A 57671-nucleotide genomic window follows, 5' to 3' on the forward strand; every position below is an offset into this window, starting at 1 on the left:
ATATACAATGGGGCGGCTTCTTCGAAGCCGCCCCATTGTATTATCAAGATTTATTAAGAGCAATTACAAAACTCTTCTATAGCATTCAGGCAATACTGCTGCTGCCATGGACTCAGTCTGCACCATTCGGCACAAGTCGTTATCATGTAACCAGGGCATGTATAATCATTCCCGCCTCCAATTGATTTCAATTGATTTTTAGTGAATTTTCTAAGGTTTCTCATCTAATAATTACAAAGAATTAACATGTACAAACTTCTTCTACATCAAGCAAACAGCGCATTTTCTGCTGTGGAGTCAACCCACACCATAAGTCGCATGATGTAATTGGCTTTGCCGGGCATAGTACGCCCCCACCGTTAATTGTTTTCAGACTCTTCTTTGTTAATTTTTTTAAATTTTTCATAGTTATTTAGTTTTAATTTGTAGCCTGCTCTATATACTTTTCGGTATCTGCAGCGGACTTATTATCTGATCTTTAGCAAATATATAAATATTTCCCACCTGCTAGAATATTTATTAAAAATTTAACAGTTGGGATACAAACAAAAAAATCCTCAGCATTTGCTGAGGATTTAATTTTTATAAAACGCTTAAAAATTATGCGTTTGGTTCTACAGATACAAAAGATCTGTTGTTTGCTTTCTTTCTGAAAACTACTTTACCATCTACTAATGCAAACAAAGTGTGGTCTTTACCTATACCAACATTATCACCTGGGTGGTGTTGAGTACCTCTTTGTCTAACAATAATATTTCCGGCAATAGCTGCTTGTCCTCCGAAAATCTTCACACCTAATCTCTTAGAGTGAGACTCTCTACCGTTCTTGGAACTACCGACTCCTTTCTTGTGTGCCATTTTATTACTGGATTATTTGTTAAGTGCTTTAAATTGATCAATATTCTTAATGATAGCAGCATCTACTTCTTCATGAGTAAGAATATTCTTTTCTAATTCAACTTTAACTGCTTTACCTAAAGTAATTAAAGTTTCTCTGTTCTCTTTAGACTGAGACAAGTTGTTTTTCTTTAAGTGATAGTTCAATTCGTGATCTTCACCAAAGTTAACAGTTGCATGGTCAGAAAGAACTTCAGACTTTACAGTTTCTTTTTTAGCTGCTTTTTTAGCTCCGCCTTCAAATCCTGTAATACCTGTGATTACGATTTGAGTTAAAGATTGTCTGTGACCGTTTTTCACTTGGTAACCTTTTCTTCTTTTCTTTTTGAAAATGATTACTTTATCAGCTTTTACATGGTCAAGGATCTCTGCTTCCACAGTGATTCCGCTTACAGCTGGGGCGCCTACAGTGATTGCTCCGTTTACAGTAAGAAGAACTTTATCGAAAGAAACTTTTCCTCCTTTATCTCCTTTTAAACGGTTCACAAACAACTTTTGGTCTTGCTCAACTTTATATTGAAGCCCTGCTATTTCTACAATTGCAAACATTGTTTATAAATTTTTAGTTATTTCGAGGTGCAAATATACAAATAAAATTCTAAACAGCTTACAATCAAAGCAATGTTTTTTATTGAAAAAATCTATTCACTATGTTTTGAATAATTTTTAACGATAATGTGCTCATATATAAAAGATAATTTCTTACCTTCGTTTTACCAACTAAATAATTATATGAAAAGAAACTTTAACCTCTGCTTAATAGCAGGCGTCATTACTGCAACATTCCTTACAGCATGTAGTGATGACAAAATGGAAGATACTGTTCTTCCTCAACAGGAAAGCTCCAGTGCAAAAATTGAACAACCCGGAGCCGTTGAAAAAAACTGTGCATATGTAGACAATAACTGGAGCTCCAGTTCTGTTTTATTGACCGGACTTCAGAACTCCACAGACACTAATTTCATGAATGCTCAGATGACTAAAATTGCAAGTTTATGGGGAAGAAGCAATCCTACTCTACAATTTGTGAATGATGCATCTAATTTCAATTCAACCTACAATGCAATTTCTTATTCTACAGGAAAGATCTATTATGGTTATGCTATCTATTATGATGCAAAAGCAAAAGGCGGAGATATTGTGAATGCAATGATTCTTGCTCATGAGTATGGACATCAGTTACAGTATATCTTTGGACTTCCTTCAGTAAACGAAAACACAGCAAGACCTAATGAGCTTGAAGCTGATGGTTTTGCAGGATATTACTTAAGAAGACCTAACGGTTACAATAAGACAAGTTTCCCAGAAATTGCTGCCGCTTACGAGTTTGCACAAAGCATTGGAGATTATCAAACCAATAGCCCGGGACACCATGGAACTCCTGCACAAAGAAGATCAGCCGTTCGTTTAGGTTTCCTTTTAGGGCAATATGACCTTAACGCATCCAACTTTGATTACAATTTCTTCTATTACTACCAGGGAGTTCTTAACGGAACTTATAAAATGGCTAAGAATAAGATAAATCCAGAAATTGATGCTTACATGAGCCAATATATAGATGAACTAAGAAAAATTCAGTCTGGAGAAATTTCTGCGGAAGAATTTAAACATCTTCAATAAAAGAAACATTCATTTTTAGCATATTTAAGAAAGGAGGCAGGCAATTTAAGTTCTGCCTCTTTTATTTGACTTGAAAAATAACAAAAGTTTTATTTACTTTTGACCCATATCTATCCTAATGAACAGAGATCTCTATATTGACTTCGCCAAAGGACTGGCTACCCTATCCATTATCTTTATCCACACGGCTTTCTGGTCGGGACAGTTCTATATTCCGGCAGAAGTAAGAGTGTTTTCCCTTGTTTTTGATGTCGCCTTATTTTATGCATTGAGCGGAATTACTTCAGGAGCCAATATTGAGAAAACATTTTACAGGTTACTCAAATTACAGATCACCTATATGATTTTTGTAACATTTCTGTTCCTCTTAGATTACTTCTTTAAGGTCTTTGGACTGACATTCTTTTCCCTGGAATGGCTACAGAATTTTTATTCAACCTTCGGTTCCAAATACTCTACCACCAGTATTTCTGCAATTCCGCAATGGCAAAACCTAGGAAACTGGTATCTGCATCAATATACTAATGCTGACACTTTTCCAGTTGTTATGGGGAGCTTTTGGTACCTCAAAGTCTATTATATTCTTACTGTTTTGGGGGTACTAATCTTAAGATTTTTTCCAAAACATATCAATTGGTTTATTGGACTCTGTATTGGACTGACCTTATTATTCAATATTTTCCCAGAATATTATCCGACAGGACAAGTAGGCTACGTTGCTTTTTATATGGCCGTTTTTTTAATTGGGAACAGAATGCGCGGAAAAAAAATCCCCAACAAGTTTATTCCTGTATTATATGCATTTGTGGCTTTAGCTTTAACATGGATGTTCTGGTATTATGGAAATGAAATTTTCTACAAAATCAATAAAAATAAATTTCCACCACAGATTCCTTATATCATTTGGGCTCAATTTTCTCTGGTTACCTTATTTGTTCTTTATAACAGATTTAAGATTACTAAGGAAAACTTTATCACTTACATTGGTAAAAATGCTATTTTCTTCTATTTTGCACAGGGGATAAGTTCGTCTTTAGTATATTTTTTCGTCGTTCCACTGAAAGAAAACATGTCATGGTGGGTTTTGATGATTATTATTTATGTTATTAATATCCTTCTGGCATTCGCTATTTCTGCAGGACTGAAAAAAATAGACACATTGGGATGGAATATCCTTGAATTTTTCAGAAAGAAAACAGCTATTAAAGACTGATCTTCTTACTGAAACTGCCTGAAAGATCAATTTTAAGACCCAAAGTGAAAACACTCTTTTCTCTTTCTCCATTTGACGCTTTTCCCATAGAAAATCTTTGTTCACTATAAATTTGAGCAAATTTAAAAGGGAAATAGGAAAAACCTACAATAATATCATTCTTTTTAAATCCTGGATCAAGGCTATATTGTACTGAATTGTCTTCTATAGATTTTAGCTCCGGAACATACAGATTATACCCTGCCAAAACAGAAAACTTCTGGAATTTATATTTCCCGAAGACTTCTAATCCTTTGGCATTAAAAACGGTTGTAAAAGGGAATGCCCCTACAGTAGGATCGAGATAAGACCCCTGAGAAAAATCTCCGTTTTTCTGCAGCACACCTACAATACTAAAATCTATAGTCTGCCCAATGTATTTAGTTCCTAAAGAAAAATAAGTTGGTTGGCCTGTAAGACCAATAATTCTTCCAGCAGTCACAAGGTTATCACTAAGCAAGGCCCTATTATAAGCTGCTCCGGCAAAAAAACCTTCTTTTATTTTATATTGAAGAGAAGCTCCGAATCCATCAATAAATTTACCGTTGTTCCCGCCTCTGGCCTGAATCTGTCCACCCAAATAAAAGGGTCCAAAATGATTCCGGTAAATAACAGCCTGGTCTGCCCGGCCGGTTCCTGTTTCTCCACCGTCTGTTCCACCAATAAACGTTGCTGATGCTCTTGATCCAAAAACATTGAACTTATCAGTATAAGCAGTAATATCCCGATAAACACTCCATTGTTTTCCGATGGTAAGGGTTCCGAATTTACCTAAATCCAATCCCAGATACCCAAGACGATTTCCAAAAACCTGTTGTTTCTGTGCAGACTCTACGTTAAGAAAACCTCCTGACAAATTGCCGTCTACATTAAAAGAGGTACCTCCTTTAAACATATTCAACTGAATTTCACCCCCTGCAATGATTCCAAAATCATGTTTTTTAATATTCACTTCCAATCCAATTCTGGAAGCATTTTCCTGAAGTTCCAGCTTATTATCGTATACCGCCAGATGTCCGCGAAGGCTTGCATAAGGTTTTAGCAAAATTTCCACTGAATCTTTTTCCTGTGCCTGCATCTTCCCTCCCCCTATGAAAAGCAATAAATATCCTATTGACCAACAGAACTGTCTACTTATATCCATTCAAATGATTATCTGATTATTAGTTTCGTTATTAGACAGTAATTTAAGAAAAAATACAATACTCTAACAGCTCTTCCTTTTATAAATACTATATAAAACAAGCTCCTCATTAAACAAAACCCAACAGAATAGAAATTCTACCCCATCAAAAGCACCGAATATGCCTAATTTGTTTTAAATTTACAAAAATTTAAAACATGTTTAAGTTGAAACTCCCTACCGATCCAAGGTGGGCAAACATTGCAGAAGGAAACATCGAAGAAATTTTAACAGATCATGCGTGGTGCGAACAAAAAGCTGCTACCAATGCCATTGGTCTGATCACAATGCTTCCTGAATATCCGGAAATCGTTACAGAGCTTCTTGCCATTGCTCAGGAAGAACTTGATCATTTCAATCAGGTTCATGAAATCATCAAAAAGAGAGGCTACAAGTTCGGAAGAGCAAGAAAGGATGACTATGTGAATGAGCTGGCAAAGTTTATTATTCAGGGAAGCAGAGAAAATCTTATTGTAGACAAAATGCTTTTTGCAGCAATGATTGAGGCCAGAAGCTGTGAGAGATTCAAAGTTCTTACGGAAAACATCAAGGATGAAGAACTTAAAGTCTTCTACAGGGAGCTTATGATCTCTGAGGCTAACCATTATACAACTTTCATTGCATTTGCCAGACAACTTGGTGATCCTGAAAGGGTAAATGAACGATGGGAAGCATGGCTGGAATATGAAGCCAATATTATTAAATCCTACGGAAATAAAGAAACCATACACGGTTAACCTATAAACAGTAAAGAATAAACGTTGAAGAAACCTAGCTTTGAAAGTATTGCCAATCTATTCCTGAAAAACTTTTTTCAGGGGCTGGTTATTATTGGCCCAATCGGACTCACAATTTTCGTGATCTGGTATATTGTAAGCGCTATAGACAACCTTGTTCCTTCGCTGGCAAAGCAGGTTCCGGGACTTGTTTTCGTTTCAATCATATTACTTACTGCTATTTTAGGTTTTCTGGGAAATAAATTTGTGGTAGGAAGGTTCTTTTTCGACACCATGGACAGTTTACTGGAAAAAACACCGGGAGTAAAACATATTTACACTCCTACCAAGGACGTCATGTCCTCTTTTGTGGGTGACAAGAAAAAATTCAACGATCCTGTATGGGTAAAAACGAACGAAAATCCGGAAATCTGGAGAATCGGTTTTTTAACCCAGAAAGAAATGTCGGACGTTGACAAGCATAATTACGTTGCGGTATATTTACCCCATTCATACGCAATTTCAGGCTGGGTAATTGTTACTGAAGAAAAAAATATCAAACCTGTAGTGGGGATGACTGCTGCTTCGGCTATGAAGTTTGCAGTAAGCGGCGGTGTTGCCGGATTCCATTCTGATGAAAATATATTTAAAGCACCGGAATAGCCTCTATTCCGCTTTAGATGTACATTGATGAATTTGAAAATTATTTTCAAACCGATTTTTCTTTTACACACAATTTAAAAACATACCAACCCCATGAATTTACCGTACGCGGAACCTTTCCGCATTAAAATGGTGGAAGAAATCTACCAATCCACAAGAGCTGAAAGAGAACAATGGCTTAAAGAAGCTAATTACAATCTTTTCAACTTGAAATCTTCACACGTTTATATTGACCTTTTAACAGATTCCGGAACCGGAGCAATGTCTGACAGACAATGGGCAGCATTGATGACCGGCGACGAAAGCTATGCAGGATCCCGTTCATTTGAGCAGCTTCAGAATACTGTTGAAAGAATTACCGGATTCAAATACCTATTGCCGACTCACCAGGGAAGAGCTGCTGAAAATGTGCTTTTTTCTGTATTGGTAAAAGAAGGTGATGTAGTTCCCGGAAACTCTCATTTTGATACCACAAAAGGACATATTGAGTTCAGAAAAGCACACGCAATTGACTGTACAATTGATGAAGCTTTTGACATTAATGATCTTCACCCCTTCAAAGGGAATATCAACCTTGAAAAACTGGAGGCAGTTTATAAAAATCATCCAAAGGAAAGTATTCCGTTCTGCCTAATCACCATTACTTGTAATTCTTCAGGAGGGCAACCTGTTTCTTTAGAAAACATGAAAGCGGTAAAAGCCCTTTCCGACCAATACGGAATTCCTGTATTCTTTGATTCTGCAAGATTTGCAGAAAATGCTTACTTCATTAAAAAAAGAGAACAGGGACAGGAAAACAGAAGCATCAAAGAGATCTGCAAAGAAATTTTCTCTTATGGTGACGGAATGACCATGAGTTCTAAAAAGGACGGATTGGTAAACATCGGTGGATTTATCGCTTTAAATAGCGAGGAAATCTTCAGAAAAGCCTCCAACTTCACCATCATTTATGAAGGGTTTATTACTTATGGGGGAATGGCAGGAAGAGACATGGCAGCTTTGGCTGTAGGACTTGATGAAGCTACAGAATTTGCTTATCTGGAAAGCAGAATTTCTCAGGTTGAATACCTTGGAAACAAACTGATCGAATACGGAATTCCGGTTCAGAAGCCAATTGGAGGACACGCCGTCTTCATTGACTCTTTGAATTTCCTTCCCAATGTTTCCCGTGAGGAATATCCGGCTCAGACATTAGGCCTTGAGATTTATAAGGAAGCCGGAATCAGAACGGTAGAGATTGGAACTTTACTGGCAGACAGAGATCCTGAAACCAGACAAAACCGCTATCCTAAATTGGAATTGGTACGTCTGGCGATTCCTAGAAGGACTTATACTAATAATCATATGGATTATATTGCTACTGCAATAAAGAATGTATATGAAAGACGTGAAGAAATTGCAAAAGGGTATAAAATTACCTGGGAGCCGGAAATATTAAGACATTTTACTGTTCAGCTTGAAAAAGCATAAAAACTAAAACCGGAAATAAATTCCGGTTTTTTTATGGTCATTTCTTACTCTACTATTTTACTCAATATTTCTTATGCTTTTCATCTGTTTTTTTGAAATTTAAGAATCAATTTAATTTATTTTTTAAAAATAATGAATGTTTTTAATTTACTTTTGTACTGAAAAAGTAATCTAAACACCAACCTGAAAAAATCCATTATTCCGAACATGAACAAAATTGCTGTCGTGGGCGCTGGTATTTCCGGCTTAAGCATGGCGAATTATCTCGAAAAGCACAACATTGATTACCATATTTACGAAAGAAGAAAAAAAGAAGATCTTGCCGGCCATGGCTTTCTTATTCCACAGGAGGGCATAGAATATCTTACTCAGATCATTGACCGCTCGCTTCTTTTTGCACATGGTAGCTTTCTGAAAAAATACATACAATATTCCCATACAGGCAAAAAACTAGCAGAAAAGGACCTCAGTAATGTGTTTGCCATTTCAAGACACGCACTCATTCAGCTTCTGTCTGAAAAAATTTGTCCTGAAAAAATAACATACAATGCTACTGTAATTCCCTGTGAAACAGAAAAAGGAAAACTTAAGAATGCTGACGGAACTGATATAGAAGCTGATATCACCATTGTTTCGGATGGCTCAAAAAGCCGGATCAGAAGAAGTCTTTTTAAGGATGAAAAGATGAGACAGGTAAGGGAAAATGAAGTGGTTAATATTATTACAGACAAAGAAATTGCTTCTTCTATCGAGAATGATTTCATGAAGTTCCATCACGATCAGGGCGGCCTTACTTTTGGAATCCTTAAGCTTTCCCATGATACAATTCTTTGGTATTCCCAATTCGATAATGAAAAGTATAAGATCAACGAATGTACTGCTGACCATTTAAAAAATTATATGCTTGACGTTTTTGCGGACTGGTGTCCTTTAGTTTCATCAATTATCAAAAAATCAAGCTACAAGAATGTACACTTATGGTGTGTTTATGAATTGGAAAACCTCAACCCTTTTTACAAAAATAACACAGTATTCATAGGCGACGCAGCACATCCGCTCATTCCATTTACGAGCCAGGGAGTAACCTCAGCACTGAAGGATTCTTACACACTGACTAAATACTTAGTTGAAGAGACTGATATTACAGCAGCTTTTTATAAATATGAGTCGGAAAGAAAGCCTGAAATAGAAACTCACATTCATAATGGCAGAATACTATTGAATCAGTTTCTACTTCCAACAGACCAACAAACAGACAATATTTTACCTATATCATACAAATAAAAAATGTTTACCAATAACGATATCAACTTCGAAGCCCTAAAAAGAAAAGCCTACAACGGGAGATGGGCAACCCTGGAAGACGGGATTATTCCTCTAACAGCTGCTGATCCTGACTTCAGAACTGCCCCGGAAATAGAACAGGGAATTATTGAATATATCAGAGACGGTTATCTTAGCTATGGCCCATTTTCCGGACTTCCGGAGTTTAAGAAAAGTGTTGCTGATCATTTTAATCAGGAAAAACATGGAACTTTTTCTCCAGAAAACATTCTTGCTGTAAACAGTGCTGCGCAGGGAATGTTCCTGATCGCCAAATATGTTTTAAACCCTGGTGATGAAGCTATTATTCTGGATCCTGTAGATTTTTTATTTAAAAAGTCAGTAGAAACAGCCGGTGGAACAGTAAAACTATGCCCAGTTGATACCAAAACCGGAGAAATTGATTTTGAAAAAATGGTTTCTTTAATCAATCCCAACACTAAACTGATCAGTATCTGTAATCCACATAACCCGCTGGGAAAAGTATACTCTAAAGAAACACTGAAAAAGGTTTCTGAGATTGCTTCTGCTCATGATTTGTGGGTAATGAGTGATGAGATCTGGAGTGATATTATTTATGACAACAGAGATTTCCATACCTATTCATCAGTTTCTGAAGAGGCTAAAAGAAAAAGCTTTACGGTGTATGGATTTTCAAAATCATTTGGGATTGCTGGATTGAGAATTGGTGCTGTTTTATGTAATGATCAGGAAATTCTTGAAGATTTTACGGAGCAATCCAATTTCAATTCTACCATAGAAGGAGTATCTACTTTATCACAAATTGCGGGAAGTGTAGCATTGGAAAAAGCCAAACCGTGGTATAAAGAATTTTTAAATCATTTACAGCAAAATAGAGATCTTGCATTCCAGCTCTTAAGCGGTTCAGGACTTGTGACTCCCAGCCTCCCTGAAGCCACTTTTGTATTATTTCCGAAGATTGAAAACGGAATGTCCAGCGATCAGTTTGCACAACATGTTCTACAACAGGGAAAAGTAGCGATTGTTCCGGGCTCAGAAAGATGGTTTGGAAAAGGAGCTGAAGGACATATCAGAATCTGCTTTTCCACTTCACAGGAAATTTTAGAAGAAGGGATTAAGCGAATCATTACCAGCTTTTAATGTTTAAAATTTTCATTAAATTAAACATTTTAACTATTATTTTACTTTATTTTAACACATACGGTATTAAATTAAAACATTCATAACAAATAATAAATTTAAGTATTGATTTAAGAATAAATATTGATAATTTTGAGCTAGCCATCACTCAAAATTATCAATATGAAGATAAAATACATAAGCATTATTTTTCTTACTGCTTCTTCTCTATCCTATGCACAACAGGTAAGAGACACTATTACAAAGGAATCAAAAATAGACGAAGTAGCCATTACCGGAAGCCGGAACAAAAAAAGAACTGTTGTCAACACTCCTGTTCCTATTGATATTATAGACATCAAACAGGTAAGCCAGTCTACAGGACAGGTAGAAATAAACCAGCTTTTACAGTTCTCAGCACCTTCCTTTAACTCCAACAAACAATCAGGATCAGATGGTGCTGACGCCGTAGATCCGGCAACATTAAGAGGGCTTGGCCCGGATCAGACTCTTCTTCTCCTTAATGGAAAAAGATACCATCAGTCTTCGTTGATCAATCTTTTCGGAACGAAAGGAAGAGGAAATACAGGGTATGATATGAATACAATCCCCATTGGAGCAATTAAAAGAGTAGAAGTTCTGCGTGATGGAGCTTCAGCTCAATATGGTTCGGATGCAATTGCCGGGGTCATCAATGTTATTTTGAATGACCGGGATAAAGGTTTTGAAGGAAATGCTTTCTATGGAATGAATCTTTTTAAAAGTCCGGGAAATAACGATGTGACTTCCGATCATAAAGTAGATGGAACTACTTTTGATTTCAGCGGAAATCTAGGAACTAAAATTGGAAACAAGGGTGGCTTCGGTAATTTCACCGCTGAATTTATAAACAAAGATTATGCGATAAGAAATGCAAATCCAGAAATGTATACTGCACCTAGACAACGTTTCGGAGATGCAAATGCTCAGAATTTTTATTTTTTCGGAAATATTGAACTCCCATTAACTGATGGACTGAAATTCTATTCCCGCCAAGGCTTTTCACACAGAAATACAAAAGCCTACGCATGGACGAGAACTCCTAAAGCTAACGGCAATATCCCTGAAATCTACCCAATGGGTTTTGATCCTATTGAAGACACCAGTATTAGTGATTTCACCTTTGATAATGGGTTAAAATTCAAAGTAGCTAACTGGGATGTAGATTTTTATAATGCTTTTGGAAATAACAGATTTACTTATGATATCACCAATACTGTTAACGCAACTTTAGGCCCTAAGTCTCCTACTCAATTTTATGCAGGAGGGCATTCATTATTACAAAATACAACAGGATTCAATGCTGTAAGGCAATTTAAAGTACTGGAAGGGCTGAATATTGCTTTCGGATCAGAATTCAGATATGAAAAATTTAATATAATTAAAGGAGAAGAAGCTTCTTATACGATGTATGACATTAATGGAAATGTGGTAACCCCTAATACACCTGCCAATTTATTGGTGACCAACCCTCTTGTTCCACCTGGCGAAAATAACATAAGACCGGGAGGATCACAGGGTTTTCCAGGGTATTCTACAGACATCGGTAAAAACAGAAATAATTTTGCCGCTTATGTAGATACGGAACTGGATATTACCAAAAACTGGATGATCAGTGTTGCTGGAAGATTTGAGAACTACAATGATTTTGGAAGTACCATGAATGGCAAATTTGCTACCCGATACGCCATTACTCCTCAATTCGCATTCCGCGGGTCTGTCTCTACCGGATTCAGGGCTCCATCTCTTGCTCAGAAGTATTACAGTCAGCAGTTCACAAATTTCCAGAATGGCAAATTGGTTACCATTCAATTAGCTTCGAATGATAGCGATCTTGCTAAAAGATTGGGCATTGAACAGCTGAAACAGGAAACATCGGTAAACGGAAGTGCTGGCTTTACTTTTAATACAGGTAAATTCACAGCAACGATTGATGGATACTATATTAGTGTAAAAAACAGAATTGTTCTGACAGGAAATTTTTCAAAGGATGATTTACCCAAGGAAGTACAGGCTGATTACCCTTACATTGACCAGGCCCAGTTCTTTTCCAATGCAATTGATACCCGAACTAAGGGAATTGATGTTATCCTAAGCTATAGCGAAAGTCTTGGATCAGGAAAATTAACGGCTACATTGGCCGGAAACTATAATGACATGGAAATTACCAATGTTAATACCTCACCACAGCTACAAGGAAAAGAAGACGTTTATCTAAGTGCTAGAGAAAGAGCCTTTATTCTGGCTTCCGCTCCTAAAACAAAGATAAACCTTAACCTCAACTATAAGATCAGTAAGTTCAATGCAAATCTTCAACTGGTAAGGTTTGATAAGGTTACATTAATCGGATATGATGATGGAGAACAGATTTATAACCCTAAAGTAACAACAGACATCTCTTTTGGATATGAGTTTTCAAATAACCTCAACCTTACTCTGGGCAGCAAAAATATATTCAACAGATACCCAACGCTACAGACTGCACAGGTAACAGAAGGAAACACAGAAGCCGGAGGGATTTTTGACCCTGTACAGATGGGATTTGCAGGAAGACAGGTTTTTGCCAGACTTAACTTTAAGTTTTAAAAATAAGGGAAGCTGGAAGCTATTCTTTCCTAGGTTATTTAATCAAATACCTTCATCAGAACTTAAGAACGCGAAATTTCTACTAATGACTGATAGAACTTTCCTCTTCCGATCTCCCGCTTCATTACAAAAATCCTGCTGAAATATTCAGCAGGATTTTTTATTTTTTTGAAATCTTATAAAGCTTTCCACTGTCTGTCACAGCATAAAGATTACCATCCATTCCATTCAGGACATCTCTGAAACGTTCGTTCTGATCTGCCAAAAGACGTTCTTCACCTATGACTTTATTATCCTTCATCACAATTCTGTTGATATGTTCACCACTGAGGCAACCGATGAAAAGATTCCCTTTCCATTCGTCTATATTTCCGGTATAGAAAGTGATTCCACTTGGAGAAATAACAGGATCCCAGTAATAAACAGGCTGTTCTGTACCTTCTTTCCGGGTAATGCCTTTCCCTACTTTAACACCTGAATATTCAATACCATAGGTTACATCTCCCCAGCCGTAGTTTTTACCAGGTTGAATAAGGTTGATCTCATCTCCTCCTCTTGGTCCCATTTCCACATCCCAAAGATTTCCGTTGGGATCAATAGCCAAACCTTGAGGATTACGAACTCCATAAGCATAAATTTCAGGTTTATATCCCTGTTTTCCTATAAATGGGTTTCCCGGGGCTGGTAATCCATCCTTGGTAATCTTGATGATTTTTCCTAAATAATTATCTGTTTTCTGTGCGTAGACCCTTGTTACTTTATCAGATCTTTCTCCGGTACTGATAAATAAGTTTCCATCTTTATCAAAAACCAATCTGCTTCCGTAATGTTTGTCTCCATCATAGGAAGGTTCTGCCCGGAAAATTATTTTTACATCTGAAATTGATTTAAAATTATCTGATAATTTTCCTTTCGCTACTGAAGTCAGATTTCCTTTTCCAAAGGATTCCGAAAAACTGAAATAAATAATCGAATTCGTTTTAAAATCCGGATCAAGAGCTACATCCAGCATTCCTCCCTGTCCTTTAGAATCAACTTTTGGAAAGCCTTCTATCAGCATGATCTGTTTTCCATCCTTTGAAACAATATTCATATACCCTCTTTTGTCTGTAATAAGGAATCTTCCATCCGGTAAATTAATAATTCCCCATGGTCTCCCCAGGTCCTTATTCAGTATCTCTACGTTGTAAGCCGTATTTGTTTTTATTGCTTTAGTTCTTGTCTGTCCCTTAAATGCAGGCTGATAATCAGAATTAGGCTTTTCTGTCTCTACGCTGCCATCATTTCCGGTCTGTTGTGCATTAGCATGATTCTTTTTACAAGAAGATAAAATCAGAAAAAGGCACAGCACTGGGATGTAAAATTGATTGATTTTCATACTATTATGATTAGGTGTTTAATAATGAATGGAAAAATAATGCCATTAACCAGCTTATTTAAACTTTATGATACAGGTATAAGACATACTATGAGTAAATAAACACATCTGTAAAATATTCATCATCGAAACTTTATCATGCCTAATAATTTCTTTCGTATTTTTGTTCTATACATTCTTCTTATGGATTTTAAGCTTCAATCAGAATATAAACCCACCGGGGATCAGCCCCAAGCCATCGATAAACTTACTGCAGGAATTGAAATTGGTGAAAAATACCAGACACTTCTTGGGGTAACAGGATCCGGAAAAACCTTTACGGTTGCCAATGTTGTTCAAAATGTCCAGCGTCCTACCTTGGTTCTGGCACATAATAAAACACTGGCGGCACAACTTTTCATGGAATTTAAAGAATTCTTTCCTGAAAATGCAGTCGAGTATTTTGTCAGCTACTATGATTACTATCAGCCGGAAGCCTATATTGCAACAACCGGGACCTATATTGAAAAGGATCTGAGCATTAATGAAGAGGTGGAAAAATTACGTCTTTCCGCAACGGCAAGTCTTCTCTCAGGAAGAAGAGATGTATTGATTGTAGCTTCTGTTTCATGTATTTATGGTATCGGAAACCCTACTGAGTTTCACAAATCATTAATTTCTATCGCTATTGGTGAAAAAGTAACGAGAACAGCCCTTCTCCATTCTTTAGTGAATGCCCTATACGCCAGAACATTAAATGAATTCCAGAGAGGAACATTCCGTGTAAAGGGAGATGTTATTGATGTTTTCCCGGCATATGCAGACAATGCGATTAGAATTCAGTTTTTTGGGGATGAAATTGAAAAAATTCAAAGCTTTGATCCTGTCAGTGGAAATGTAGAGGATAATTTCGATCAGATACAGATTTACCCGGCTAATCTTTTCGTAACCTCAAAAGAGACTTTAAACGGAGCGATTAAAGATATTCAGGATGACATGGTAAAACAGGTTGATTTCTTCAGCTCTATAGGAAAACCACTGGAAGCCAAAAGACTTCAGGAAAGAACTGAACTTGACCTGGAAATGATTAAAGAACTGGGCTACTGCTCAGGAATTGAAAATTATTCCAGATATCTTGACGGCAGACTTCCGGGAACAAGACCTTTCTGTCTGATTGATTATTTTCCTAAAGATTTCTTGATGGTTATTGACGAAAGCCATGTAACAGTGCCACAGGTTCATGCCATGTATGGTGGTGACCGAAGCAGAAAAGAAGCGCTAGTAGAATATGGATTCAGGCTTCCTGCTGCAATGGATAACAGGCCTTTAAAATTTGAAGAATTTGAAGCCATTCAGAATCAGGTGATCTATGTTTCTGCTACTCCGGCAGATTATGAACTGGAAAGAACCGGCGGAGCTTATATTGAACAGATTATCCGCCCAACAGGACTTCTTGATCCCATTATTGAAGTAAGGCCAAGTTTAAATCAGATTGATGATTTAATGGAAGAGATCCAGAAAAGAGCAGATGCTGATGAAAGGGTTCTGGTCACTACTTTAACCAAGAAAATGGCGGAAGAACTTACGAAATACTTCACAAAATTCGGAATCAGGACAAGATATATCCACTCGGATGTTGAAACACTGGAACGTATTCAGATTATGCAGGATCTGCGTTTAGGTCTCTTTGATGTTCTGATTGGAGTAAACCTTTTAAGAGAAGGATTAGACTTGCCTGAAGTATCATTAGTAGCTATTCTGGATGCTGACAAGGAAGGAATGCTGAGAAGCAGAAGATCTATGATTCAGACTGTGGGACGTGCAGCAAGAAATATCAACGGAAAAGCAATTATGTATGCTGATAAGATTACCAAATCGATGCAGGCAACATTAGATGAAACCGAATACCGCCGTGCAAAACAGATGAAGTACAATGAGGATCATGGTATGGTACCGACAGCCCTCAATAAAAAGATATCTGAGAACCTTGTAGGAAGAAGTAAAGACTTTCCTGATGAAAAATACACCCAGAAAGAAATTCTTCAGAAGGTTGCTGAAGTTAAAGCTACCTATGCCAGTGAAGATGTTGAAAAAATGATCGAGCAAAAGCAAAAAGAAATGGAAGCGGCAGCTAAAAATCTTGATTTCATTAAAGCAGCTAAGCTAAGAGACGAAATTGCAGCCCTTAAGGCCTAAAATATATAATAAAAATAGTTTCGGCGGCTTCTTCGAAGCCGCCGAAAATTTATCTCAAAACAGATTTTTTTACAATCCGTTTCTTACCGAAGCTCTGATGGGTGCCAGCAGATCCATCAACCCATTTAATTTGATTTCATAAACGGTTGATAACTGCATTCCAAGTTTTCCCTTTGGCATTCCATTTTTATTGAACCATTCGAGATAGCTTATCGGAAGATCAATCAGAACAGTTCCTTCGTATTTGCCAAACGGCATCTTAAAAACACAGATTTCTCTTAATATTTCCGGATTTATTCCCTCCACTTTTTATATAATTAAATCAATTTATCTTCTCACTCTGCCTGCTTGGGCAATTCCAGATCAGGAGGTGTATTTTCATCTACAAATTCATTTCTGTATACCTGTATCAAAAGAAGGGTAAATGAGATCAGAATAGGTCCGAAAATAAGCCCCATAAAACCAAACAGGTTCATCCCCATAATAATCCCAAACACAGTATTCAGCGGATGGATATTTTCAAGTTTCTTTAAAAGGGTAAAACGAAGCAAATTATCTGTAAGTCCTACTACCACTACACAGTAAATAGCAAGGCCAATTCCCTGCCCTGTATTCCCTTCAGCAATCATAAAAATACATACAGGGACATACACAATCGCCGTCCCCACTACCGGAATAACAGAAGCCGCTGCCGTTAAAGCAAATAGCAATACTGCTCCAGGAGCTCCGAATATCAGATATCCAATAAGTGAAACAATTCCCTGGCCAATTGCAACTACAGGAATACCTATAGCATTTGCTATAATAAGCTTTCTCAGCTTTTCGCCAAGTAATGAAACATTAGATCTCTTTAAAGGTGCTGAAGTCGTAAGGATTCTTTCGAACAGTCTTGGCTTTTCCAGCATAAAATACAGAATAAAGTACATGGACATTATCACGGTAAGCGTGTTGAATGTTCCACTCAATGCTGAAGTGGAAAATTTTCCCACAAAGTTTTTCAGCTTATTCATATTTTCCTGGCTCAGGATATCAAAATCTGTTTTTGTTTGGATATAGGAATGAATTTTATCCAAAAAAACATTGAATTTGTCCATATAAGCCTGTGCATTCCCTAATTTATCAATAATCAGATCTGCAATGAAATAAATAGGAAGGATCAGCACAATAAGACTTGCCAACATTAATACAAAAGCAGCAAGTGAAGGTTTCCACTTTTTTTCTTCCTGAAGGTAGAAGTTATATTTTCTGCAGACTACATAAATGGTAATAGCCCCTAAAACCGATGGAATAAACAATGCCAGATTAAAGCAGACCAAGCCTGCCAGCACCAAAATAATGGCGAGCAAAGAAATCTGCTTTATGGCAACACTGCTTATTTGATTGTCTTTATTCATCAGGTATTATTTATTTTATCTTTATTGTTTAGTGTATGTGATCTGTCTTGGCTTTCCAATAAAGGCACAATAAGCAGAATACATCACGATCATGATGAACGGAGCCGTTAAAATAAGACCGATTCCACATAAGACAACTCCTGCCACAGAGATCAGCATCCCCAGAAAGCTCACTCCTAAAAATGTTCCGTAATTCTCTTTTGCAATATTAAATGATTTACTTAAGGCATCTATAGCAGATCCATTTTCAAACAACAGGATCGGATATCCTAATAAAAGAAAAGGATAAACGAAAATAAAAGGAATAAAGCAAAGTCCCAGCGCAACCGAAGAAATGAGTCCTGAAATAAAACCGTAGATCAATATATTAACAAAATTCTGACGGTATCCAATAAACAGGTCTGAAAACTCAATCGGGTTTTTGGTATTAAATTTATTTACCATATAGATCAGCCCTACATACAGAGGGGTCAGTAATAATAAAAAAAGGCTGGAAAATGTCATATACATTGAGAACCCGGGAGTCTCCCAATATCTAAAATTCCCATAATCACCTGAAGATCTCATTTCATCCATTATCGCTGCAGAATTGAAACCGGTAACACTTTGGATGATCATTCCTCCAACAATATAGATGATCATGGCAACAACGGCGTAACCAAAAATGCCCTTATACATTTCAAAGGCATGCGAAATGATAGACCCGGTTTCCCTATTCGGGACAGAACCTTGCTGGTCAAATTCGTTAAATTCAGACATAGTTTAAATATTTAATGATTTTATCAAATTTAACTTTTTTTGATAAAAAAACATATTAAACTCAGTTGAATTTTAACTTTTCTCTGAAAATACTGTTTTATATAATGAATAGATCATGGCATTCCAGAAAGGAAATGTGAAAAGCCCCCCTATTAAAAACAAGCTGAATCCAAGATATTTAAATAAAAGAGCAACGAAAATACACACCATGATTTCTACAAAATACATTCTGAGTGCTTTAAAGTTTAAAGAAATGGCTTCAAATATCCTTTTATTTGTAAAAAACATCAATGGAGCTACAAATATTGTCACTGCAACCCATATTACAGCCAGAAGAACTGTAGGAATAGTAAGTCTGTAGATCATGAACCAGAAGAGATAATACCCAAGATATTTAAAAAAGTTAATTCCGTTATACCCAACAAACAAATCTCCCAGCTCAATTTTCTCATTAAGGTCGATTTTTCTGAAGATCTGAAACATTCCGAGGTTCAAAGGGTAAAGAAATGCGGTTGTCGCCCAGATGGCAAGGGTAAACATCTGATATCCCTCAGTAGCGCTTAATTCTGCAATTTTTTCCATATAAGCTTTTGTCCCTTCATTCAACGCTTTTGCCAATACCTGATTTTGTTCCCATATTCCGTATTTCTCTCCAAAGAAAAACAGAGAGGTAAGGAATATTCCAAAAAAGATCATTGAAAACATCAGCTGAAAAACCAGTGTCTTATTCCAGTAAAAAAAAGCCTGCTTCAATATAAATTCAAGTCCTGGTTTCTGAGGATATTTGCTCTGCATCATAAAATTTTTATGCAAAAGTAAACATCAATAATTATTTTTGCCGAATGTTTTCAGTGAATCATCAAAAATTTATGGAAATGGACGAGCTTTCTCTTCAGAAGGTTCCCTATTTCTTTGTTATCGATTTTCTTTCAGAGAATGTTGAAATCTACCGGGAAAATGAAATTGAAAAATCAGGCTTACTGATTGATTTTCAAACGTTTTCAAACACAAAAAAGAACTCTATATTAGATAAAAAAATAGAATGGAAATCCTTTCCGGAGGCTCTGGAAAGCTTTAAAACAGGTTTTGATAAAGTTCAGAAAAATATTCGTCTCGGAAATTCCTATTTGGTAAATTACACCCGAAAAACTGAAATTGAGACCAATTTAAGCCTTGAAGAAATTTTTTATCACTCGGATGCAAAGTACAAGGTTTTTTATAAAGATTTTTTTGTATTTTTTTCTCCTGAAACTTTTGTGAAGATCATTGACGGAAAAATCCTGACTTATCCTATGAAAGGTACTATTGACGCCTCCATAGAAAATGCGGCAGAAATCCTTAAGAATGACCGAAAGGAAAAAGCAGAACATTATACGGTAGTAGATTTACTCCGAAATGACCTCAGCATGGTAGCAGATGATGTAGGGGTAGACCAGTTTCAGCATATTGATTTCATTAAAACCCGGCAAAAGGACTTATATGCCATGAGTTCTGAAATTTCAGGAATATTGAAACCCGAGTTTGACGGAAAAGTAGGAAGCACTATGCAGAAACTTCTTCCTGCAGGATCTATTTTGGGGGCACCAAAACCCAAAACACTGGAAATCATTCTGGAAGCAGAAGGATATGACAGAGGATACTATACAGGAGTTTGCGGCTGGTTTGACGGTAAAAATGTCGACAGTTGCGTGATGATACGTTTTATTGAAAAAGAAGGTGATAAACTCTATTTCAAAAGCGGAGGCGGTATAACGCACATGAGTAAATTAGAAGACGAATATCAGGAAATGAAAAATAAAATCTATGTCCCAATTCATTGAAAGCATTAAGGTAGAAGATCAGAAGATTTATCTGTTGGAACTCCATCAAAAACGTGTCAATCAAACATTTTCCCACTTTGGGAAAGAAGAGTCTATTGACCTTGCTAAGATCTACAAAAACCTGGAGCATGATGAAGACGGACTTTTCAAGTTGAGAATCTCTTACGATCTCGATAAAAGGATCCGAACCCAAATGATCCCTTATGCTATTCCTGAAATTCAGGATTTCCAGCTGGTGGAAAACAACAGCTATGATTACTCTTTCAAATTTGAAGACCGTAAGGAGCTAGATAAAATGAAAATGAAATCCAAAGCTGAAGAGATCATTATCGTTAGGAATAATCATATCACAGATACTTCTTTTTCCAACCTTCTATTTTTGAAAGGTAAAGACTGGTTTACTCCTAATTCTTTCCTTTTGAATGGGGTACAAAGACAGCATCTCTTAAAACATAAAAAAATAAAAGAGGCTGAAATTACCTTACAAAATATAAAGCAATTCAGCCACTTTCAACTCATCAACGCCTTAAATGATTTTGATGATATGTTTATCTATCCCATCGACAGAATTATGAATCTGCCTGGGAATGAAGAATATCTTGATCTTTAGTTTTCTTTCATAAAATTAAAGTAAGCTTTCTGCACATCTGCACTGTTTTTCCCGTAAGTATTCACTTCCAGGATTTTCGGCTGTGCATCAGGTTTGAAGAAATTCTCTAATACCCGATCCAATGTCAGTTCATCCTCCACTTTAATATAGGAGAATCCAAAATGCTTAGCCAAATGTTCTGCATTTTTACGGTGCTTAGTGGCAATAAATTCATCCAACGTATTTGGGTTGGCATTTCCGGGTCCAGGAATGATTTTAAAGATATTCCCTTCTCCGTTATTAAAGATCATAATGCGCACAAAAGGAGGAATATATTGGTTCCAAAGCCCATTGATGTCATAAAAGAAACTTAAATCACCGGTAATCAATAAAGTAGGATTGGCATTTTTAATTGCAAATCCCATTGCCGTAGATGTTGAGCCATCAATTCCACTGGTTCCTCTGTTACAGTACATTTTTCTTTTACCGAAATCGAACAGCTGTGCATATCTAATTGCCGAAGAGTTTGTAAAATGGATATTATAGTTTTCAGGAACTGTCTGTGATGCTTTATTGAAAAAATAGAAATCAGAGAACTCAACGGTGTTTAAAAACTGCTGGTGCTTGGCATCTTTTTTATCTCTCAGCACATCCCAAAGATTGAAATAAGGTCTTGGTTCCAGATTAATGAACTTTAATAATTTAGAAAAGAATACTTCCGGTTTCACCTCTATTTTCTCTGTTAAAGAGAAATAAGTGTCCGGCTGCCAAACCTCATCCAGATGCCAGTGCTGTTTTGGTCTTGCACTCCTTAGGAATTGTTTTACTTTTTTGGAAACTACATTCTGTCCTACAGTGATCAACAGATCCGGAGCATAGGTTTTATAGTCTTCTTCCGTAAAATTAAAGATGTAACGGTCTATATGTCTGAAAAACTTCTCATGATAAAGGTTGGAATTCGCTTCACTTAGCACAACAACAGAATGATTTTTAACCAGTTGCGTTAATTGATTCTCCAATTCAGGACTGTAATCCCTTGTTCCCACCAACAACATAATTCTTTGGGAGGTATGCCATTCTGCAATCAGATTGGATGGAATCTCGTAATCTTTATGTTTGATGGTCTTTTCAACCGTCGGGAAAGTTGGAAGCTCCGATACCAGTTCATATAATGGCTCTTCCAAAGGAATATTGATATGTACTGGTCCCTGCTTTTCAAAGCAAAGCTCAACCGCCTTTTTAATAGTATCAAAATTAATATCTTCTGCATTCTCCTTGCTGTCTTCCAGCAATTGGAAGTCTCCGTAAGAATGCTGATGAAAAACATCCTTCTGCCTGATGGTCTGCCCATCAAAAATATCAATAAAATCCGTTGGCCTGTCAGCTGTTAACACCAACAGCGGAATATTCTGGTAAAAAGCTTCTGTAACCGCAGGATAATAATTAACCACTGCTGATCCGCTGGTACAAGTAATGGCTACTGGTTTTTTCTCACTCTTAGCCATACCCATCGCCACAAAGGCAGCACTTCTCTCATCTACAATACTGTAACAGTTGAAATTATCTATTTCTGAAAAATGAATCGCTAAAGGAGCATTCCTTGATCCCGGAGAAATGACAACGTCTGCAATACCGTACTGCTGAAGAAGATGTGCAAGTATTTGGATACTTCTCTTAGAAGAATATTTTTTCATACAGCAAATTTAACTTATAAATAATGATTTTAAAATCATTTAATTTAAAAAAAATGTAATTTTGCTATTCGTAAATTTCTAAAAATGGATAAAATACCTAGTGTAGACCTGCGTGATTTCCTTTCGGGTAACCCGGAACGCAAACAGAAATTTGTAAATGAAATCGGAAAAGCTTATGAAGAAATTGGTTTTGTAGCCTTAAAAGGCCACTTTCTTGATGACAACCTTGTAGAAGATTTATATGGAGAGGTAAAAAACTTTTTTGACCAACCAGTGGAAACGAAACAGAAGTATGAGATTCCAGGAATTGGTGGCCAGAGAGGGTATGTAGGATTCGGTAAAGAAACTGCAAAAGGTTTCAAAAAAGGAGACTTAAAAGAGTTTTGGCACTTTGGACAGTATCTGTCTGATGATTCAAAATACAAAGCAGAGTATCCAGACAATGTAATCGTTGATGAACTTCCGAAATTCAACGAGGTAGGTAAAGAAGCCTTCCAAATGCTTGAAAAAACAGGACAATATGTTCTAAGAGCATTATCATTGCACCTTGGCCTAGATGAGTTCTATTTTGACGATAAAATCGCTGAAGGAAACTCCATCTTAAGACCTATTCACTACCCACCAATCACTGAAGAACCGGATGATGCTGTAAGAGCAGCTGCCCATGGTGATATCAACCTTATCACTCTTTTAATGGGAGCACAGGGGAAAGGCCTTCAGGTTCAGAACCACAACGGAGAATGGATCGATGCGATTGCAGAGCCGGACGAACTGATGATCAACGTTGGAGATATGTTATCTAGACATACCAATAACAAACTGAAATCTACAATTCACAGAGTGGTAAACCCACCAAGAGAATTATGGAGCACTTCAAGATTTTCAATTCCTTTCTTTATGCATCCTATCAGTGCCATGTCATTAAATGCTCTTGACAACTGTGTAGACGAAAACAATCCAAAGTTATACGAAGACACTACAGCAGGAGAATTCTTACATGAAAGACTGATAGAATTAGGCTTGATTAAGAAATAATAATTATATAGCGATAAATAAATCGGCTGTCTCAAAATGAGGCAGCCGATTTTTTATTATTGATTAAAAATATTTTATATAACTTTACATTACTATCAAATTTTTAATTAAATATATATGAAAAATTTAAAAAAACTAAGAAAAGACCAATTGAAAGGTATTTCCGGAGGAGCTAATGTTCCCGTTATTGAATATTGCATGTATTATTGTAGCGGTACTATCATTTGTGCAGCCTGTACTGATGATTTTAAATGCCCAGTTACCACTGAGGAAATGTAAGATTCACTATCAAAATGAAAGAATACCGTTTCTCTTGAAACGGTATTCTTATTGTTAAGCATCCAGTAACAACAAGGAAATAAAAAACTCAAAAACAAATACTTAAGTAAATTTTCATATCTTTATTTAAACCAAAATCAAATTATATGAAAAATTTAGAAAAATTAAGTAAAGGCAAATTAAAAACCATTTCCGGAGGAATAAGCTTCCCTTATAATGGAGAATGTTTTTATGTGTGTAGTGACGGAATACAGTATAAAGCGCTATGCAGGTTAGAATTCATCTGTCCTGATGGAGAACAGCCTATTATTTACTAAAAACAAAAATGCTCCTTTGGGAGCATTTTTTTATATATTTAATCAAACAGTCTCAGTTGCTGATCTTTAGTTCCGGTAAAATTGGCCGTTGATAATTTGGGAAACTCTTTGCCTTCAAAAAACTTTTTTCTTCCTATTTTAAAGGTCGTATGAATCATTTCTGCAATATTCCCCTCTCCTCTCTGCCTTTCAAAATATCTTTTATCTCCCAGCTTTCCGCCTCGCATAGAGCGGATCAGGTTCAGGACTTTCTGAGCTCTATCAGGAAAATGTGTTTCAATCCAATTAACAAAAACAGGTTCCACCGTATCATTCAATCTCACCAATGTATATCCGAATCCAAGTGCACCGGCATCAGAGATTGACTTTAAAATAGATAAAGGCTCATCACTGTTCAGCCCAGGAATAATAGGCGCTACCATAACATGAACAGGGATCTTATTTTCGGACAGGATTTCAATTGCTTTTAATTTATTTGGGGCAGAACTTGTCCTTGGCTCCATTTTTCGTCTCAGCTCTTCATTAATGGTTGGAATACTCAGAGAAACAGAAACAAGATTCTGCTCCGCCATCGGTTTAAGAAGATCCAAATCCCTCAATACCAATGCATTTTTTGTCAGAATATTGACAGGATGTCTGTAATCAAGGCAAACCTGCAGGAGCTTTCTGGTGATTTCAAATTGCCTTTCAGCAGGCTGATAGCAATCTGTGTTTCCGGAGAGTAAAATAGGAGCTGCTTTATAGCCTCTTTTTTGAAAAAATTTCTCCAGCAATTCAGGGGCATTTTTCTTCACCATGATCTTTCTCTCAAAATCAATTCCGGCACTATAGCCCCAGTATTCATGGGTAGGTCTGGCAAAACAATAGGAGCAGCCATGCTCACAACCCTGATAAGGATTCATGGAATATTCCATAGGGAGATCCTCGCTTTTTACCTGATTCACAATAGTTTTTGGAAACACTTCAGTAAAAGAAGTCTTCACGGTTTCGAAATCTTCATCTTCAGGTTCATAAGTATACCTGTCGAAACGGTTGATAACGTTCCGCTGAGCTCCCTGACCTTTTATGAAATTTTCGTTTGACATTCTGATGTAAAATTAGAATGGATTTTTTATAAAATAATGAACTTTAACATTAAAGTTTTCCACAAAAAAATCCAACACTTTCAAAAGCGTTGGATTTAAACATAATTTAATATATTTTTTTACTACTTCAGCGCGTAAAATTCCACTCCGTGTGTTTCATCGTCGTGGTTCTTTTCATCAAAGTGTCTGTGATAATCCGAATAGGAATCACTATATTTTTTATCTTTTTTAGTCAATATTTTTTTGATACTTATTAAGCTTAATACTGCCAAAAGACCAACTCCTCCTGCCAGTAAAACTCCAACCTCTTTTTTCATATTTTCTCTGATTTATTGTTTTGGGTATTGCAAAAAGTATACCTATTTCATCTTTGTAAATTATAAATTTTGTTAACATTAAGCTCTGTTTTTAAGAAAATTATAATCCATTATTTTTCTTATCTTTAGAAAAGCAATGGTTTAATTATTGTACTTATCAACAAAAATAGTATTATGGAAAATCCAGAAAACATAGACCAAATGACCACCCTGAGCCAAGTCATGCAAAAACTCTCTGAAAGAGGAATCCAAAGGGAGTTCAGAATGAACGAAAGCTGTGAAATGAAGTTTGAAAACTCTGAAAGAATTTATCAGCCTACTGAATTGATTATTATAAAGACTTACCGTTTCGAAGGAGACAGCAATCCTGATGATAATGCCGTATTGTACGTTATAAAGGATAGTGCCGGAAACCGCGGAATGATTATCGATTCTTATGGAGCGGACAGCAATTATCCTGGTGAAAAGTTTGATGAATTCCTGAGAAATATTCCTGTTTTGGAAAGTGATGAGCTCAATTTTTAGCCCCATCCACCCAATATTAATTTTTTAAACCATTAAGGCTATTTTAATTAATATAAAATTGATTTCGTCCTTATTGGTACAATCAGTTCGTTATTATATTACCTCTCAATGGTTTAAAAAATTATTTCTCCTCAGAATTATCTTTCTTTTTAAAAATACCATTTAAAAAGCCCTTCTTCTCTTTTTTTTCTTCCAGAGGTTGAGGTGTATTTTTTTTCTGTTTTATATCCTCTTTAATATCCTTTACAGACTGCTTCATTTCCTTCACTGAAGAAACAGCATTCTTTACTTTTTGTTCTGTTTTTTCTACATTCTTTCCAATAAGAGTCTTTTTAAGTCCTTGTTCAATTCCCTTCCAGAAAAGGTTAAAGAAGGACTTCGTAGGATCACGTTCCACATTTTCCACCGTTACTGCTTCCGGATAATTCCCAGAGTTTGATTTCAAGAAAACATTCGCAACGGCTGTTAAAAAGCCTTTTTTCTCATGGTTATTTTTGTTCAGGACAGCAATCTTCAGGTCTTTGTGCTTTAAATTAAATGTTCCGTGCAGTCCTGCAGGATTTCCTTTAAAATTGAATAGCATTTCCTGAATAGTTCCTGCAGTAGCTGTTATATGCAGATAAGGCCGGATAAATGGATTGATACCACTCACCGGAAGGTTCGATGTCTTCCCGGAAATGGTAAATGTATCATGCTGATCTGCTACATCAAAGCCCCAGTTTACAGACAGTGGTGAAAGATTCATAAAAGAACAATTAATCTTAATATCCACCTTGGTAGGTTTTCCTTTTGCCTTAGCAGAATTCAGATTTTTAACGTTCATATTAAAATTACTGAATATAAGCTTCCCAGGTCCCATACTTTCCGGAGTATCTTCTTCATATACCAAAACTGAGTTCTTCAGATCCAGAGTATTGATATTCATAGGAATTTTAATAGACCGAAGCATTTTGGAATACAATGCTTTTATTTTCGGATCGTCCTTAGGTATTTTACTTCTGAAAATATTAGCATCCGCAGACTGGATCAAAACATGTGAGGCATTAATGAATTTATGACCTGAAAACAGATCCCAATTTCCCTCAGCAGAGATCTGACCCATCTTTAAATCATACAGATCTCTTTCTACAGGGATCATTTTGATAAACTGATTTCTCGAAACGAGAGGCTTCATCGCAAAATTATTGATCTGGACTTTATTCTTATTCAGCTTTAAAAGTCCCAGACTGATATTATAAAACTGAGTTTTATAAGCAAAATTACGGGTGGTCAGAAAATAATCTTTTACATTAAAAGAAAGTCCTTGGTTATTTGCTTTCGGACCGATTTCGATACCATTCACAGTAGCATTCAAATCATGAAATACTAATGGCTCTTTTCCTTTATCATAAGTAAGATTTGAGTTCTTTAAAGATACTTTTCTTACGATAACAGACTGTATGATTCCTGGGTTTGTACTTTTCCCGGGTTTATTTTCTCCTGCCTTTATAATTCCGTTAGCGTTTTCAACGAGAACATTTTTCAGATCAAGATTCAGCTTTTTATTAATAAATTCCAGTTTATTTATATTAAAAGCAATATGGCTGGTTTTCAAATCCACCGTCGTTTTCCCATTGGGCTGAGGCCCTGGGGTCAATGAAAGATCAATCATTTCTCCGTTAGTCGGTTTCAAAGCGACACTTCCAATGGCCATATTCTGATGGTCCGTATACACAATATTCTTTCCGGAGAATGTAAAATCTTTATATCCAATCGGAATCACCTGTTCTGAAGTACTCTTATTGAACACCAATTGATTGATATTCAGATTCAGGTTTCCGGCAGATAAAAGCCTGCTTCCATCAGACTTATTAATCTGAGCCACAGCATTTTTAAGCTTTATATTCTCCAGATTAACCTCAAAATTGGATTTCTTCTTTTCCTTTTTAGCATTTTTTACACCGGTATTATAGACTGTAAAAACGGGACTTTGAAAATCTGCACCTGCAAGAGCAACTTTATTTTTATTTAAGACCACATCTTTAAATTCCATTTTTGGAATAGTGAATTCGAAAAGCTGAGTTTTTTGAGGATAAAACTTTTTAAACTGAGTAAAAGACAACAGCGGAATCAGCTTAAAGCTTTCAACCGACATTTGTCCATTTGTTGTATTGATGGAATGAATCGTAATAGCGTATACATTATCCGGTCTGAAAAAGAAATTTCGTCCTTTAACGCTGTATCGGTCAAAAACAACAGGAAGCTTATCTTCTACAGACTCTTCAGTCATCTGTAGATTTTCTACGGACAAATCAAGCTGCTCTACGGATAAAAATTTCTGTTTACTATGCTTAAAAACAGCCACTTTCCCTTCATTGATTCTGATATTCTCAAATAAGAACGGTTTTCTTTTTTTTTCTGTTTTCTGGTCAACAGGTTTTGCTAAAATGACATTAAGATTAGGTTTTGCCAACAACAAATCGGAAGAGCTTATTGTTTTATTAAAAATGGCATCATAGATTCCAAAACGACTGACCTTTAATGTATCTATAGTTCCCTGAAGACCAATAACATTGGTGTTTTGGGGATCTTTACTATTAACTGAGATTCCTGTTACCAGAATATTTCCCGTGCTAAGATCTACATCCAAACTTTTATAGGAAACCTTATAGTCTGTATTTTTTTTAATGTATTCAGGAAGTTGGGTTTTAAGCCAGAAATTTAGTCCGAAATTCGCCGCAAGAAGTAGTCCTGCCAGAATTCCGAAACTGATTAGTAGTCTTTTAACCCATTTTTTCATATTGTGATTTGGTTGAAGATTTTTTAATAAAATTAATTTTTGATTTCCAGCTCTATTACGTATCCTTCATGTCCTCTTACATTTATAAAATTTCCACCTTCAAACCCCAGATACTGTCCTTTTACACCGGTAAGCTTTCCGGTAAATTCCGGTTTTTTATCTAATGTAAATGAAGTTACTTTCTCAGGTTTCTCAAATGGATAATCAAATCTCCATAGTTCTTCACCTTCACTGTAGAACTTCTGGAAATCCGCAGGAAAATGTTCTTTAATCTTTTGTCTGAAGTCAGCAAGGTCTATCTCTCCTTCAAAGTCATCCTGAAGCATCTTTCTCCAGTTTGTTTTATCTGCAAGGTGTTCTTTTAGGGCAACCTCTATCATTCCCGCTTCATAACGGTTCTCAGTTCTTGCAATAGGCAACGCAAAAGTAGCACCCTGATCGATCCACCTGGTAGGAATCTGGGTATTTCTGGTTACTCCTACTTTTACATCTCCTGTATAGGCCAGATAGACGGTGTGAGGCTGAAGCTGAATTTCTTTTTCAATTTCCAAATTACGTTCTGCCACTCCTAAATGGGCTGTCGAAAGCTCCGGGCGAATGATTGTGTCACTGGCATACGGGCTTTCAAAAAAACAGTTTTTACAGAATCCCATTCTATAAATAGGTTTATTTTCGCCACAGTTTACACATTGAAACCCTACATGTTTAATGCTCAATTCCTTCCCAAACAACTCATTAACATGGATCAGATCTCCTGAAAGATTCAGATAATATTGAATGGGTTTGGCATCGTAGCTTATCATTTTTAAAATTTGCCCTTGAAACTGCATATTATATTTATATTACTTTTTTAAGTAAATTTAATGATTATATTTTTCAAATAGTAAAATTTATATTTTTGTATTCATAAAAACCCACTGATGATTTATCTTATAACAGGCGGCAGCGGCTTTATTGGCTCCCATTTAGTCGAACGATTATTAAGAAATGGACATTCTGTCATAAACGTTGACAATTTTGATGATTTTTACAGCTATCAGATAAAAATTAAAAATACTTTAGAGTCTATCGACAAAATTTCGGATTTTGAATTCTCTGATAAAAAGGCTGATATTCAATATCTGGCTTCACTTTCCCATTCTGATCAATATTCCCTTTACTATCAGGATATCAGAGATAAAGAGGGTCTTGAAAACATTTTCAGAAACCACTCTATTGATATGGTGATTCATCTGGCAGCATTGGCAGGTGTTCGCCCCTCTATTGAAAGACCTTTGGAATACGAAGAAGTAAATGTCCGAGGGACTATGAATCTTTGGGAATTGTGTAGAGATTTTAATATTAAAAAATTCATTTGCGCTTCTTCATCAAGCGTTTATGGAAATAATGAAAAAGTCCCTTTTGCTGAAACAGACAATGTGGACAATCCTATTTCTCCTTATGCAGCGACTAAGAAGTGTGGAGAAATTCTGGGACACGCCTATCATCATCTTTATCATATTGATATGATCCAGCTTAGATTCTTTACCGTTTATGGTCCAAGACAGCGTCCTGACCTTGCCATCCATAAATTTACAAAACTTATTTCCGAAGGCGTAGAAATTCCTTTCTATGGGGACGGCACTACTGCCAGAGATTATACTTATATTGATGACATTATTGACGGAATTACCAAATCCGTTTTATATCTGGAAAACAATTCCAATGTGTATGAAATCCTTAATTTAGGAGAAAACCAGGTAATCACTTTAAAGGAAATGGTAGCCACTATAGAAAAGACCCTGAATATGACAGCTTTCAGAAAAATTCTGCCAATGCAACCCGGAGATGTCACAAAAACCAATGCCGACATTACCAAAGCAAAGGCTTTAATAGGATATAAACCTGACACAAACTTCCAAAATGGCATAAAAAAATTTGTGGAATGGTTTTTGAGAAAACGACAATAAGTAAATTACTGACATACCTGCCATGCAGTTGATGACAGACATTTATAAGAAAAAATTATAAAAAGAATTGAAAATCAAGTATAAAAAAGTTTATTATACAACCTATTTTTATACTTTTGCAAAAAATTAGAAAATTATGTACTGGACATTAGAATTAGCTTCCTATCTAAGTGACGCACCTTGGCCAATGACAAAAGCAGAGCTTATTGACTACGCAATCAGAACTGGTGCACCTATGGAAGTAGTAGAAAACCTTCAGGCTATTGAAGACGAAGGAGAAATATATGAATCTATCGAAGAAGTTTGGAGCGACTATCCGACAGACGAGGATTTCCTTTGGAACGAGGACGAATATTAATAAAGCGATAAGCTTTAGGCTGTGTGCTTAGAGCTTTTTTGCCCTTTTTATATATTAACTACACGCTTAGCGTGTAAAACGCTTAAAGCATCTTGCATTAAGCATAAAGCAAAAAATTTATGAGTTTTTTAAACAAAGTTCTTAAAGGGTTTTTGGGAGACAAAAAAGCGCAGGACCTAAAAGAAGTAAAAAAAGTTGTAACAAAAATCAAGGCTGTAGAGCCTAACATCCAACAATTGTCGGATGATGGACTGAGACAAAAAACTGCTGAGTTTAAAGCAAGTATTAAAGATGCTACCAGCAAGATCACAGCTCAAATAGAACAGATTAAAGAGCAGATAAAGACTTCAACAAACGTTGATGAAAAAGAAGCTCTTTTCTCAAAAATTGAGTCTTTAAAGAAAGAATCATACGAAATTGAAGAGAAAGTTCTTATCCAGGTTCTTCCGGAAGCTTTTGCATTGATCAAAGAAACGGCAAGAAGATGGGCACAGAACGGAGAAATTCGTGTAACAGCAAGTGATTGGGATAGAGAACTGGCTGCTGCAGGGAAAGATTTTGTTGAAATTCAGGGAGACCAAGCTGTTTGGAAAAACTCATGGGACGCAGCCGGAACTCCAGTAGTTTGGGATATGGTCCACTATGATGTTCAGTTTATCGGAGGTATTATTCTTCACAGTGGTAAAATTGCCGAAATGGCAACCGGTGAAGGTAAAACTTTGGTAGGAACATTACCTATTTACTTAAATTCACTTCCGGAAAGAGGAGTTCACGTAGTAACCGTGAATGACTACCTTGCTAAAAGGGACTCCGCTTGGATGGGTCCTCTTTATCAGTTCCATGGAATGTCTATCGATTGTATCGATAATCACCAGCCGAACTCAGACGGAAGAAGAAAAGCATACGGTTCAGATATTACTTATGGAACCAACAATGAATTCGGTTTCGATTATCTGAGAGATAACATGGTAACCTCACCTTCAGAATTGGTACAAAGAGAATTGAACTTTGCCATTGTGGATGAGGTAGACTCTGTATTGGTAGATGATGCAAGAACACCGTTGATTATTTCAGGTCCGGTTCCTCAGGGAGACAGACAGGAATTCGATGTTCTTAAGCCTTCTATCGACAGAATCGTTGAAGTTCAGAAAAAAACAGTCTCTGCCATCTTCAATGAAGCGAAAAAATTAATCACAGCAGGAAACACTAAAGAAGGAGGATTCAAATTGCTTCAGGCATACAGAGGCCTTCCTAAAAACAGACAATTAATCAAATTCTTATCAGAAAGCGGAAACAGAGCATTACTTCAGAAGGTTGAAGGACAATACATGCAGGACAACAACCGTGATATGCCGATTGTAGATAAAGATCTTTACTTCGTAATCGAGGAAAAGAACAATCAGGTAGACCTTACAGATAAGGGTGTTGAATACATGTCTCAGGGAAATTCTGATCCCAACTTCTTCGTACTTCCGGATATCGGAACAGAAATCGCTGAAGTAGAGGCTAAAAATCTGACAAAAGAAGAAGAATTCGAAGCTAAAGAAAGACTTTTCGGTGATTTTGCTGAAAAATCTGAAAGAGTTCACACGATGAGCCAGCTATTGAAGGCGTACACATTATTTGAAAAGGATGATGAGTATGTAGTAATTGATGGTGAGGTAAAAATCGTTGACGAGCAAACTGGTCGTATCATGGAAGGAAGACGTTATTCTGACGGTCTTCACCAGGCGATCGAAGCTAAAGAAAATGTAAAGATTGAGGCTGCTACTCAAACTTTTGCAACGGTTACCCTTCAGAACTATTTCCGTATGTACAACAAACTTGCGGGGATGACGGGTACTGCCGAAACTGAAGCTGGAGAACTTTGGGAGATCTACAAATTAGACGTAGTGGTAATTCCTACCAACCGTGTGATTTTAAGAGATGATAAACAAGATTTAGTTTTCAAAACTAACAGAGAAAAATATAATGCCGTAATTGAAGAAATTGAAAAATTAACAGCAGCAAGAAGACCTGTCTTGGTAGGTACAACTTCTGTTGAAATCTCTCAATTATTATCAAAGGCACTTCAATTAAGAAAAATTCCACACCAGGTACTGAACGCGAAACTTCATAAGAAAGAAGCGGAAATTGTAGCAGGTGCAGGACAACCAGGAGTTGTAACGATTGCAACGAACATGGCTGGTCGTGGTACGGATATCAAGCTTTCTAAAGAAGTAAAAGAAGCCGGAGGTTTAGCCATTATCGGAACAGAAAGACACGATTCAAGACGTGTTGACAGACAGTTAAGAGGTAGAGCGGGACGTCAGGGAGACCCTGGAAGTTCTCAGTTCTATGTATCTCTTGAAGATAACTTAATGCGTTTGTTCGGTTCTGAGAGAATTGCTAAGATGATGGACAGAATGGGTCATAAAGAAGGTGAAGTTATTCAGCACTCTATGATCAGTAAGTCTATCGAAAGAGCTCAGAAAAAAGTGGAAGAGAACAACTTCGGAACAAGAAAGAGACTTCTTGAGTATGATGACGTAATGAACAAACAACGTGACGTTATCTATAAGAGAAGAAAGAATGCTCTATTCGGAGACCACTTGAAATATGACATCACAAACATGATTTTTGATGTAGCAAATTCTATCGTTGCGAAAGGAAAAGCTACAGGAAATTATAAAGATTTTGAATACGAAATCATTAAAACATTTACGATGGAATCTCCGGTTTCTCCAAATGATTTTAATAATAAAACCATTCCGGATCTTACCAATATCTTATTCAAAGCGGCTCAGGAAGATTACGCAATGAAACTGAACTTATTGAAAGAGAAATCATTCCCAATCATTGAGAATGTATATCAGAATCAAGGTTCAATGTTTAAGATGATCCAGGTTCCTTTCACAGACGGGCACAAAACAATGACGATTGTAGCTGATTTGAAAGAGGCTTATGATACTCAGTGTGAAAGCTTAATCAATGATTTTGAAAAGAACATCACTTTATCTATTATTGATGAGAACTGGAAACTTCACCTTCGTGAGATGGATGATTTAAGAAGATCTTCTCAGGGAGCTGTTTATGAGCAGAAAGATCCACTTGTGATTTACAAACAGGAATCTTTCCACTTATTCAGTGAAATGATAGAGAAATTGAACAAAGAAATTATTTCATTCTTATACAAAGGAGAAATTCCTGCATAAGAAATAAATAACAATATTATTAAAAAACCGCTCTGGCATTGGCCGGAGCGGTTTTTCGTTATTGATTATATAATAGTTTTATGACAAATATCAATATTATTATTTATTTAGAATAGTTAAAAACAATATATTTGCAAAAAATATTGACTGCTTCATGAAGCTAAAAACTGCTAAACGCTGGTTTAATTGGCATAAATGGACAAGCCTTATCTGTACCGTTTTTCTACTGTATCTCTGTGTAACAGGTTTACCGTTGATCTTTCATGAAGAAATTGAACATCTTTTAGAAGACAACAAAGAAGCCTTAGCTCAAAATCATGAAAAACTGAGCTTAGATAAACTTGTAAAAATTGCTGAGTCCAAATACCCGGGAGAGAAGGTTTCCCTGATCAAAGAATTCTCTGTAATTGCAGGAGTAAGCTATAATGATATGAAGTACACGGAAGCTGATGAAACCGTAATAGGAAGAAGACCAGCTACGGCATCATCTCCATGGTTAGTAAATTTCAATGCAAGCTATCAATTCCTTGACGGAAAATTAAAAGGTCTTGGATTCGGAGTTGGAGGAAACTATGCGAGTAACAACAAGATTGTGAACTCTACAACCATGGGTATGTTCATCCTTCCAAAATATCTGGTACTGAACGCTAATGCGTTTTATGATACTAAAAAATACAGAATTGGTGTAAAGGTAGACAACTTTACGAACGAACATTATTGGAGCGGGTATACAATAGCCAATGCTCAGGCACTCGCCAACATATTAGGAAGTTTCACTTATAAATTCTAAACTGTTACAGTAACCCTTATAAACAATGAAAAGAATAACAATAGGAGCTGCATTATTAACATCTATGTTAAGTTTTGCACAGGAAAAAAAAGACACCATCAAATCCAACGATATTGAAGAAGTAGTTGTTAATGGAAGATATTATCAGAAGTACAAATTGAATGAGGTTTCGGGTTCATTAAGAATTCAGACCCCAATTTTGGAGCTTCCTCAAAATGTACAATCGGTAAGTTCACAGGTCCTTTCTGACCAGATTACATTGAATATGTCAGAAGGAATTGTTCGTAACGTAAGTGGAGCAAGAAAAGTAGAACACTGGGATAACGTGTATTCCAATGTTTATATGAGAGGAGCCAGTATTTCCACTTTCATGAACGGGATGAATGTTTCTTCTACATGGGGTCCTATCAATCCTGATGCATCCATCATTGATAGAATAGAGTTTGTAAAAGGACCTGCCGGATTTATGGGTTCCATGGGAGACCCAGCTGGATTCTATAACGTTGTGACAAAAAAACCAACTGGGAAATTTGCCAATAGTGTACGTTTCACAACAGGAAGTTACAACCTTTTCAGAGGAGAAGCTGACTTAGATGGAGTTCTTGTTAAGGATGGGGTTTTAGACTACCGTATCAACTTAATGGGAAGTTCTAATAAATCTTGGGTGGAAAATGATAAAACAAGCAAAATTATCGTTGCTCCATCTATTACTTTCAGACCTACAAAGTCTACAACATTTACAGCACAGTACAATTATCAATATTTAAAATTCAATCAACCTGGAGCTTATTTGATGTCTAATGATGGGTATGCTTCTCTAAATGTACATACCAATTTCAATGATCCCAACTTCAAACAGACAGAGGTAAAAGACCAAAGTTTATTTTTAAGTTTAGATCAAAAACTATTTAAAGACTGGGTTTGGAGTACTCAGTATGCTTATATGGATATGAACTATGACGGTGGTTCATGGTGGGGAACATTTGATCCGAACAATAAAAATATTTTAAACAGAACACTAAGTAACTGGCAAGCCAAGGGAAAAAATCATATCTTCCAGACCTATGTAAGAGGAACCCTTAATACAGGAAATATTGTACATAAAATAATTGCAGGATTTGATTATGGGGACAGAAAATATAATGCAGACTTTTCTTCCTATTCAAAAATTGTAAACGACAAGGAAACTTTATTATTTCCAATAGACATTTATAATGTAAATTATGGAGTAGATCCTTCAAAACTTCCTTCTTCAAACTTTTATACCTTAAACCCTTCTGCTCCGTTTTATGATGATGAAGGCGTAAAATATACTTCATATTATGCGCAGGACCAGATCGAGATGTTCAACAACAAACTTAGAATAACATTAGCAGGAAGATACACAAGTGGTACTACTTATGCCGGATATCCATATTATTCACCAGGAAATGTTGTTCCTAGAAATAAAGCAGGAGAGTTCACACCAAGAGTAGGAGTTAGTTATTCTATTCTAAGCGATTTCTCTGTTTATGGAATCTTTGATAAGACTTTTATCCCGCAATCTGCATTAGGAATCAACAATACCCAGATCACTGATCCTTTCAGAGGGCAAAATATTGAATTCGGACTGAAGAAAGATTGGTTCGGAGGAAAATGGAACACCACTTTTGCAGTTTACGAAATCAGAAGAAAAAACATCCTTGTTGCCGGACCTAAAGAGCAAAACGGAGGAACTCCTTTTCAGGTTGCAACCGGAGAACAAAGAGCGAGAGGTTTTGAAACCGATATCAAAGGGGAGATCATCAAAGGATTGAACATTATTGTAAATTATGCTTACACAGACGCAAAGACTATTAAAGATACTGATCCTACAAGAATTGGAATACAGTCTCCGGGAAATGCGAAAAATGTTCAGAATACATGGATCAATTATAGATTCCAAAATGGACTTATGAAAGGTTTTGGAGTTTCAGCAGGTTATCAATATCAAGGAGGAAGACAATCCTGGTTTGGGGTAAGTGCAACAAAAGATCAAAGTCTTCCAGATTATTTTGACACTAACTTCGGAATTTCTTATGTAGCTAAAAAATTCGATGTAAACCTACTTTTAAACAATGTTCTTAACAAAAAACTTTACAGTGGTTATAGAGGTGATGCAGGTGAATATGCATGGATCTACAATGCACCACGCAACTGGAGAATATCAATAGGATACAAATTTTAATACTAAATAAAGGTTAACCCTAAATGGGGTTAACTTTTTACTATGAGAAAAAAACAACATCATAAAAAGAAAATTTCTCCAACGAAGAAATGGTCTGCCAAACTGCATTTGTGGTTTGGTTTGTCAGTTGGTATCATTGTATTCATAGTCTCTCTTACAGGGACTTTGTACATTTTTAAGGATGAAGTACAAAATTGTCTTCGTAAAGAAGCCATCTATGTAAAACCGAATGAGATCAATAAAAAACCCTTATCCATCGAGATTCTTCGTGAGAAAGTAAGTCTGGAGCTTAACGAGAAATATCCTGTAAGCTCAGTTGAAATCTCTTTGGATAAAAGTAAATCCTATCGTTTTTTATACTATGATAAGAGTAAGAAAGGATGGAATTATTTTCAACAGGTTCTCATCAATAAGCAGGTTTATGTCAATCAGTATACCGGAAAAATTCTTGCTGTTTACAATGAAAAGTATGATGTATTCAATATTTTGAAGTATATCCACTGGGGACTTCTTCTCAACTCAGAATGGGGACCGTACACTATAGGAATTCCAACTGTTCTTTTTATCATTATGCTGATTACTGGAATCATTTTATGGTGGCCGAAAAATAAAAATGCCAGAAAAGGACGTTTCTGGTTCAACTGGAAAAATGTAAAAAACTGGAAACGCAAAAACTATGACCTTCACAATGTATTGGGATTCTATGCCTCATTCATTGCCTTAATAATGAGTGTAACAGGAATTTACTTTGCCTATCCTTATGTAAAAAATACTTTTAACCTTGCCATATCCGGTTATTGGGAGCAGCCAAAAGAAAAGGAAATCAAATCCCCGGACTCATTGATGGCAAAGAGGTCTGATATTTTTGATATAACAGCCTTACAAACCGAAAAACTATATGCAGGATCATCCAGTTTCAGAATTACCTTAAATGGAAAAAACAAAAAAGGAAAGGAGCTCAAAAATCTCCCGGTCACCGTGTATGGTCAGGATGGAAGATTCAGTGAAAGAAACCTCCTTACTTTCGATAAATATTCAGGAAAACTACTAGCCAATAAACCTCATCACAAACTCAAAGCCGCAGAAAAATATGCGAATGCCAATTATGATGTCCACACCGGATCTTATTTCGGACTGTTTGGAAAAATCATCTGGTTTATCGCAGGTCTTATCTGCACCTCACTCCCTGTTACCGGATTTTTGGTCTGGTGGGGGAAAAGAAAGAAACAAGGAAAGAAAATATAATGAAAAAAGCAATTTTATCAGCTGCCAGTCTGGGAACTACAATCGTTTTTGGACAGGTAAAAGATACTTTACAAACTCAAAATGTGGATGAGGTTGTGATGACGGCTTCCAGAAAAAAGGAGAGCATTAAAGAGGTTCCCAGCTCGATCACAGTGGTTGGAGAAAAGCAAATTCAGTCTCAATTGACAGTTAATTCCGATATTACGAGCATTCTGCAATACACCGTTCCCAGTTTAGGAACGAATTCCGGCCAGACTTCCAACACCGGCCAGACATTAAGAGGTCGCCAGGTGCTAGTCTTAATAGACGGAATTCCTCAATCTACTCCCCTTCGAAACGGAGCAAGAGATCTAAGAGTGATTGATCCCTCAGCCATTGAAAGGGTTGAAGTCATTAAAGGAGCTTCTTCAATCTATGGAAACGGCGCAGACGGTGGTATCATCAATTATATTACAAAAAGAAATAAAACCGATAAAACTATTTCCGGGATTTCACAGATTGGCTTCACGGGGCAACGTTCAGGAGGTACTTTAGGAATGAGAGCCAGCCAGCTTCTATCCGGAAAGATCAATAAATTTGACTATACCCTTTCCCTGGCCTACGAAAGAACAGGTTACATGAAAGATGCCAACAGAGTTTATTTAAGTCCAACATACAGCACTGCAAAAATGGATAACTACAACGGAATGTTGAAGTTAGGATACGACATCAATGAAAACCAAAGAATTGAAGCCTCTTATATCGGATATTCTTCAAAATCAAACCTGAACCTGGGATTACATACAGGAATATATGGTGTTGAGCCTACCATTGGTGAAGGACAGGTAAAAAGCCTGGAAACCACACCACAGGGAACACCAAGAAATCATAACATCAGGGTAAGTTATGATAATAAAAACCTGTTTAAGGGGACAGCATTGAATGTGAACCTTTATTATCAGGATTTTAAAACTGTATATGGATACAGTGATACCTTTTTCAACGGTGGACAGTCTAATGTTCTTTCTAAAAAAGCAGGCGCAAGATTCAATCTTGATACCCAGCTTTGGAATACTCAAAACTCGCAGGGAGAAATCATCTACGGAGCTGATATCCTGAACGATGAAACGGTACAGAAACTTGAAGATGGCCGTTTCTGGACTCCAAACATGAATATGACCAATATAGCCCCTTTCTTATTGGCAAAAATCGATCTGTTTAAAAAATTAACTATCAAAGGAGGGCTTCGATATGAAAATATCAAAGTAAATGTAGATGATTTCAACACACTTTCTGTTATTAAAAACAATGGAACATTTACACCTAGTATTCCGGTAGCAGGAGGAAAATTAAGTTATAATGCACTGGTAGGAAGTATTGGATTACGCTACAATATTGAACCTTACATCAACCTTTTCGGAAGTTTCTCACAGGCCTACTCTATCAATGAATTGGGTAGAATTCTGAGAACCTCAACGTCTGAGACCATTAAAAACCTTGAAACAAAACCTATTATCGTAAACAATTACGAACTGGGAGCTACAGGACAGGTTTCAAGCTGGATGAATTATGAATTAACGTCTTATGTGAGCACCTCTAAGCTTGGAGCCACTTTTGTTCAGAGCGCAGACAGAGCATTAACCATTAAAAGAGCACCGGAAATTATTTATGGAGTGGAAGGTTTTCTACACTTCACCCCTCTTAAATGGCTTCAGTTCGGAGGAAGCTATAGCTGGATGGAAGGAATTACTTCTCCTGATGATAATGGAAATTATTCAGCTAAAATCAATAACAGCAGAATTTCTGCACCTAAAGTCCTTGCTTATGTGCAGGTGAAACCAATTCCACAAGCTTTCATCGGTATTGATATGCTTCACTCTTTTCAACAGAACAGATTTGAACTTGGGGCGAATAAACAATACACATATGGAGAAGGATTTGTTCCTGATTATACAGTCTTCAATCTAAAGATAGGCAGTGAAATCAATAAAAACTGGAAACTGTCAGTGGGAATTGAAAACTTTTTCAACAAACTGTATCAGCCATCAATTGCATGGTGGTCAGCAAGAGATAGCGAATTTGTGAATGCTCCGGGAACGAGAGGAACTCTGATTCTTGAATACAAATTTTAATTAATCTAAATAAAAAGTAAAGACTATCTTTGTGATACTTTAATTGTTATATGAAGAAAAATCATCATCACAAAAAGAAACCGGGATTCTTTAAAAAATGGTCTGCTAAACTCCATTTATGGTTTGGGCTGGTCATTGGATTTTTAATCTTTATTATCTCCGTTACAGGAGCTTTGTATGTCTTTAAGGATGAAGTGGAAAACTATACCCGAAAGGATGTAATCTACCATCATGAACAGAATATTGAGCAAAAGCAGGTGCTTCCCATCAGAGCTATGGAAAAAGCTGTTACCGAACAGGTAAAAGAGAAATATCCAATCCATTGGGTAAATGTACCTATCGACAAAAAGATGTCCTATATGTTCTTCTGGTATGAGCATAATACGGATGCCTGGAACTATTTTGATGAATTCCCTATCTACAAACAGGCTTATGTAAACCCTTATACCGGAAAGGTTCTCAGAGTGTATGATGAAAAAAACGGGTTTTTCAATATTGTTAAAATGATACACTGGAGCTATCTTCTGAAGCAGGACTGGGGAACGTATGTAGTAGGAATACCGGTTATTATTTTCATCATCATGCTCATTACCGGGATTGTTTTATGGTGGCCTAAAAATAAAGCGGCAAGAAAACAACGTTTCTCTTTTAAATGGAAAAACATTAAAAGCTGGAAAAGAAAGAATTATGACCTTCATAATGTCCTTGGCTTTTACGCTTCAATTTTCGCGCTTATCTTTTCAATCACAGGACTATTTTATGCATTCTTTGTCGTTCAGGCGATGATCTATGTAGTATTTTCCGGTGGAGAAACTCAGTATCCGGATTTTTCTCATATCAAAACAAAGGCTCCGATAGAAATGAGAACCGAGACTACTCTGGACAAGATCATCAGTACCGTTGAAAAAAAATACCCTGACTCCAATGGTTTTGCCATAGATCTTGGGCATGAACACATGGATGATCATGAGCATCCAAATTTTGAAGTCTATGTAAAACACCTGTCCTATTCTTATCACAAAAGCAGTAGTCTTATTTTTGATGAAAATTCAGGAGAATTGTTACATACCCATGATCCAAAGGATAAAAATTTCGGAGAAAAGGTGGTGAGCGCCAATTACGATATCCATGTGGGGGCTATTTTAGGGCTTCCAACGAAGATTATAGCTTTTATTGTAAGTCTTATCTGTGCTTCACTTCCGGTGACAGGTTTTATGATCTGGTGGGGAAGAAGAAAGAAAAAAACAGTAAAAACAGCTTAATCTTTTAAATAATACCTGGTTAATAATCTAATAATACAATCTTTTTTATAATTTTAGCCTCTAGAATTTAATAATAGAAATGTCATTAATAGATTTATCAAAACAGGTTGCCCTTGGAGTTGACATCGGCGGAACCAATACTAAGTTCGGAATTGTAAACCACCGCGGTGAAGTTCTGGATAAAGGAAACCTTAGAACCGATGCCTATGATAAAGTAGAAGATTTCATCGACGCTTTATATGAGGATGCCTATCCTTTAATGGAAAAGCATGGCTCAGAAAAGCACTTCGACGGAATTGGTGTAGGAGCTCCCAATGCCAACTACTACAAAGGAACAATAGAATTAGCCCCTAACCTACCCTGGAAAGGAGTCATTCCTTTTGCTGAGCTGATGACCGCAAAATTCAATTTACCTTGTACGGTAACCAATGATGCTAATGCTGCCGCTTTGGGAGAAATGCTTTTCGGTGCTGCACGCGGAATGAAGGATTTTATCATGATTACCCTGGGAACAGGAGTAGGAAGCGGAATTATCGCCAATGGAAACCTCATCTACGGACACGATGGTTTTGCAGGAGAACTGGGACATACTATTGTAAAACCAGGGGGAAGAAAACACTGGAGCACAGGATCTGAAGGAAGTTTAGAAGCCTATGCTTCTGCAACAGGAATTACGATCACAGCTAAGAAAATGAGAGCAGAGTTCCCGGAATCTATGCTGAACCAATATCCTGAAGATGAGATCAATTCTAAAACCGTATACGAATGTGCAATGAAAGAAGACCCGATTGCTCTTGAAGTTTTCAGATATACAGGACAAAAACTAGGGGAAGCATTAGCTAATTTCGTGATGTTTTCTTCACCACAAGCTATTCTTTTATTTGGTGGAGTGATCAAAGCGGGAGACTTTATCTTAAAGCCTGCCAAACTTCACATGGAAAGGAATCTATTACCTATCTTCAGAAATAAGGTAAAACTGGTATTCAGTGAGCTGAACGAAGCCGATGCTGCTATTTTGGGAGCAAGTGCTTTGGTTTGGGAAAAATAACTGATACCCTTAATAATATATAAAGCGATCTCAATATGAGACCGCTTTTTTTTGCAATTAATGCACGAATGGATTTATTAGTGCGTTCGTGGCAAAAAAAATCTCCTATACAGACTGGCAATTCTCTTTGTTTCATTCGGATTATCTATCAAAACAATTCATGAGATCCGTATCAAAATCCATAAAGTTTTTCTTATTTTTGATTAGCATTTTCTGCAGTCCCGAGACTCAAAAAAATGCAATAAAACAATATAATTACCAAAAATGGATAACAATAATTTAGAAACCATCGTTTTCGGTGGTGGGTGCTTCTGGTGTGTAGAAAGCTGTTTCAATCTGTTAAAAGGCGTTGATGCTGCCATCTCAGGATATTCTGGCGGTCACAAAGACAATCCTACTTATCAGGAGGTGTGTACAGGTGAAACAGGCCATGCAGAAGTAGTACAGATCACTTATAACCCTTCCATAATTTCCTATGAACAATTAATGGATGTTTTCTTCTTCCTACATGATCCTACTCAACTCAACAGACAGGGGAATGATATCGGGACACAATATCGTTCCGTAATTTACTATAAAGATACTGCTGAAAAACAAAAGGCAGAGCAAGCAATCCAGGTATCTCAGGCATCAGGAAGATGGGCCGGCACTTATGTAACTGAACTGGCTCCACTTGAAAAATTCTGGCCGGCAGAACAGTATCATCAGGGATATTACAATGAAAATCCTACACAACCTTACTGTAGTGCCGTAGTAGGTCCTAAGATCCAGAAGTTTAAAAAGTATTTTGGAGAACTGGGAATGCTGAATGCAGAGTAAACATAAAACAGTATAACCATAACAGTATGATTCAATTTATTTTAATGCTTTTGGGCTTGGCATTTCCAAACAATAATGCCAATGCAATAACAAGTAATAGCAATCAATTAATAACTTATTCTGTAGTACCGCCTACTTATGAGGACGGAGGACCAGTAGGTGGAGAAACAGGACAAACACCGCCACCAAGAAAATAATCTTTTATAAACAACTTTAACCATAAAAATATGATTAAGTTTACTTTAATGCTTTTGGGCTTGGCATTTCCAAGCAATAATGCCAATACAATAACAAGTGATAACAATCAATTAATAACTTACTCTGTAGTACCGCCTAGCTATGATGGTGGACCTGTAACAGGAGAGACTGGGCAAACACCACCACCAAGAAAATAACACCTCAGCATAAAAAATATGATTCAATTTATTTTGGTCTTATTAGTACTTACATTTTTAAATAATAAATCTTTATTGATACAGCGGGATATTCTATATTCCGCTTTTTTTTGCTCAATATCCTGCATATTTCTCAATAATGTAAATTGTTGAAGCTCTTAATTCTCTCCCTGTATCAGGGTCTACTCCATCCATGGTAAAAAACTCAACATTTCCATTAAACTTTGAGTACCAAGTAGTACCTAAAGCATTATCTACAGTAAGAGTATCCTTTCTTGTAATCCGTTTAAAATATCTCAATTGGATAGTATCTTTCGGAATAAGACTACGTTGAGGGTTCTTATCTTCACAATTGGCCAACTTATACTCATTATCATCCCAAAACATACAACTTCTTTCATCAGCAGATGAACCAAAGAAGCTTAATGGTGTACTGTTCTTACTTCTTGATGAATAATGATTTCCAACTAAAACACTTATCACCAGAAAAGCTCCGGCTATCCCCAGTCCATTTTGCTTAACAAACTCCGGCATTTTGAAATGCTGCTCGTTGGTAATATTGATAATAATATTAGATAACTTTTCCGACAATGATTCCTCATGTTCATCTACCTTTATCTTCACCGTGGTTTTATTGGTCTCTTCATCTTTCTTAACAAATGTTGTAGAGAAGTCAATAAAATCATCGTAACCAACATAAAGACTAAGTTTATCAAGAATCTCTCCATCTCTTATGTCAGGGTCCTCATTATCTATTATACAAATATTATAATATCTAACGAAAGTTCTTTCATTAATAAGAAATTTCCATGTTTTCTCAAAATGATCAGAAAGTTCAGAAGCTAATCCACTTTTTGAAGTCTTTTTTGGAAAGTCTTCTCGAGCTTTATTAAACACCTCATGAATTAGTAGTTTTTTCTTGGACATATATAGTTTTTTGAGTCTTTACAAAATAGGCGATTATCAGTCATACCACATTACGGATTTCCATAAAGCCAACATTGTCCAATTCGTGTCCATCAATGTCCAAAACATGACTTAGTAATACGTCACCCTTTGTCGCATCTTTGCTTCAGAAAATCAGTAAAAACAAAACATTACAAAAACAAATTTACAAAACTGATTTCAAAATCACCAGATAAAACGGAGGTAAAACTCCGGGTTGGGAAGCAGATGTTTCTCCTCCGTTTTTGAAGGTTCACTTCCCAAAAAATTTAGAAGCGCTTCAATTTTTTTAATCGTGTACCCCTATCTGCGATCTGTTTCGCAGGGAAGAACACGAATGCTTTAACCATAAATTTTTTGAACAATGATCCAGTTTATCATGATGCTATTTTTAGCATTTACAAATAATAACGTCAATACACACTATAACAACAATCCAAAATCCAATATCACAACATTCAGTGCCAAAGAAGATCCGGATACGGAAACTGGTGATGGTAATGGAAATGGCCATGGAAGTGGAGGCAATACCACAGGAAATACAGGACAGACTCCTCCTCCTTATGCTTTACCATAATAAATAAAGGATAGATTGTAAAAATCTATCCTTTTTCTTATTTTGCATTCTAAACTGAAGTCATGAAAAAAAGTTTTTTATTTATTGTTGTCCTCACAACTCTTTTTTTCTGTTCCGAAAAAAGACCTGCAACAAAAATATCCCAAACCCAGAATGCATATTATCTAAAAGCAAGAGAATTCAGAGATAAAAAAATTTCCGACTCCGCTTTTTATTATTACAACCTTGCCAAAGATGAATATTTAAAGATCAACGATTCTATTGGAGCTGCTGAATCATTAATCAACATGGCTATTATTCAAACATATTATGGAGATTTTTATGGCAGTATAGAATCCTCATCAGAAGCCAACACTTTCCTTAAAGATGAGAAAGACAGTATCACCAGAAGAGATCTGTCTTCCAGTTACAATAATATGGGAATTGCTTCTGCATTTCTATACAATCAGGATAGTGCCATTACTTTTTATCAATACGCTTTAAAATACAACGATGATGATGATAAGAAATATATCTATTATAACAATCTCGGGAATGCTCTTATAAGTCAAAAGAACTTCAAACTTGCCCAAAAATATTTAAACTATGCAGTTTTATCCAAAAACCATGAAAATAGAGCAAGAGCAATTAATAATTTAGCAAGAGCCAAATTCACTGCAGACAATAGCTATAATCCTTTACCAGAATATTATGCAGCATTAGAAATCAGAGAAAAAGACAACAACCTGGATGGTCTCAATTCAAGTTATGGAACCTTGGCAGATTATTTTTTTTCAAAGGATAAAGAGAAGTCTCTTATATATGCTAAAAAAATGCTGCAAACAGCTACCACAATTAATAATCCTGAAGATCAGCTGCAAGCCTTACAGAAAATTATTATCATCGATAAAAATAACTACAACAAATATTTTGAAAAATTTCAGTCTATTAATGACAGCATACAGATTTCGAGAAATAAAGCTAAAAACCAGTTTGCCTATTTCCGGTATGGCCTGGAAAAAGAAAAAGCTGAAAATCAGACCTTAAAATATCAGAAAGCAGAGAAAGAAGTACAGCTCCTTCAACGGAATATTGGCTTAGGAGCCCTATCTCTACTTCTTATAGGTGGTTTTGTATACTATAAAAGAAGGAAGAAAAGGCTACAACGAGAAAATGAATTAAAGATTAAAGAAAACGAGCTCAAAATGTCAAAAAAGGTCCACGATGTAGTGGCTAATGGTATTTATCAGGTAATGACAAAAATTGAGAATCAGGAGAACTTTGATAAGGACAAAGCTTTGGATGAACTGGAATTTGTTTACGAAAAGTCCAGAGATATTTCCTATGAAAAGACGGATATCGGTGACACCGTTGAATTTGCCGAAAAAATATTCAACCTCATTAGCTCCTTTACAAGCGATCATGTAAAGCCCTTCCTTACCGGAAACAGTCAAAATCTGTGGGATGATGTAAGTGGAGCAGTTCAAAGTGAAATTTTTCAGATCATCCGTGAACTGTTGGTGAATATGAAAAAGCACAGTCAGGCCAGCCTTGTAGTTTTTAAATTTGAAAGAAAAAATAACCTCATACATATCCAATATAAAGACAATGGCATTGGTATCCCGGAAAATATTATCCATGGAAAGGGATTATCAAATACGGTTTCCCGTATTGAAAAGATAGAGGGGACCATTATTTTTGACAATAAAACAGAAAAAGGGTTGAAAATCAATATTTCATTCCCCACATCTTAAAATCATAAAGAAATGTTCAAAAAAATTTTAATAGCCGAAGACCACGAAAGCAGCAGTATTTCTGTACAGAGAACACTGGAAGACCTTACTATTTCCAATACGGATTATGTGTATTATTGTGATGATGCAGTAGCCAAAATTCAAAAGTCCATTCGGGAAAATGATTTATATGACTTGTTGATTACTGACCTCTCTTTTGAGGAAGATCACCATGAACAAAAGATTAAAGATGGCAAAGAACTTATTAAAACGATAAAAGAACTACAGCCCACTCTGAAAACTATTGTCTTTTCTGCAGAGCACAAATCCGGGATTATCAATTCCCTTTTTACAGAATATGGAATCAATGGTTTTGTTCGAAAGGCCAGAAATGATGCTAAAGACCTTAAAAAAGCAATTTCTTCGGTATATGAAGGCAAAAATTATCTGTCCCTTGATCTTAAACAGGAAGTTAAAAAGCTAAACAGCTATGAATTTTCAGAATACGATATCACCCTTGTTTCTCTCCTCTCACAAGGTGTTCTTCAAAAAAACATTCCTGTGTATCTTCAGAATAACAATATAAAACCCAATAGTCTTAGCAGTGTAGAAAAGAAACTGAACAGCCTGAAAGAAGAACTTGGCATCACCAATAACGAACAGCTTGTTGCTTTTTGTAAAGATCTGGGAATTATTTAGATTAAAAATACCTCATCTTTTATAGAACCTTTCAAAATTTTGAAAGGTTCTTTTGTTGTTACGGTTTCCCGTAAGGATAGGCTTTTAAAGGGTTATATTTTTGGAATATAAAAAAGAACATCATGGATCTTAAGATTAAACTTGAGCAACTACAACAAAAAGTAATAGCATTAAAAGATCAGATTGCTACCGAAGAAGCAACTAAAAATGCTTTTGTAATGCCCTTTATACAAATTTTAGGGTATGATATATTTAATCCCACAGAAGTCGTTCCTGAACACATTTGTGATATTGGAACAAAAAAAGGGGAAAAAGTAGATTATGTGATTAAAAACAATGACGAGCCTATTTTTATCATTGAATGTAAGCATTGGAAAGAAAATGCAGATGCTCATAATTCTCAGCTTCACAGATATTATCATGTTTCCAAAACAAGATTTGGAGTTCTTACCAACGGTATTATTTATAATTTCTATACTGATCTTGAGAAACCTAATATTATGGATGAAAAACCATTTTTCACTATAAATATTGAAGACTTAAAAGACAGTTCTATTAAGATTCTTGAAAACTTTACCAAGAAAGACTATAATCTTGAAAGTATTTTGGATTCTGCAGAAGCCCTAAAATATATTAAGGCTATCAGAAAAGAATTCGAAAAAGAAATTGAAACTCCTTCTGATGAAATCGTAAAACTTTTAGTAAACAGATTCTTTGATAAGCCTATTACAGCGAGTAGATTACTTTCTTTTAAAGAGTATACAAAAAAGGCATTGACAACCTCTATCAATGAATCTATTAGCTTTAGACTTAAGTCTGCTCTGAGTATAAATGAACAAATTGAAAAACAAGATGATGATCTAAAAACATCTCAGCCTATTGATGAGAATAATGATTCTAAAATTGTTACCACTGAAGAAGAACTTGAAGGATTTCAAATTGTAAAAGCGATTATGAGAGAAAAGGTTCCCTCAACACGCATAGCCTATAGAGACACATTATCCTATTTTGGAATTTTACTGGATGACAATAACAGAAAACCGCTTTGCAGACTTCACTTTAATACCGCAAATAAATATATTGAAACATTCCATAATGGAAAGGATTCTGGTGAAAAGACCCTACTCAACAGCCTTGATGATATCTATAATTTTAGAGAAGAACTTCACAAAACTTTAGAAAACTATTAACATTACAACAATAAAGTGCTCTTCAATAACCATGAAAACTATTTTTATATAAAAAAACAAATACTATGAAAAAACTACTTTTTACAGGTCTCCTAGGCCTTGGTCTTTTATTACCTACTAACTTTTCGGCCTCTACAGCCAGCATTACTTCAACAAAAGAACTACTTACCAAAAACCCAAGGAAAGGAAAAACAAAAACCAGCAGAAAAAACAGGTCAACAAGATCAAGCTATTCTTCTCCAAGATCTTATTCTTCAAGTTCCAGAAGTAAAGGGTGTACCTATAACGGTAACCAATTGTACGTTGGCTCAAGAGGAGGCTGTTATTATTACTCCGGAAGCAGTAAACAATATGTAGATCGTTCTTATTGCTCTGGCTGCAACTAAACAAAAAAGTAAAAACTAAAAACACTATATATATCAACATCATTAAAAAGCGAAGAAAATCTTCGCTTTTTTTAGTATTTTCGGGAACTAAATTCTAATACTATGATTCAGCTTTTATTAACATTACTAGGTCTGATATTTCCCGGGAATAGTATAAATACCACTAATATTTCTCAAGATACTATAATACAAAACACAAATATTGGAGAGGGATTAGACACTGGAGGTGAAACAACTCAGACACCACCTAAAAAGTAATATATAAAATAACAACTATGATACAATTTTTATTGATATTATTAGGACTAATCTCTCCAAACAACAATACAAAATCAAGCCACCCTAATCAAGCATCAACAACAGTACAACATAGCACAGATCTTGGCGAAAATTTAGATACTGGAGAAGAAAAAGGTCCCGTGCTTCCTCCCAAAAAGTAGTTTATAAACACTCAATTAACAACGATGATACAATTTCTATTAATATTGTTAGGTTTCGGATTTCCAAACCACAATGTAAATACAATAAACAATAGCCCAACCTCGATAACTTTACAGAATAATACTGATCTCGGAGAAGGGTTGGATACTAGCGGAGAAAACGGACAAACTCCCCCAAGAAAATAAACTACAAATAAAACTTTATACTATGTTTCAATTTATTTTAATTCTTTTAGGTTTGCTATCTTCTGGTGAAAAATCAAATACCATTGGCAGACAATCTTCTTGTAACAATACATCTTATATTAATCAAACTTCTACAGCTGTACAATATAATACAGATTTTAATGAAGATATTGATACGAGTGGGGAAACAACCCAAACACCTCCTAAAAAATAAACTACAAATAAAAAACTCAATACAATGTTTAAATTCATATTAATTCTCTTAGGAATAATGTCGCCGAATGAGGAACCAAACAGAATGAATACTCAAACTCCCACCTCAATTCAAAACAATCTATTTGAAAATGTTTCTCTAATCCAGGAAGATGAAAATAGAGATGGGAATGGCCATGGAAATGGAGGCAACACAGGTGGAAATACAGGACAACTGCCACCTCCTTTTTAACTTTGTTAATCATTATTTAAAATATCATGCTACAATTCTTATTAATACTGTTAGGGATTAGTTTCCCAAATAACACCGTGAAAACAACAAGTAATAATCAGAAGATAATGTCTCAAGTCAGCACAAATCTTAGTGAAGGACTTGATACTGGTGGAGATACCATTCCTGTACTTCCACCTAAAAAATAACAAATAAAACGGCTGCTATTTTTATAGCAGCCGTTGTTATATATTTTGGGTATTTTCCTAAATTCAAAAAATATATAACAATATTCCCTGATGCATCTACCCAACTATTTCCATTAAACCAGATCGGTTTTAATAAATCTGTGTCAAATATCATGGAACCTACAGAATTATTCTGAGGTCTTTGAGCTGAACCTAAATGGACTGTGGCATTATATTTATTAGGAATATATGTGCCAAGAATTTTATCTCTTACATTTTGAATAGTCGTCATTTTTCCATTATCAATAATTCCCTCGCTTGGTAATGGAAAATATTTGATGGTTACATTTTCTATTTTTGTAGCTTCAGCAGAATTATCAATCTGTACTTCCTGCCAAAATCCTCCTAAAACGGTAGACCCCTGACCTTGAAACCATGCTTTTTTGGATGCATAGCAATTAATATAGACAGTATGAATTCCGTCATCAAGAATATCTGCTATTGAATAATCATTTTCAAATGCACTTCCAATAAATGTATTATAACGGCTTCCTCTACTTATCATTAAGCCATACTTTGTACAGGATTCCGGAGTTCCACCATAAAAAGTATTCTGATCACCTTGAAAAATATTGACCCCAAAAGACATTCCTTCCATTTTGATATCATAAAAAGAATTGTTACTACAGTTTCCAATTCCATTTAATACTTCTACTATTACTTCCTCTCCTTCTATTATCTGTTTTTCTTTTTGTATTCTATGCCCATGATCCAATTTTAATCCCTGATAAGGAATATTTTTATTACCTGTCTTCATAACAGTATCAACATCAGAACTACATTGTAAATTTTTGAAACCGGAAAGCATAACTCCTTTAAAATAAAAGCCTATTCCTAAGTCTTTATCAGCTTCCCGTACGGCAACATTCTCCCAATTACTATGAGATATTCCCTGAGCAAAAATCAATACTTCTGTATTATACTGCCCTTCTACAACAATATTGTTAAGATTTAAGTTTTTACAAAATGGAGGTGAAGAATAATCATCCTTAAATGCATTCATCTCTAATGCAATACCCCCCTTCATACATTTTAAAACAACACCTCTGAAAGTTTCTCCTTTAATAGTCAGGTTCTCTATTTTTATATTCCCAATATCAGTATATCGATAAATACCGTTAGGAAAATATATAGTAATCGCTTTGTCAAATTGATGGTACAATACATCCATACCATTCGGTGCCTTTCCAGATATTATTCTCTCTTTTCTGTAATTTTCGCAAAACGCCAGCGCCCTTTTGATAGCAGCATTATTATCTGTAAGATCATCTCCCTTAGCACCAAATCTTTGGATATTTAATTGTCCGCTGGTCAAAAAATTAGTATCTACATAAAAATCATTCCCTTTTTTTCTGTAGACAACTCCATCGTCAATTAATGTTGCTGAACCTGTATACTTTTGGTAGTTCACATTTTCCTTGGTAAAACTATCAACTAATTGAACTAGATCCTCTGAAGGATAAACACTCGTTGGGCTAAAAAAATCTTCTGTAAAAATCATAATAATCTCTTGTTTAAGGTTAACATGACGAAGATATCAAGAGACAGCGCCAAAACTTGACGTATCATAAAAAGAATCAAGGCAAAAGAAAAAGGCATCTCATCCGAGACGCCTTCTTTATTTTATTTCCTAATCATTTCCGTATGCGGAATATCATCTTCCAGATATTTCTTTCCGGTATCTTCAAAACCAAAATAACCATAGAACTTCAGCAGATAATCCTGCGCTGAAATTCTGATCTCAGAAGTATGAAAACGATTCTCTATTGTGTCAACAGCATATTTAATCAATAGTTTTCCTAAGCTTTTTCCTCTGCCCTTCTCCGTTGTCAAAACCCTTCCAATAGAAGTTTCATCATATTTTATTCCTTTATCAAAAATACGGCAGTATGCAAGTACTTCCCCATTTTCCTCTGCCCAGATATGAACCGCTTTCTGGTCATAATTATCAAGATCGGGATAAGGACAGTTTTGCTCAATAACAAAAACATCAATACGGGCCTTCAATACAGCATATAGCTCAGGGACTGTAAATCCATCAAAAGTTTTGATTTTCCAGATCATATTATTACTCATCGAAGCTTACACTATTTTGAGTTAAAAAATCATTCGTTGTGTCTATGAACTTCAAAATCTCATCACCACCTGTTTTCTTTTCAGCGGAAGTAATATATAATTCAGGAAGATCCTCCCATGTTTTGTGCAGTTCCGATTTATAATTTTCAAAGTTTTTAATAACCTCGCCTGGCTTTAACTTATCTGACTTGGTAAAAACGATTGAAAAAGGAACCCCACTCTCCCCACACCACTGGATGAATTCCAGATCAATCTTTTGCGGATTGTGTCTTGAATCTACCAACACAAAAAGATTCACCAAGTTTCTCCTGTTCAGAATATAGTTGGTAATCAGCTTTTCAAAATCCTTTCTCAGAGACTTTGAAACTTTTGCATACCCATATCCCGGTAAATCGGTAAGGTACCAGTTTTCATTCACTAGAAAATGATTAATCAGCTGAGTTTTTCCGGGAGTCTGTGATGTTTTGGCCAAATCCTTATGATTCATCATGGCGTTGATCAATGAAGACTTTCCTACATTGGATCTTCCGATAAAAGCATATTCAGGAAGATTAGCTTCAGGACAATCCTGCCATTTTCCACTACTTTTTACAAACGTTGCTGTCTTAATAATCATTTTGAATATATTTTAGAAAAATAAACCATTAAGAAAAGCTCTTAATGGTCATTTATATGTTTTAAACTTTATCTTTTACCCAGTTGTATAGGATTTCATTGAACTCTTCTGGTTTTTCCATCATGGCAGCATGACCACAATGATCTATCCAGAACAAGTCCGAATTAGGAATAAACTTATGCATATCCTCAGCCACTTCAGGCGGAGTTACATTATCCTGTTTTCCCCAGATCAGACATGTTGGCGTCAGGATCTTCGGAAGATCGTTCAGCATATTGTGTTTGATGGCACTTCTTGCCAGCATTACCGTTTTTATTCCTTTCATTCTGTCATTCACTACAGCAAAAACTTCATCTACAAGATCTTCAGTAGCAACTTTCGGGTCATAAAAAACCTCTTCTGTTTTCTTTCTGATATAAGATCTGTCATTCTTTCTTGGAAAACTGTCACCGAAAGTTCTTTCATATAAGCCTGAACTACCCGTAAGAACCAGATTCTTTACCAGATCAGGTCTAGCCAAGGTCAAAATAAGCCCTACATGTCCCCCCATTGAATTTCCAACAATGGTAACAGGTTCTGAAATATGACTTTCTATAAACTTGATGATATATTTCGCGATAGTGGTAAGATTCGTATTGAGTACTGGTAAATCATAGATAGGCAACTGAGGAACATATACTTTGAATCCTCTGTCTGAAAAAAAATCTACCATTTTATCGAAATTACTCAAACCACCCATTAACCCGTGCAACAGCACTAATGGACGTCCTTCCCCAGCCTCTACATAGGAATATTTCTTTTCTTTTTTTGTACTAAATATCATATAATGCCTTAATAAAGCCTTGCAAAAATACAAATTAAACCTCAAAAATATTTTGATTACCCTAATTTAAGATAAAAATAATATAATATTCTCCTTTTTAACTTTTTTTTTCAAAATCCCTTTATTATGGCCTAAATAACAGTTTTAACAACCGCCTACATATCAATTAATTACATTCTTATAGCTCAATCTTTAATAAAACTTATTAACATTGAGTCAAAAAGTGGGAAAAAGTGGGAAATTTTGGAAATTATTATATAAATTTGTCCCAAATGAAAAATTTCATTGGAACATATGAGTGTAAAATTGACGACAAAGGCCGCTTAAAAGTCCCTTCATCTTTAATCAAACAGATGGAAAACTTCGAAGACAAGGCGTTTGTAGTCAAAAGATCTGTGTTCCAACCTTGTCTGGAGGTCTATCCAATGAATGCATGGGATAAACTGATAGGCAAAATTAATAAACTGAACAGATTCATAAAAAAGAATGCTGATTTCATACGAATGTTTACGGCAGGAGTAAAAACAGTAGAATTGGATAATGCAGGAAGACTGCAGATTTCAAAAGACCTGACCACTTTCGCAAATCTTCAGAAAGATATTGTGATTACCAGTGCAGGAGAACTCTTTGAAATTTGGGATAAAGATGCCTACGAACAGGTAATTTCCACCAATGAAATTGATTTTGCCAGCCTTGCCGAAGATGTAATGGGCTCTTTCGATGAAGAATAGCTGTAGCGGTTATTAAAGATTTTATTTAATAAAAAACACAATTAAGCATGTATCATAACCCCGTTTTGTTGAAGCAGAGTGTAGATGATTTGGTGACGAATCCTGACGGAATCTATGTGGACTGCACCTTTGGAGGTGGCGGCCACTCAAGAGAGATTTTGAGCAGACTTTCTGACAAAGGAAAACTGTTCAGCTTCGATCAGGATCTGGATGCGCTTAAAAATACAATTGATGACCCCAGATTTACATTAGTGAATCAGAATTTCAGATTTCTGGAAAACTCTTTATTGATGTATGGAGCACCTCAGGTTGATGGTGTTTTGGCTGATTTGGGAGTTTCTTCTCATCAGTTTGACGAAGCAGACCGTGGATTTTCTACAAGAAGCAATGCTCCTTTAGATATGCGAATGAATGTGATGCAGAGTCTTGATGCCAAAAGAGTAATTAATGAATATGGCGAAGAAGAACTTGCAGATATTTTTTATTACTATGGAGAATTAAGAGAAGCAAGAAAGCTGGCAAGAGATATTGTTCATCACAGAAAAACAAAAACCATAAATACCACAGAGGATTTGAAGAAGCTTTTCAGCTATCTTCCGCCTCATAAAGTGAATAAATTCTATGCACAGCTTTTTCAGGCAGTAAGAATAGAAGTAAACCAGGAACTTGAAGTATTAAAAGAAATGCTGGTTCAGGCTTACAATGTTTTAAAACCGGAAGGAAGGCTAGTAGTAATTTCTTACCACTCTTTAGAAGACCGTTTGGTAAAAAGATTCCTAAAAAACGGAATGTTTGAAGGAGAACCGGAAAGAGATATCTACGGAAATTATAAAAAGGCATTCGAATTGGTTAAGAGCAAAGCAATCGTCCCGGACGATAAGGAGATTGAAGAAAACTCAAGAGCAAGAAGTGCAAAAATGAGAACAGGAATAAAAGTATAAATGATAAAATATAAGTGATAAACGATTCAGAATTATCATTTATCATCCATCAATTATAAAAAGAACAGTGGCAAAAAGAACAACAAATCGCCCCCAGAAAAGACTCACTTTTATAGACATTATAAAAGGAAACTTTCTGAATCGTGATGAGATCAAAATACATTATAAGTATTTTCTCCTGTTGTTTATCCTGATGATGGCTATGATTTACAGTAACCATCTCGTCAATAAAAAAATTAAAATTGTAAACGCCTTAAAGGAAGAAACAGAAGAATACAAATCGAGAAATGCTTACGCCCAGAGTAAGCTAATCAAAGTAAAAATGGAATCAGAGCTGGGGAAAGAGGTTGCGCGGGACTCTTTAATGACCCTCGAAAACCACCCTCATAAATTGCTAATAAAACTGGACAGTACAGATGCAAAAGCAAAATGAATACGACAATAAACGTAAAAAAACGTTACGATGGGGCTACCTCTTTGCAGTGGTAGCTTTGTGCGTGTTTGTAATGTTCTTGGCAAGAATTGTAATTCTTCAGAATACCAATGTCCAGGAAATTAAAGACGATTACATCAACAAAAATTATCGTGAAGCCACTTTAAAGGCTGCCCGCGGTAATTTATTTGCCTCCGATGGATCTATTTTGGCCACAACCGTAATGCGCTATGACATCTATCTTGACTTCAAAACGATGAAAGATACGATTTACACTAACAACATTGGAGCATTAACGGACTCTCTGAGCAAAATGTTCGGAAAATCCAGAGGAGAGTTCAGACAAAAATTTGACGAGCAGAAGAAAAAGAAAAATCAATATTATACCTTGGTAAAAGGACTTGATTTTGACCAATACGACAGAATCAGGAACTTCCCGATCTTTAAAAGAGGTAAAAACAAAGGAGGTTTTATTGTAGACAGAAACTACAAAAGAGAGCTTGCCACCTCAGAAATTGGTGCCGGAACCATTGGTATGGATAACGGAGACCTTAAATCCGGACTGGAAGGAGCTTTCTCAAAGCATTTAACTGGTACTGACGGGAAAAGATTAGAACAAAGAATAAACTCTTCCCAATGGAAACCTATTGATTTCTGGAAAGTTCAGGAACCCATTGACGGAGAAGATGTATATACAACTCTAGATCTTAGAATTCAGGACATAGCACACTCCGCTTTACAGAAACAGCTAATCCATTACGAAGCCAAACACGGAACCGTAGTGGTGATGGAAGTAGAAACTGGAAAGGTACGTGCTTTGGTTAACTTAAGAAGAAATGAATCAGGAGAATACGAAGACTCTTACAACTAT

General features: G+C 35.9%; 58 protein-coding genes (1 of these 58 running past the window's edge). 39 read left to right on the forward strand and 19 right to left on the reverse strand.

Annotated features, from left to right (window positions below; all coding sequences use genetic code 11):
* Positions 1 to 185, forward strand: a 185-nt coding sequence (locus DRF65_RS28900) for a hypothetical protein (RefSeq protein ID WP_228438773.1), incomplete at its 5' end; no start/stop codon positions are given.
* 56 nt (positions 186 to 241) lie between these two features.
* Here DRF65_RS28900 and DRF65_RS29350 read toward each other — a convergent pair.
* The 3 genes from DRF65_RS29350 to rplU form a co-directional block, all read right to left on the reverse strand.
* Positions 242 to 406: a bacteriocin-like protein gene (locus DRF65_RS29350; RefSeq protein WP_409013146.1), complete on the reverse strand. Its 165-nt coding sequence runs from the start codon at positions 404 to 406 to the stop codon at positions 242 to 244.
* A gap of 194 nt (positions 407 to 600) precedes the next feature.
* Complete coding sequence (gene rpmA, locus DRF65_RS17320; RefSeq protein ID WP_027372929.1) at positions 601 to 858, reverse strand: 50S ribosomal protein L27; 258 nt, start codon at positions 856 to 858, stop codon at positions 601 to 603.
* Between the two features lie 12 nt (positions 859 to 870).
* Complete coding sequence (gene rplU, locus DRF65_RS17325) at positions 871 to 1446, reverse strand: 50S ribosomal protein L21 (protein WP_115972012.1); 576 nt, start codon at positions 1444 to 1446, stop codon at positions 871 to 873.
* A gap of 183 nt (positions 1447 to 1629) precedes the next feature.
* Here rplU and DRF65_RS17330 point away from each other — a divergent pair, with 183 nt between their 5' ends.
* On the forward strand, positions 1630 to 2517 hold the full coding sequence (locus DRF65_RS17330; RefSeq protein ID WP_115972013.1) for a neutral zinc metallopeptidase: 888 nt from the start codon (positions 1630 to 1632) through the stop codon (positions 2515 to 2517).
* A gap of 118 nt (positions 2518 to 2635) precedes the next feature.
* Positions 2636 to 3730, forward strand: coding sequence for an acyltransferase family protein (locus tag DRF65_RS17335; RefSeq protein ID WP_115972014.1), 1095 nt, complete (start codon positions 2636 to 2638; stop codon positions 3728 to 3730).
* Here DRF65_RS17335 and DRF65_RS17340 read toward each other — a convergent pair.
* On the reverse strand, positions 3720 to 4913 hold the full coding sequence (locus tag DRF65_RS17340) for a porin (protein WP_228438775.1): 1194 nt from the start codon (positions 4911 to 4913) through the stop codon (positions 3720 to 3722). The two genes, DRF65_RS17335 and DRF65_RS17340, sit on opposite strands and share 11 nt — an antisense overlap.
* 197 nt (positions 4914 to 5110) lie before the next feature.
* Between DRF65_RS17340 and miaE the strand changes: the two genes are divergently transcribed.
* From miaE to DRF65_RS17370, 6 genes are all read left to right on the forward strand, one after another.
* Positions 5111 to 5689, forward strand: coding sequence for a tRNA-(ms[2]io[6]A)-hydroxylase (miaE, locus tag DRF65_RS17345; RefSeq protein WP_115972016.1), 579 nt, complete (start codon positions 5111 to 5113; stop codon positions 5687 to 5689).
* 24 nt (positions 5690 to 5713) lie between these two features.
* Positions 5714 to 6331 carry a DUF502 domain-containing protein gene (locus tag DRF65_RS17350; RefSeq protein WP_115972017.1) on the forward strand — a complete coding sequence of 206 codons (618 nt, stop codon included), beginning with the start codon at positions 5714 to 5716 and terminating at the stop codon, positions 6329 to 6331.
* 93 nt (positions 6332 to 6424) lie between these two features.
* Entirely contained in the window at positions 6425 to 7801 is a 1377-nt protein-coding gene (locus tag DRF65_RS17355) for a tryptophanase (RefSeq protein WP_115972018.1), read from the forward strand.
* 207 nt (positions 7802 to 8008) lie between these two features.
* Positions 8009 to 9085, forward strand: a complete 1077-nt coding sequence (locus tag DRF65_RS17360; RefSeq protein WP_115972019.1) for an FAD-dependent monooxygenase — start codon at positions 8009 to 8011, stop codon at positions 9083 to 9085.
* A 3-nt stretch (positions 9086 to 9088) separates the two neighbouring features.
* The gene (locus tag DRF65_RS17365; protein ID WP_115972020.1) at positions 9089 to 10246 is read left to right on the forward strand and encodes a pyridoxal phosphate-dependent aminotransferase; all 1158 of its coding nucleotides are present in this window, start codon (positions 9089 to 9091) and stop codon (positions 10244 to 10246) included.
* Positions 10247 to 10408: 162 nt separating this feature from the next.
* On the forward strand, positions 10409 to 12850 hold the full coding sequence (locus tag DRF65_RS17370) for a TonB-dependent receptor plug domain-containing protein (protein ID WP_115972021.1): 2442 nt from the start codon (positions 10409 to 10411) through the stop codon (positions 12848 to 12850).
* A 160-nt stretch (positions 12851 to 13010) separates the two neighbouring features.
* On the opposite strand, the gene DRF65_RS17375 is transcribed toward DRF65_RS17370, so the two are convergent.
* The gene (locus tag DRF65_RS17375; protein WP_115972022.1) at positions 13011 to 14228 is read right to left on the reverse strand and encodes a PQQ-dependent sugar dehydrogenase; all 1218 of its coding nucleotides are present in this window, start codon (positions 14226 to 14228) and stop codon (positions 13011 to 13013) included.
* 183 nt (positions 14229 to 14411) lie between these two features.
* Between DRF65_RS17375 and uvrB the strand changes: the two genes are divergently transcribed.
* Positions 14412 to 16403 (forward strand): excinuclease ABC subunit UvrB, encoded by a 1992-nt coding sequence (gene uvrB, locus DRF65_RS17380; protein ID WP_115972023.1) that lies wholly within the window; start codon positions 14412 to 14414, stop codon positions 16401 to 16403.
* A gap of 69 nt (positions 16404 to 16472) precedes the next feature.
* Here uvrB and DRF65_RS17385 read toward each other — a convergent pair whose 3' ends face one another.
* The 4 genes from DRF65_RS17385 to DRF65_RS17400 form a co-directional block, all read right to left on the reverse strand.
* The gene (locus DRF65_RS17385; protein WP_115972107.1) at positions 16473 to 16700 is read right to left on the reverse strand and encodes a DUF3820 family protein; all 228 of its coding nucleotides are present in this window, start codon (positions 16698 to 16700) and stop codon (positions 16473 to 16475) included.
* A gap of 38 nt (positions 16701 to 16738) precedes the next feature.
* Positions 16739 to 17797 carry an AI-2E family transporter gene (locus DRF65_RS17390; RefSeq protein ID WP_115972024.1) on the reverse strand — a complete coding sequence of 353 codons (1059 nt, stop codon included), beginning with the start codon at positions 17795 to 17797 and terminating at the stop codon, positions 16739 to 16741.
* A 21-nt stretch (positions 17798 to 17818) separates the two neighbouring features.
* Complete coding sequence (locus DRF65_RS17395; RefSeq protein ID WP_115972025.1) at positions 17819 to 18556, reverse strand: beta-carotene 15,15'-monooxygenase; 738 nt, start codon at positions 18554 to 18556, stop codon at positions 17819 to 17821.
* A 72-nt stretch (positions 18557 to 18628) separates the two neighbouring features.
* Positions 18629 to 19354 carry a hypothetical protein gene (locus DRF65_RS17400; RefSeq protein ID WP_115972026.1) on the reverse strand — a complete coding sequence of 242 codons (726 nt, stop codon included), beginning with the start codon at positions 19352 to 19354 and terminating at the stop codon, positions 18629 to 18631.
* A gap of 44 nt (positions 19355 to 19398) precedes the next feature.
* On the opposite strand from DRF65_RS17400, the gene DRF65_RS17405 reads away from it, so the two are divergent.
* Positions 19399 to 20376, forward strand: coding sequence for an aminodeoxychorismate synthase component I (locus tag DRF65_RS17405; protein ID WP_115972027.1), 978 nt, complete (start codon positions 19399 to 19401; stop codon positions 20374 to 20376).
* Positions 20360 to 20986: an aminotransferase class IV gene (locus tag DRF65_RS17410; protein WP_115972028.1), complete on the forward strand. Its 627-nt coding sequence runs from the start codon at positions 20360 to 20362 to the stop codon at positions 20984 to 20986. The genes DRF65_RS17405 and DRF65_RS17410 overlap by 17 nt, the downstream gene beginning before the upstream one ends.
* Here the strand turns inward: DRF65_RS17410 and menD are convergent.
* Complete coding sequence (gene menD, locus DRF65_RS17415; RefSeq protein WP_115972029.1) at positions 20983 to 22659, reverse strand: 2-succinyl-5-enolpyruvyl-6-hydroxy-3-cyclohexene-1-carboxylic-acid synthase; 1677 nt, start codon at positions 22657 to 22659, stop codon at positions 20983 to 20985. The genes DRF65_RS17410 and menD overlap by 4 nt on opposite strands.
* Positions 22660 to 22743: 84 nt before the next feature.
* Here menD and DRF65_RS17420 point away from each other — a divergent pair, with 84 nt between their 5' ends.
* The 3 genes from DRF65_RS17420 to DRF65_RS28535 all read left to right on the forward strand — a co-directional run bounded on the left by DRF65_RS17420 (position 22744) and on the right by DRF65_RS28535 (position 24290).
* On the forward strand, positions 22744 to 23694 hold the full coding sequence (locus tag DRF65_RS17420; protein WP_115972030.1) for an isopenicillin N synthase family dioxygenase: 951 nt from the start codon (positions 22744 to 22746) through the stop codon (positions 23692 to 23694).
* Between the two features lie 117 nt (positions 23695 to 23811).
* Positions 23812 to 23973 carry a bacteriocin-like protein gene (locus DRF65_RS28530; protein ID WP_165852255.1) on the forward strand — a complete coding sequence of 54 codons (162 nt, stop codon included), beginning with the start codon at positions 23812 to 23814 and terminating at the stop codon, positions 23971 to 23973.
* A 146-nt stretch (positions 23974 to 24119) separates the two neighbouring features.
* The gene (locus DRF65_RS28535) at positions 24120 to 24290 is read left to right on the forward strand and encodes a bacteriocin-like protein (RefSeq protein WP_165852256.1); all 171 of its coding nucleotides are present in this window, start codon (positions 24120 to 24122) and stop codon (positions 24288 to 24290) included.
* 38 nt (positions 24291 to 24328) lie between these two features.
* On the opposite strand, the gene DRF65_RS17425 is transcribed toward DRF65_RS28535, so the two are convergent.
* Together DRF65_RS17425 and DRF65_RS17430 are read right to left on the reverse strand one after the other, a co-directional pair.
* Complete coding sequence (locus DRF65_RS17425; RefSeq protein WP_115972031.1) at positions 24329 to 25375, reverse strand: PA0069 family radical SAM protein; 1047 nt, start codon at positions 25373 to 25375, stop codon at positions 24329 to 24331.
* A 122-nt stretch (positions 25376 to 25497) separates the two neighbouring features.
* On the reverse strand, positions 25498 to 25692 hold the full coding sequence (locus tag DRF65_RS17430) for a hypothetical protein (RefSeq protein WP_066691102.1): 195 nt from the start codon (positions 25690 to 25692) through the stop codon (positions 25498 to 25500).
* A gap of 174 nt (positions 25693 to 25866) precedes the next feature.
* On the opposite strand from DRF65_RS17430, the gene DRF65_RS17435 reads away from it, so the two are divergent.
* Positions 25867 to 26217 carry a hypothetical protein gene (locus tag DRF65_RS17435; RefSeq protein WP_115972032.1) on the forward strand — a complete coding sequence of 117 codons (351 nt, stop codon included), beginning with the start codon at positions 25867 to 25869 and terminating at the stop codon, positions 26215 to 26217.
* 121 nt (positions 26218 to 26338) lie between these two features.
* On the opposite strand, the gene DRF65_RS17440 is transcribed toward DRF65_RS17435, so the two are convergent.
* Positions 26339 to 28996 carry an AsmA family protein gene (locus DRF65_RS17440; protein ID WP_115972033.1) on the reverse strand — a complete coding sequence of 886 codons (2658 nt, stop codon included), beginning with the start codon at positions 28994 to 28996 and terminating at the stop codon, positions 26339 to 26341.
* A gap of 32 nt (positions 28997 to 29028) precedes the next feature.
* Entirely contained in the window at positions 29029 to 29826 is a 798-nt protein-coding gene (locus DRF65_RS17445) for a DUF2797 domain-containing protein (RefSeq protein WP_115972034.1), read from the reverse strand.
* Positions 29827 to 29916: 90 nt separating this feature from the next.
* On the opposite strand from DRF65_RS17445, the gene DRF65_RS17450 reads away from it, so the two are divergent.
* The 12 genes from DRF65_RS17450 (at position 29917) to DRF65_RS28545 (ending at position 44373) form a co-directional block, all read left to right on the forward strand.
* Entirely contained in the window at positions 29917 to 30945 is a 1029-nt protein-coding gene (locus DRF65_RS17450; protein ID WP_115972035.1) for a GDP-mannose 4,6-dehydratase, read from the forward strand.
* A gap of 136 nt (positions 30946 to 31081) precedes the next feature.
* Positions 31082 to 31303 (forward strand): DUF2795 domain-containing protein, encoded by a 222-nt coding sequence (locus tag DRF65_RS17455; RefSeq protein ID WP_002662059.1) that lies wholly within the window; start codon positions 31082 to 31084, stop codon positions 31301 to 31303.
* A gap of 119 nt (positions 31304 to 31422) precedes the next feature.
* On the forward strand, positions 31423 to 34497 hold the full coding sequence (secA, locus tag DRF65_RS17460; protein WP_115972036.1) for a preprotein translocase subunit SecA: 3075 nt from the start codon (positions 31423 to 31425) through the stop codon (positions 34495 to 34497).
* Between the two features lie 154 nt (positions 34498 to 34651).
* The gene (locus DRF65_RS28905) at positions 34652 to 35287 is read left to right on the forward strand and encodes a TonB-dependent receptor domain-containing protein (RefSeq protein WP_165852257.1); all 636 of its coding nucleotides are present in this window, start codon (positions 34652 to 34654) and stop codon (positions 35285 to 35287) included.
* Positions 35288 to 35312: 25 nt separating this feature from the next.
* A complete protein-coding gene (locus DRF65_RS17470; RefSeq protein WP_115972037.1) occupies positions 35313 to 37493 on the forward strand; it encodes a TonB-dependent siderophore receptor in 2181 nt (726 codons plus the stop codon).
* A gap of 42 nt (positions 37494 to 37535) precedes the next feature.
* Positions 37536 to 38738, forward strand: coding sequence for a PepSY-associated TM helix domain-containing protein (locus DRF65_RS17475; RefSeq protein ID WP_115972038.1), 1203 nt, complete (start codon positions 37536 to 37538; stop codon positions 38736 to 38738).
* Positions 38738 to 40849, forward strand: coding sequence for a TonB-dependent receptor (locus DRF65_RS17480; protein ID WP_115972109.1), 2112 nt, complete (start codon positions 38738 to 38740; stop codon positions 40847 to 40849). Before DRF65_RS17475 ends, DRF65_RS17480 begins: the two co-directional genes overlap by 1 nt.
* A 50-nt stretch (positions 40850 to 40899) precedes the next feature.
* Positions 40900 to 42111, forward strand: coding sequence for a PepSY-associated TM helix domain-containing protein (locus DRF65_RS17485; protein ID WP_115972039.1), 1212 nt, complete (start codon positions 40900 to 40902; stop codon positions 42109 to 42111).
* Between the two features lie 79 nt (positions 42112 to 42190).
* A complete protein-coding gene (locus DRF65_RS17490) occupies positions 42191 to 43159 on the forward strand; it encodes an ROK family protein (protein ID WP_115972040.1) in 969 nt (322 codons plus the stop codon).
* Between the two features lie 264 nt (positions 43160 to 43423).
* A complete protein-coding gene (msrA, locus tag DRF65_RS17495; RefSeq protein WP_115972041.1) occupies positions 43424 to 43978 on the forward strand; it encodes a peptide-methionine (S)-S-oxide reductase MsrA in 555 nt (184 codons plus the stop codon).
* A 44-nt stretch (positions 43979 to 44022) separates the two neighbouring features.
* Entirely contained in the window at positions 44023 to 44175 is a 153-nt protein-coding gene (locus DRF65_RS28540; protein ID WP_165852258.1) for a hypothetical protein, read from the forward strand.
* A gap of 30 nt (positions 44176 to 44205) precedes the next feature.
* Positions 44206 to 44373, forward strand: a complete 168-nt coding sequence (locus tag DRF65_RS28545) for a hypothetical protein (RefSeq protein WP_165852259.1) — start codon at positions 44206 to 44208, stop codon at positions 44371 to 44373.
* 114 nt (positions 44374 to 44487) lie between these two features.
* Here DRF65_RS28545 and DRF65_RS17500 read toward each other — a convergent pair whose 3' ends face one another.
* Entirely contained in the window at positions 44488 to 45300 is an 813-nt protein-coding gene (locus DRF65_RS17500) for a hypothetical protein (RefSeq protein ID WP_115972042.1), read from the reverse strand.
* Between the two features lie 382 nt (positions 45301 to 45682).
* Here DRF65_RS17500 and DRF65_RS17505 point away from each other — a divergent pair, with 382 nt between their 5' ends.
* The 7 genes from DRF65_RS17505 to DRF65_RS28290 all read left to right on the forward strand — a co-directional run bounded on the left by DRF65_RS17505 (position 45683) and on the right by DRF65_RS28290 (position 50953).
* Positions 45683 to 45895, forward strand: a complete 213-nt coding sequence (locus DRF65_RS17505; RefSeq protein WP_115972043.1) for a hypothetical protein — start codon at positions 45683 to 45685, stop codon at positions 45893 to 45895.
* A 62-nt stretch (positions 45896 to 45957) separates the two neighbouring features.
* Entirely contained in the window at positions 45958 to 47628 is a 1671-nt protein-coding gene (locus tag DRF65_RS17510) for a tetratricopeptide repeat-containing sensor histidine kinase (RefSeq protein WP_115972044.1), read from the forward strand.
* A 12-nt stretch (positions 47629 to 47640) separates the two neighbouring features.
* On the forward strand, positions 47641 to 48306 hold the full coding sequence (locus tag DRF65_RS17515; protein ID WP_115972045.1) for a response regulator: 666 nt from the start codon (positions 47641 to 47643) through the stop codon (positions 48304 to 48306).
* 122 nt (positions 48307 to 48428) lie between these two features.
* A complete protein-coding gene (locus DRF65_RS17520; RefSeq protein ID WP_115972046.1) occupies positions 48429 to 49496 on the forward strand; it encodes a type I restriction endonuclease in 1068 nt (355 codons plus the stop codon).
* Between the two features lie 65 nt (positions 49497 to 49561).
* Complete coding sequence (locus tag DRF65_RS17525) at positions 49562 to 49882, forward strand: hypothetical protein (protein ID WP_123947376.1); 321 nt, start codon at positions 49562 to 49564, stop codon at positions 49880 to 49882.
* Between the two features lie 648 nt (positions 49883 to 50530).
* On the forward strand, positions 50531 to 50722 hold the full coding sequence (locus DRF65_RS17530) for a hypothetical protein (protein ID WP_115972048.1): 192 nt from the start codon (positions 50531 to 50533) through the stop codon (positions 50720 to 50722).
* A gap of 24 nt (positions 50723 to 50746) precedes the next feature.
* Positions 50747 to 50953: a hypothetical protein gene (locus DRF65_RS28290; protein WP_123947377.1), complete on the forward strand. Its 207-nt coding sequence runs from the start codon at positions 50747 to 50749 to the stop codon at positions 50951 to 50953.
* Between the two features lie 177 nt (positions 50954 to 51130).
* Here DRF65_RS28290 and DRF65_RS17535 read toward each other — a convergent pair whose 3' ends face one another.
* From DRF65_RS17535 to DRF65_RS17550, 4 genes are all read right to left on the reverse strand, one after another.
* Positions 51131 to 52681 carry a glycosyl hydrolase family 28-related protein gene (locus DRF65_RS17535; RefSeq protein WP_115972049.1) on the reverse strand — a complete coding sequence of 517 codons (1551 nt, stop codon included), beginning with the start codon at positions 52679 to 52681 and terminating at the stop codon, positions 51131 to 51133.
* Between the two features lie 122 nt (positions 52682 to 52803).
* On the reverse strand, positions 52804 to 53256 hold the full coding sequence (locus tag DRF65_RS17540) for a GNAT family N-acetyltransferase (protein WP_115972050.1): 453 nt from the start codon (positions 53254 to 53256) through the stop codon (positions 52804 to 52806).
* Positions 53249 to 53872: a ribosome biogenesis GTP-binding protein YihA/YsxC gene (yihA, locus tag DRF65_RS17545; RefSeq protein WP_115972051.1), complete on the reverse strand. Its 624-nt coding sequence runs from the start codon at positions 53870 to 53872 to the stop codon at positions 53249 to 53251. The genes DRF65_RS17540 and yihA overlap by 8 nt, the downstream gene beginning before the upstream one ends.
* Positions 53873 to 53933: 61 nt before the next feature.
* Positions 53934 to 54695: an alpha/beta fold hydrolase gene (locus tag DRF65_RS17550; RefSeq protein WP_115972052.1), complete on the reverse strand. Its 762-nt coding sequence runs from the start codon at positions 54693 to 54695 to the stop codon at positions 53934 to 53936.
* A 272-nt stretch (positions 54696 to 54967) separates the two neighbouring features.
* Between DRF65_RS17550 and mraZ the strand changes: the two genes are divergently transcribed.
* The 4 genes from mraZ to DRF65_RS17570 all read left to right on the forward strand — a co-directional run.
* Positions 54968 to 55426 carry a division/cell wall cluster transcriptional repressor MraZ gene (gene mraZ, locus DRF65_RS17555; protein ID WP_115972053.1) on the forward strand — a complete coding sequence of 153 codons (459 nt, stop codon included), beginning with the start codon at positions 54968 to 54970 and terminating at the stop codon, positions 55424 to 55426.
* A gap of 47 nt (positions 55427 to 55473) precedes the next feature.
* Entirely contained in the window at positions 55474 to 56367 is an 894-nt protein-coding gene (rsmH, locus tag DRF65_RS17560; protein ID WP_115972054.1) for a 16S rRNA (cytosine(1402)-N(4))-methyltransferase RsmH, read from the forward strand.
* Positions 56368 to 56434: 67 nt separating this feature from the next.
* Positions 56435 to 56800: an FtsL-like putative cell division protein gene (locus DRF65_RS17565; protein WP_027372881.1), complete on the forward strand. Its 366-nt coding sequence runs from the start codon at positions 56435 to 56437 to the stop codon at positions 56798 to 56800.
* A protein-coding gene (locus DRF65_RS17570; protein ID WP_115972055.1) for a penicillin-binding transpeptidase domain-containing protein crosses the window boundary here: on the forward strand, positions 56784 to 57671 show its 5' end (the start). 1104 nt of this gene lie beyond the right edge of the window; only the first 888 of its 1992 coding nucleotides appear in the window; it begins with the start codon at positions 56784 to 56786; the stop codon falls past the right edge of the window. Before DRF65_RS17565 ends, DRF65_RS17570 begins: the two co-directional genes overlap by 17 nt.

The sequence above is a fragment of the Chryseobacterium pennae genome, from assembly GCF_003385515.1.
Lineage (GTDB): Bacteria > Bacteroidota > Bacteroidia > Flavobacteriales > Weeksellaceae > Chryseobacterium > Chryseobacterium pennae.

What these genes read in the sequence shown, in the direction of transcription:
- DRF65_RS17470 (WP_115972037.1), top strand. Translation starts at nt 35,313, where the DNA reads ATGAAAAGAATAACAATAGGAGCTGCATTATTAACATCTATGTTAAGT.
- miaE (WP_115972016.1), top strand. Translation starts at nt 5,111, where the DNA reads ATGTTTAAGTTGAAACTCCCTACCGATCCAAGGTGGGCAAACATTGCA.
- DRF65_RS28905 (WP_165852257.1), top strand. Translation starts at nt 34,652, where the DNA reads ATGAAGCTAAAAACTGCTAAACGCTGGTTTAATTGGCATAAATGGACA.
- DRF65_RS17420 (WP_115972030.1), top strand. Translation starts at nt 22,744, where the DNA reads ATGGATAAAATACCTAGTGTAGACCTGCGTGATTTCCTTTCGGGTAAC.
- DRF65_RS17430 (WP_066691102.1), bottom strand. Translation starts at nt 25,692, where the DNA reads ATGAAAAAAGAGGTTGGAGTTTTACTGGCAGGAGGAGTTGGTCTTTTG.
- DRF65_RS28545 (WP_165852259.1), top strand. Translation starts at nt 44,206, where the DNA reads ATGATTAAGTTTACTTTAATGCTTTTGGGCTTGGCATTTCCAAGCAAT.
- rplU (WP_115972012.1), bottom strand. Translation starts at nt 1,446, where the DNA reads ATGTTTGCAATTGTAGAAATAGCAGGGCTTCAATATAAAGTTGAGCAA.
- DRF65_RS17535 (WP_115972049.1), bottom strand. Translation starts at nt 52,681, where the DNA reads ATGATTTTTACAGAAGATTTTTTTAGCCCAACGAGTGTTTATCCTTCA.
- DRF65_RS29350 (WP_409013146.1), bottom strand. Translation starts at nt 406, where the DNA reads ATGAAAAATTTAAAAAAATTAACAAAGAAGAGTCTGAAAACAATTAAC.
- DRF65_RS17340 (WP_228438775.1), bottom strand. Translation starts at nt 4,913, where the DNA reads ATGGATATAAGTAGACAGTTCTGTTGGTCAATAGGATATTTATTGCTT.
- DRF65_RS17505 (WP_115972043.1), top strand. Translation starts at nt 45,683, where the DNA reads ATGATCCAGTTTATCATGATGCTATTTTTAGCATTTACAAATAATAAC.
- mraZ (WP_115972053.1), top strand. Translation starts at nt 54,968, where the DNA reads ATGAAAAATTTCATTGGAACATATGAGTGTAAAATTGACGACAAAGGC.
- DRF65_RS17530 (WP_115972048.1), top strand. Translation starts at nt 50,531, where the DNA reads ATGTTTCAATTTATTTTAATTCTTTTAGGTTTGCTATCTTCTGGTGAA.
- DRF65_RS17360 (WP_115972019.1), top strand. Translation starts at nt 8,009, where the DNA reads ATGAACAAAATTGCTGTCGTGGGCGCTGGTATTTCCGGCTTAAGCATG.
- DRF65_RS17520 (WP_115972046.1), top strand. Translation starts at nt 48,429, where the DNA reads ATGGATCTTAAGATTAAACTTGAGCAACTACAACAAAAAGTAATAGCA.
- DRF65_RS17375 (WP_115972022.1), bottom strand. Translation starts at nt 14,228, where the DNA reads ATGAAAATCAATCAATTTTACATCCCAGTGCTGTGCCTTTTTCTGATT.
- rsmH (WP_115972054.1), top strand. Translation starts at nt 55,474, where the DNA reads ATGTATCATAACCCCGTTTTGTTGAAGCAGAGTGTAGATGATTTGGTG.
- DRF65_RS17450 (WP_115972035.1), top strand. Translation starts at nt 29,917, where the DNA reads ATGATTTATCTTATAACAGGCGGCAGCGGCTTTATTGGCTCCCATTTA.
- DRF65_RS17425 (WP_115972031.1), bottom strand. Translation starts at nt 25,375, where the DNA reads ATGTCAAACGAAAATTTCATAAAAGGTCAGGGAGCTCAGCGGAACGTT.
- DRF65_RS17335 (WP_115972014.1), top strand. Translation starts at nt 2,636, where the DNA reads ATGAACAGAGATCTCTATATTGACTTCGCCAAAGGACTGGCTACCCTA.
- DRF65_RS17405 (WP_115972027.1), top strand. Translation starts at nt 19,399, where the DNA reads ATGTTTTCAGTGAATCATCAAAAATTTATGGAAATGGACGAGCTTTCT.
- DRF65_RS28540 (WP_165852258.1), top strand. Translation starts at nt 44,023, where the DNA reads ATGCTTTTGGGCTTGGCATTTCCAAACAATAATGCCAATGCAATAACA.
- DRF65_RS17410 (WP_115972028.1), top strand. Translation starts at nt 20,360, where the DNA reads ATGTCCCAATTCATTGAAAGCATTAAGGTAGAAGATCAGAAGATTTAT.
- DRF65_RS17510 (WP_115972044.1), top strand. Translation starts at nt 45,958, where the DNA reads ATGAAAAAAAGTTTTTTATTTATTGTTGTCCTCACAACTCTTTTTTTC.
- DRF65_RS17440 (WP_115972033.1), bottom strand. Translation starts at nt 28,996, where the DNA reads ATGAAAAAATGGGTTAAAAGACTACTAATCAGTTTCGGAATTCTGGCA.
- DRF65_RS17550 (WP_115972052.1), bottom strand. Translation starts at nt 54,695, where the DNA reads ATGATATTTAGTACAAAAAAAGAAAAGAAATATTCCTATGTAGAGGCT.
- DRF65_RS17400 (WP_115972026.1), bottom strand. Translation starts at nt 19,354, where the DNA reads ATGATGCAGAGCAAATATCCTCAGAAACCAGGACTTGAATTTATATTG.
- yihA (WP_115972051.1), bottom strand. Translation starts at nt 53,872, where the DNA reads ATGATTATTAAGACAGCAACGTTTGTAAAAAGTAGTGGAAAATGGCAG.
- DRF65_RS17455 (WP_002662059.1), top strand. Translation starts at nt 31,082, where the DNA reads ATGTACTGGACATTAGAATTAGCTTCCTATCTAAGTGACGCACCTTGG.
- rpmA (WP_027372929.1), bottom strand. Translation starts at nt 858, where the DNA reads ATGGCACACAAGAAAGGAGTCGGTAGTTCCAAGAACGGTAGAGAGTCT.
- DRF65_RS17500 (WP_115972042.1), bottom strand. Translation starts at nt 45,300, where the DNA reads ATGTCCAAGAAAAAACTACTAATTCATGAGGTGTTTAATAAAGCTCGA.
- DRF65_RS17395 (WP_115972025.1), bottom strand. Translation starts at nt 18,556, where the DNA reads ATGTCTGAATTTAACGAATTTGACCAGCAAGGTTCTGTCCCGAATAGG.
- DRF65_RS17390 (WP_115972024.1), bottom strand. Translation starts at nt 17,797, where the DNA reads ATGAATAAAGACAATCAAATAAGCAGTGTTGCCATAAAGCAGATTTCT.
- DRF65_RS17445 (WP_115972034.1), bottom strand. Translation starts at nt 29,826, where the DNA reads ATGCAGTTTCAAGGGCAAATTTTAAAAATGATAAGCTACGATGCCAAA.
- msrA (WP_115972041.1), top strand. Translation starts at nt 43,424, where the DNA reads ATGGATAACAATAATTTAGAAACCATCGTTTTCGGTGGTGGGTGCTTC.
- DRF65_RS28530 (WP_165852255.1), top strand. Translation starts at nt 23,812, where the DNA reads ATGAAAAATTTAAAAAAACTAAGAAAAGACCAATTGAAAGGTATTTCC.
- DRF65_RS17330 (WP_115972013.1), top strand. Translation starts at nt 1,630, where the DNA reads ATGAAAAGAAACTTTAACCTCTGCTTAATAGCAGGCGTCATTACTGCA.
- DRF65_RS17355 (WP_115972018.1), top strand. Translation starts at nt 6,425, where the DNA reads ATGAATTTACCGTACGCGGAACCTTTCCGCATTAAAATGGTGGAAGAA.
- DRF65_RS17370 (WP_115972021.1), top strand. Translation starts at nt 10,409, where the DNA reads ATGAAGATAAAATACATAAGCATTATTTTTCTTACTGCTTCTTCTCTA.
- DRF65_RS17490 (WP_115972040.1), top strand. Translation starts at nt 42,191, where the DNA reads ATGTCATTAATAGATTTATCAAAACAGGTTGCCCTTGGAGTTGACATC.
- DRF65_RS28535 (WP_165852256.1), top strand. Translation starts at nt 24,120, where the DNA reads ATGAAAAATTTAGAAAAATTAAGTAAAGGCAAATTAAAAACCATTTCC.
- DRF65_RS17515 (WP_115972045.1), top strand. Translation starts at nt 47,641, where the DNA reads ATGTTCAAAAAAATTTTAATAGCCGAAGACCACGAAAGCAGCAGTATT.
- DRF65_RS28290 (WP_123947377.1), top strand. Translation starts at nt 50,747, where the DNA reads ATGTTTAAATTCATATTAATTCTCTTAGGAATAATGTCGCCGAATGAG.
- DRF65_RS17525 (WP_123947376.1), top strand. Translation starts at nt 49,562, where the DNA reads ATGAAAAAACTACTTTTTACAGGTCTCCTAGGCCTTGGTCTTTTATTA.
- secA (WP_115972036.1), top strand. Translation starts at nt 31,423, where the DNA reads ATGAGTTTTTTAAACAAAGTTCTTAAAGGGTTTTTGGGAGACAAAAAA.
- menD (WP_115972029.1), bottom strand. Translation starts at nt 22,659, where the DNA reads ATGAAAAAATATTCTTCTAAGAGAAGTATCCAAATACTTGCACATCTT.
- DRF65_RS17540 (WP_115972050.1), bottom strand. Translation starts at nt 53,256, where the DNA reads ATGAGTAATAATATGATCTGGAAAATCAAAACTTTTGATGGATTTACA.
- DRF65_RS17365 (WP_115972020.1), top strand. Translation starts at nt 9,089, where the DNA reads ATGTTTACCAATAACGATATCAACTTCGAAGCCCTAAAAAGAAAAGCC.
- DRF65_RS17435 (WP_115972032.1), top strand. Translation starts at nt 25,867, where the DNA reads ATGGAAAATCCAGAAAACATAGACCAAATGACCACCCTGAGCCAAGTC.
- DRF65_RS17475 (WP_115972038.1), top strand. Translation starts at nt 37,536, where the DNA reads ATGAGAAAAAAACAACATCATAAAAAGAAAATTTCTCCAACGAAGAAA.
- uvrB (WP_115972023.1), top strand. Translation starts at nt 14,412, where the DNA reads ATGGATTTTAAGCTTCAATCAGAATATAAACCCACCGGGGATCAGCCC.
- DRF65_RS17480 (WP_115972109.1), top strand. Translation starts at nt 38,738, where the DNA reads ATGAAAAAAGCAATTTTATCAGCTGCCAGTCTGGGAACTACAATCGTT.
- DRF65_RS17485 (WP_115972039.1), top strand. Translation starts at nt 40,900, where the DNA reads ATGAAGAAAAATCATCATCACAAAAAGAAACCGGGATTCTTTAAAAAA.